This window comes from Winogradskyella pacifica (genome assembly GCF_003386275.1).
In the GTDB taxonomy this organism is placed as follows: domain Bacteria; phylum Bacteroidota; class Bacteroidia; order Flavobacteriales; family Flavobacteriaceae; genus Winogradskyella; species Winogradskyella pacifica.
Genome location: NZ_QREI01000005.1, coordinates 1 through 57671 on the forward strand (window position 1 = coordinate 1; position 57671 = coordinate 57671).

The following is a 57671-nucleotide window of genomic DNA, read 5'->3' on the forward strand; positions in this document are numbered from 1 at the left end:
TCCATTTTCTGCATTGATTTCTGTTTCGTGGTAGGTCACCTCTAAACCTGAGGCTCCTCCAGTAATTTCATTATCAGTATCCGTAAGTGTAAACATCCCAAAACCATCATTGTCTGGATCACAGTATCTCAGTGGCTGTGGTGTAAAAGCTATTGGCGCTTGCTCTACTACTAATTCTAAATTAGTGGTATCGAAACAGCCTGTATTGATGTTTTCTACACGTACAAAAATGATTTGTCCATTACTTGTATTAGTATATAAAGTTGGCAATGGATTTGTTTCTGTTTCTGCTTCTGCCAAAGTCTCATAGTAACTTACAGAATACGCAGGATTGTTTCCTGTGATTTCTGTGTTCTTTAGACTTAAGTCCATTTCTGTGAGACCGTCTGGTGTACCATCGTCACAAACTTCTAAAGCACTTGGTGCTACTAATTGTGGTAGAGGGTTAACTATTAAATCGAAAGTTGTGGTACTATAACAACTCGGAAATAATGGATCTTCTACCCTTACATATACCGTTTCTAGATTTACTGTGTTGTTAGTGTAACTCTCTGGTAACGCATCAGCATTATTATTTGCATCATCTTGGCTCGTATGAAATGAGACGTCGTAGACCATTGGATCTTGCCCTCCAAGAATAACACCTTTTTGACTGTTTAAATCAAAAGTAGCAAGTCCATCATTGCTAACGTCGTCACACACTTCCAAATCATTGGGAGGTGTGGCTAAAGCTCTATTATTAACCACTAAATTAAACATGGCAGACGTTGAAGCACTATAACAGTTTGTATCCCCTAAACTCGTCACTCTAACAAATATAGGTTGTGAATCTACAGTATTCGTATAGTCTAAAGGTAAAGTATTATCTCCTGAATCGGCATCTGCAAAATTTAAATGATAAGTCACCGTAAAATCTGCTAGAGATTGCGCTCCTAATATATCTAATGTTTGTGCGCTCAAATCAAAATTAGCGAAACCGTCATTAGTTATATCATCACAGATTTCTAAATCTGCAACAGGATTAATTGTAGGAGCTAATACTGTAGTTAACGAAAATGACGTTATAGAAAAACAAGTTTGTGAAACCTCGGCTATACGTGCCCAAATGATTTGAGGACTAGCGGTATTAGTATAGAGACTTGGTAAAGCCCCTAAATTATCTATGGCATCTTGTTCTGATAAGTGATAACTTATAGGAAAACTTGTTGGATCTTGACTTCCTAATATATTAGTATCGTTTACCGCTAAATTGAACTCCTCTGTCCCTGAATCACTACACTGCACTAAATCTATTGCCGTATCAGCGATTGGACTATCTCTAAATTCTACTATTATTGAATCCGCAGAACCAGAACAAACACTCTCTAATTCAAAATCAGCAAAATAGATTCCTGGCTCAGTGACACTGATAGTTGAAGACGTTTCACCAGGAATAACAACTCCATCTTTATACCAAACATGGCTTGCGTTATCTAGCCTTGTATTTAAAACAACCTCTGTACCATCACATGGAGCATTCCCACGTTCAATAGTCATGTCATCACCTAAATTTCCACCTAAATCGAAACTACCCGCTTTGATAAAAACACCTGAATCATATTGATTATCCCTATCATCTGCAATAACCAATTTTATTGTATAAGTTTCACCAGAAACAACTGAAGCGCTCGCCGTAAAAACACGTGTTCTGCCATCAAATGCTATTGGGGGCTGACCATTAGGAGTATAACCGCCAAAATACCGCTCATTGATACCCCCGCACGGTGCACCATTATCAGGATGTATATTAGTTACTAAAATAGGTTCATTAGAATTTGGTAAAACTGCTAAATTAGAAACATTACCAGAGGAGTCTGTTAGTAAGAAAGCAAAGGCATCAGAATAATCACATTCAAAACTCCCCATATCATACTCCTCAGAAGCCATTAAAAAGTCAAAACTAATACTATCCGCTAAAGGAATAAAATCGAATTGAATAGAGCTAGCATTATGAGAATCAACACCAAGTGCTAAATCTAAGCTATCATCACCAGGCCAAACACCTGTTCCTTCACTTAAAGTTATATCATTAGGCCCACCTGCATCACTAGCTTCACCACTGGTTAGCAACAAACCATCTTCAAAAGGAAAATCAGTACCATTACTAAAAAAATAACCGATTCCATTTGGCTCATCAGCACTATGAGAAATTCCTGTTGAGGCAATAATATTAGATACTGATGCACATGGACTATTTACTAAAACATCTTCAATTAATTGCTCTGGAGTAAACAAATCTTGATCTACCACAACATTCGATCCCAAAACAAAAACGGTGATTGTATCTGTATCTGTACATTCTTGTGGATTAGCATCCGTAACTATTAAAGTAACCGTATACGTACCCGGATTATCAAAAGTATTGGTAACATTAGTACCAGAAGCTTCATTGCCGTCTCCAAAATCCCAATCATAAGTAGCACCTGTATCATCCAAGGAAAAAGTTGCACTTCCAGAAAAATCAATAGATTCCCCAGGTAGAATACCTACAACTCCAGCATTATTAATAGCAGGGGTCGTATTATCTATAGAAGCGATAATATCCTGACAAGCTGTAGCACATAAAATATCAGCTTCCCAACCTGGACTAGTTCCATTGGCGTTGGATATAAATTCAATGGTTAAGCAACCAGAAGTGTTAGTCTCAGAAGCTCTAACATTGAAAGCGCCAACAGGCCCAAAATAAGTTCCTATTAATGGTGCTGAAGTATTGTTATCACCATCATAAATTCTCATCACATCTTGGTCATCCCCGGTTTGCGTAAAAAAAGACTGAAAATCAAGAATTGTAAATTCACCTGGGTTTTCTGGACAAATAGTAGTTACAAAATTTTCATCTGTATCATAATTACCATACTCCCCGCCAGAATCAAAAAACTTATCTGGTGCACAACGTGTAAACGTTCCGTTTTGCATTGATATATCTTGAGCAAAACTAATTGTAGAGATGATTAAGGCAAGAAAACATAAGGTTTTTTTCATAATTCAATACTTCAATTCAATTACGCTAAAACTTATGAGTTAAAACAAAAAACGCCGCGTAAATTTGGTTGAACACGAAATTTAGTCAAATTATATCAATTGACTTTATTTATAGTTATAAAACATCATCTAAAGGTTGAACTTTTAAGCTTGATATTTCATACTTTTGCAAATAAAAAAGATGTCACAAACTAAGATTTCCATAGTCTCTACTTCTAACGACGCCATTAAGAAATTTGAGGCTGATCGATTTTTAACCAATCATAATAGTTTCGAGTTCAACAACATAGACGACGCCAAACATTCTCCTTTGGCTCAGCAATTATTTTACCTTCCATTTGTTAAAAAAGTATATATCGCTTCAAATTTTATAGCCATAGAACGTTACAATATCGTTGAATGGAAAGATGTAGAAAATGAAGTTGCGCAACAAATTGAAGATTATTTATCTAAAAATGATATTGTAGTAAGTGAAGATGCTATAAAACCTAAGGCTGCGGTAACTGTATATGCAGAAAGCACACCTAATCCTGGTGTATTAAAATTTGTATGTAACAAAGTGTTAGTGCCAAATTTATATGAGTTTACCTCAATTGAAGACGCTAAGCCATCTCCTTTAGCGACAGCTTTATTCCAATTTCCATTTGTGAAGAATATTTACATGGAAAAGAATTTCATTTCTATTACTAAGTTTGATATTATAGAATGGGAAGAGATCACACTTCAATTGCGAGAGTTTTTAAAATCTTATGTTGAAGATGGAAAAACCATTTTAAATGATGATGCTCCGAAACAGTTGAAAAAAACAGAAGAAGCTATTGAGCAAAAATTCGAAGCTTTAGATGATATTTCAAAAAATATTATAAATATTTTAGAAGAATACATTAAGCCAGCTGTTGAAAGCGATGGAGGAAATATTGAATTTATATCTTACGATGAAGCCACCAAAAAAGTTGAAGTGTTATTACAAGGAGCTTGTAGTGGCTGCCCATCATCAACTTTCACTCTTAAAAATGGTATTGAGACTATGTTGAAAGATATGCTGAATGACAATTCTATTAGCGTAAACGCTATAAATGGTTAAAATTCGTTAACTTTAAAAGAGGACTAATCTTAAATTAGATATTATAATGACTCAATGTGCAAATCAGGGCTAGAGCATTAGATCTCAAATTGCATTTAAAAAAACTTGATTGCATTCTGGATAGCTCCATATTGCAGTGATAAAGTTTTCTTCGCAAAACCAAATTTTAGATTTAGCCAAGGTATAAACCACTATTAAAATTGAAGTAAAACCACTTTAACAAAAGTCGCCCCTTACATTACAGACAAGTTTCTATCTTTAAAATCAGAAAATTCTAAGGATATAATATTCAGTAATGGATATATTGCTGATGGCAATATTAAAGCCAATAAATGTATACAGATGCTCACTCAAATGTTTAGTTGTTATAAAAAAGTATTCGAGTTTTGCTCTATAAATAAAAGAACAATTTCTAAATTCCTTTCCAAAGAACGAGATAAAGCCAAAGTCATACATTAAAATTCAAGACTTAAAAAATGAAAATAGTCTCTTAATTATCTTCTATTTCTAAATAATAAAGGTTTTTTATAAAGTAATGTTTCATTAGACAAATTAGAATTAAGGTAAATGTTTTTTAAGCCTGTTTGCGACAGTAAATATTGCTAATGTTAAATCTAACCTTGAAATTTTATAACTGATGAAAATTTATTAGTTTCGCTAACTTGATATTAAAAAAACTAGATTTTCATTATCTATAAAGTCAATGACATTTTTCTAAACTCATAAAAGTTAGGGAACATTGCAATAAAGCATTTCATAAAGCGATAATAATATTTGACGGGTTTATGTTTTAAAAAACATTATAACCTTGAATAGGAATATTATTAAATTTAACATTAATTAAAAAATTAAACCTTTAAATAAATTATGACACGTATTAAACTTCTCATTCCTATAATTTTATTAAGCTTATGCGCTACAGAAATAAGCTACGCACAGAATACAATCGCTAGTGAGAGTATGCGTGCACGCGATTTAGACCGTATGCAATCTGCTGGACAACTTAATAATAACAAATTATCTAATGCTGTAGGTTCTCCTTTTATAAAAGAATCATTTGAACTAGTAAAACTCGATAAATTTGGGGACCGCCTTTATCAAGCAAGATATAATGCAAATTTAGGTGAAATGCAGATTAAACGCGAAAACGACACGATTGCATTGAATAATTCTGAAGACATGACAATAACATTTACTTCAGATAGCAAAACTTATAAAACCTATAATTACATAAATAAAGAAGGTATATCAAAGCAAGGTTTTCTTGTTGTATTAAAAGAGACTGAATCTTTAACTCTATTACAAGAAGAAATCGTAAAATTCTACGAAAAAAAGCCAGCAGTTAGTAGTTATGCTAAAGAAAAACCTGCGGAATATAAAAGAGCAAATGATGTTTACTATTATAAACAAGATAATAAAGTATCCTTATTACCTCAAAAACGTAAAGATTTTTTAAAATCATTTCCTGCACATTCAGATAAGCTCAAAACTTATATAAAAAAAAATAGAATTAACCTTAAAGATCATGAAGATTTAATTACTTTATTTGAGTACATTAATACTTTATAATATAAACTAAATGAACATGGACACACAAAAATGGATTGACGAAGGTTACAATTTTATTATTGAGTTTGGCCCAAAAGTTATTGGAGCTATACTTATATGGATTATTGGTGGCTGGGCAATTAAAATGCTATTAAAAGGTGCTAAAAAAGCATTGAATAAAGGTGATTATGACGAAAGCCTAAAAAAATTCTTATTAAATCTTATTAGTTGGGTTTTAAAAATTCTTCTCATTATTGTCGTATTAAGTACAGTGGGTGTTGAAACAACCTCATTTGCTGCTATTATTGCTGCTGCTGGTTTGGCTATTGGTTTAGCTTTACAAGGGTCTTTAGCTAATTTTGCAGGCGGTGTTTTACTTATGATATTTAAGCCAATTAAATTAGGCGATTATATCGAAGCACAAGGTGAAGCTGGAACCGTTAAAGAAATTGAAATCTTTACCACCAAGTTATTAACACCAGACAACAAAGAAATTATTATTCCTAATGGAAGTCTTTCTAATGGTAATATAATAAACTTTTCAACAGAAGATAAACGACGCGTAGATTGGACATTTGGCGTAGGCTACGATTCTGACATTAAAAAAACTAAAGAGGTGATTTTAGCCGTTATACAAAAACATCCTCTAATACTTCAGGATCCGGCACCAGCCATTAACGTATCTGAATTAGCGGATAGCTCAATTAACTTTTTCACTAGAGTTTGGGTTAACACACCTGATTATTGGGCTGTAAAATTTGATATCACAGAACAAACCAAAGAAGCATTAGATGCGGCTGGTATTGATATACCTTACCCACATCAAGTAGAAATACAAAAAGAAGGTTAAGCTTTCTTTTTTAAAGCTACAAAATCCTTTAAATAATAAGGTTCAAAATAAGCGACATCTTCGGTGTCGCTTTTTTTGTGCTTATTTTCTGCTAAAGAAGCCATCTGATTTGCAGAAGGTAATTTTCCATCTACAAATACAGCATTAGGATGCTGAATTAGGCTTTTAGTCTTTTCTACACCATTTCCTACAAAATAAACTTTATGATCCTTTAAAAGCGCGCTAAAACTCTCTTCTGTGATAATTTCAGCTTCTATTTCTCTATGCAATTCTAAATTTGAATTATAGATTGCTGAATACACTTCCATACGTCGGGCATCTAACATCGAAACAATAAACCCATCAGCAATGGTTACTTGATGCGCTAAACTTTCTAACGTTGAAATAGCTATTAATGGTTTATTTAATGCGAAACACAACCCTTTTGCTGAAGACACACCTATGCGTAAGCCTGTATAAGAACCAGGTCCTTTACTCACGGCTACAGCATCTATTTCAGAAGGTTTAATTTTTGAAATCTTAAAAACTTCATCTATAAAAAGATGTAAAGTCTCTGCATGAGAATAGCCTAAACTATTATCTTCTTTTAAAACTAAAGTCTCTCCATCCTTGGATAGAGAGACTGAACAATTTGTAGTTGCTGTTTCTATATTTAGCACTAATGCCATTAGCTAATTGGTGTTTTTTATTCCTCGCTTTTAACGTCAGAAGCTTCTAAGGAACTTTTATTTTTTACTTGAATTAAATCTCCTGGGCTAAGGTTTTTAGAAACCATAATGTATGGTCCTGTAATGATTTCATCATCTTTAGTTAATCCTGAAACGATTTCAATATTTGTATCATCTTGAATACCTGTCTTAATAACTCTCAGTTTGGCTTTGCCATTTTCGTTTACAAATACGCATTCAAATTTTTGCTCTTCAGTATCATAATCTCCTGTATCTACAGTTGTTGTTTTTTCGTATGTCTTTTTGGTTGAGCTCGTATCTGTTTTAATCACAATGGCACTGATGGGTACCGAAATAGCATCTTTTCTAGTTTTTGTAATGATGTCTACAGTAGCAGTCATTCCTGGCCTAAAAGGTGAATATGTTTCAGGTTTCCCTTCAGTTAAATCTTTATAAGACTCTTCTATTATTCTAACTTTAACTTTAAAATTAGTCACCTGATCTGCAGCTAAAGTACCAGCAGCTGAATTGGCAATAGCCGTAACAACTCCTTTAAATTGTTTCTTTAAGTAAGCATCAACTTCAACAATTGTAGAATCACCAATGTTTACTTTTACAATGTCATTTTCATTCACATCAACTTCAACTTCCATATTCTTTAGGTTAGCTACACTCAAAATTGGTGTACCTGCCATTTGTTGCGTGCCAACCACACGTTCACCTAACTCTACACTTAAGAGTGAAATTGTACCTGTCATTGGAGAATAAATCGTTGTTCTACTTAAATTGTCTTTAGCTTCATTTACTGTAGCTGCAGCACTTTGCACACTGTAATAAGCAGAACTTTTACCAGCAACAGCAGTTTCATAAGCTGCAATAGAACGGTCCCATTCTGATTTAGAAATAACGCCTTTGTTAAAAAGAGTTTGGTTTCTCTCGTAATCAGCTTTGGCTTGTTTTAAATTAGCCTCTGCTTGTTCTAAACCTGCTCTTACATTTTGATACGACGCCTGAGTTCTACTTACTGCAGACTGAATTAAATCTGGATTTACACGAACTAACAAATCACCTTTCTTAACTTCTTGACCTTCTTTGAATGGTAACTCTAAAATTTCACCTGATACTTCTGAAGATATTTTCACTTCTACTTCTGGCTGAATCTTTCCTGTAGCAGATACGGTTTCAACAATATCTTTTAAAGTCACTTCTTTAATAGTGACTTCTTTAAAATCTCCTTTTTCACCAAACCATCCCATTTTAGATCCTGCAACTACGACTAATAGTCCTACAATGAAAAGTCCGATAATAATTTTTACTGTTTTGCTCATAATTAAAACTTTAGTTCAGTTGCTGGAATTCCGAAATACAATTCGAGAACCTTTAACTTAAATATGTAATCGTATTTAGCACGATTTAATTCGATATTAGCGTTGTCATATCTAAGCTTAGACTGGCTAAAATCGAAAGCATTGGTTAGACCAACATCATAACGTTCTTTAGCGTAATCGTAAGCTAATTCTTGAGATTCTACAGCTAATTTTGCTGCTTCATAAGATTTTAAAGTTCCTTTAGCATCAACATAAGCTTGGTACACTGTAGATTCTAAATCTAATTCTGCTTGTTCTAATTGAAACTTAGAACGCTCTAAATTAATTTTACTTCTTTGAATATTTCCTTTAGTTGTAAATCCATTTAAAATAGGAATATTTAATTGCAAGCCATAAGAAATACCATCGTTTTGATACAGTTGGTCTATAAAAGGGTCTGCCCCAAGAACAACTGTACTTGTATTCGGAACCTGAGCAACTACAGATTGACCTGTCCCTTCAACCGTACCTATTTGTTGTGTGGTTATTGGATTATCACTGTCTATTTGTTGAATAAACGATGTTGCATCTGTATATCTTGTGTCATAACCAAAGAAAGCTGATAATGTTGGGTAATTAGCGCTTTTAGAAATCTGTAAATCTTTTTTTGCTAATTCTACATTTTGCTCTGCAATCTTAATTTCAGAACGTGTTTCTTTAGCTTTGGATACGATTTCTGATACATTTTTACTTGAAATACCATCGTCTACGATGTCGTAGCCTTCATCTTCAATATCAAAATTTTCATAATCTTTAATTAATAATAATTGTGCCAGACTAATTAGTGAAATCTGAATACTATTTTCTGCATTAATAATAGATTGCTGTTCACTAGCATCTGTTGCTTTAATCTCTAAAAGATCGCCTCTAGGTAAGGATCCGGCATCAACTAATTCTTGCGTTCTTTGAATCTGTGCTTTGGTGACTTCATTTTGAGACTTAAAAACCTCGAGATTTGCCTTATTTAATATCACTTGTAAATAGTTATTAGCTACAAAAAGTGAAATATCGTCTTTCATTTTATCCAAACGATATTGACTCGCTATTTTAGAGATGTCTGCGCGCTGCAATTGTCTAAAATTTCTAAGTCCATCAAACAATGTATAACCTACATTAATTCTACCTGTAACAGATAAAAAAGTGGTGGTTTGCGCATTATTTGTTACAGGGTTAAAACTTAAACCTGTATTTTCTGAGACTCCACCACTAGCGCTAAGTGATGGTAAAAAATTACCTTTCGCTGTAAGTTTATCTACATCTGCAAGCTCTAAATCTAACGCACTTTGTTTAACAGAAATATTATTTTCTAAGGCATATTCTACACATTCTTTTAAGGTCCATTTTTTATTTTGTCCTTGTGCTAAAACCCCAAAAAGAAGCAATACTATTATGATTGATTTTTTCATGATGCTTATTGGTCTATGTAACCCCTTAAGTGTTACACTTAATTAAAAAAAATTCTTGTTTAGCGTCTATTAATACGCTTATTTTTTAGAAGTATGGTGAAATCCTAAATCTCATAGACTAATTGACTTTACCTTAACTCTATTCATAAGACTACAAATTGCCAGAAATGTTACAAACTTTGATTTGCATTTTCTGTTTTATCTGGTTTACTGAATTTTCTGTAAATAATAAAACCAAGAGCACCAACCAAAATATAAGGCACAGCCATTAAGAAAACGATACCATCATTAATACCTTCGGCCATATTTTGATCTTCCCCACTTTCTAAAACAGCTCTACACATAGCGCATTGTGCATTTGTTTTTAGAAAGAAAAGTAAAGCGATAATAGACAATAAAATCTTACGTCCCATAATTAGATATAATAAGGTGAAATCATAAGGTAAACTACAACACCAGTTACGGCGACATACAACCACATTGGAAATGTAATTCTAGCTATTTTTCTATGACGTTCTATGTCATTAGTGATTCCTCTTACGTAAGTAATCAATACAAAAGGAATAATAACAATAGATAATACAATGTGGGTAATAAGAATAAAGTAATAGATGTATTTAATTGCACCTTCACCTCCAAATTGTGTAGAATCAGACGTCATATGATAAGCAACATACATGATAAGAAAAATGACAGACGTCCACACGGATGTTGTCATTAAGTTTTCATGAAGTACAATGTTTTTTTTCTTAATTGCCATAAAGGCTAATATCAAGAGTAACGCGGTAAATCCATTTATAGTAGCATAAATGGGTGGCAAAAAAGTTAGAGGTTGAACATCGTAACCCAAATCTTGTAATTTAACCCGTGATAAAATAGCAACTACAACTGGAATAATTATTGATAAAACAATAATCCATTTATTATACTTCTTAGCTTTTACATGATCCACTTTATCCATAACTATTCCTTTAACAACTTAGCAATATCTTCTTTTAAAATCGTTATTTCTTGAGGGATTCCATCTTCATCAACACCTATTTCTTCTGAAATTAATCCATTATAGAAAATCTTAGGGTTTCCAAAATCATCTGTTCTAGATCTTATATAACCTTCTTTATCTATTAAAGCAAAGTTTCCTGAGTGTTCAAAACCCCCTTCTACACTATCGTCCTTAGCCGTATAAAGATTAAAGCCTTCATTTGCCAATTTATAAATAGCACTTTCATCACCCGTTAGAAAATGCCAATTAGGATTCGTTACGTTATACTTCTCTGCGTAAGCTTTTAAAACCTCGGGAGTATCTATTTCAGGTGAAATTGTAAATGAAGCGATTCCGAAATCTTCCAATCCATCAAACTGATTTTGAACTCCGACTAAATTCCTATTCATTATAGGGCAAATTGTTGGACACGTGGTAAAGAAAAACTCTACAACATAAACCTTACCTAAATAATCGTTATTTGTAATTGTAATCCCATCCTGATTTGTAAAACTAAATTCAGGTACTTTTTTAGCTTCACCATTTATTTCTAAATAGACTAAATCACTTTTATTCTGTTTCGTATCTTTTACTTTAGAATTAGAAGTTGAAACACCTTTACTACGGCTTTCATCTCTTATGACATCTCCTTCGCTAACACGATCTATGATTTTAGGAATAAATATGATGCCAAATACTAGAATTACAAATGCAATTCCAACGTACGAATAATTTGATTTTTTACTCATTATCTTCTTTTAATTCTCTGTTTCTTCTTGAATCAGAATTCTCAAATTTACCTTCTCTTTTTTGACGGTATTCAGTAAATAGAATACGAACATCATCACTCATCATATTTTTTATTTCTGCTACTTCTATACTGTTATAAGAATACACACTAAAGGCTGGCTTTTTATCTTCAACTTCCTTTTCGTCTCGTCCATCTAATCGGCCACGTTGACTTAAGTCTTTATCTATAATAAAAACATCACTTACAGATAAATCTTCACCTAGATTGTCTTTAGACTTTAAAGTATTATAAAGCATTTTTATTTCTCCTTCCGTAGCAAAAGCGTAATGCCAGTATTTTAAATCTTCGTAAGTGTTAATTTCTTTCTTTAGTGCTTTTATATCGTTTTCAGTCCCTTTAGGTACTACGATTACAATTTGAAAATTCTTGAAGCCTTTAAATTTATCATAAACCAACTCCTTAAGGTTAGAAGCTGCAATCATTTTATCTAAAGGTCTTTTTCCTAAAAAACCTAAAACTGTAATATGCCCTTTTAAGGCAACACTATCAGTTCTATCAGAAATAAAACCCTCTATATCAGAAACATTATTATTTACAATATTTAAGGGATCGTAATTATGCTTTGCAGGATAAAGCATTAGTAAAAATGCAACAGGTAAAAAGAATAATATACCAAGAACTATATAGCGTTTTGCTTTGTCTGTTTTCATTTTTAGAGGCCTAAAATCCTTATTTTAATGGGATTGATTACCAATAATCTATCTTAGATTACTGATATACAAAAATAGAAAAGGTGGTTTAGAAAAACCACCTTTTAATTGTATTTAACACTTTGCTTTCGCGCAGTTAAAATCTATGTATTTTATTTAAAAATTATGCTTAATCAAGGCATCATCACCGTTGTAAACATTGAAGACATAACCACCTTCTTGAAGTAAAATAAACATTAAGTAGCATATTAGAAAAACACCCGTCCAAACGATCATTTTTCTCATACTACCAGTCTCATCTCTTAAGTGCATAAAATCCCATGCGATGTAATAAGCTTTGATGATTGTTAATACAATAAAGATTAAGTTTAAAGGCTTCATGTAAACAATAGGAGATAAAATAATATTACCTATAGTTGCAAAGAAACCACCTTCTATAGGGTCCATCCAAGTATGCATAAACATATCTGGTTTATAGATCCCCAACACAACCTCTACTACGGTTATAAAAGTTAGAAAAGCTAAAACTCCCCATATCTTTTGCGTGTTAGATTTAAATTTCCAACGTCCTCTAAATATTTCTAATTTATGTTCGTGTGCCATAATTTAATCTTAATGTCATGTGATTCTATTTACTATATAATAAAAGACACATGCTGTTGTTAGCTATTAACCATTTTATTGAGCGATATAACATTTTATATGCTCGTTTCTTTTTATACTAAATAGAAGAATGTGAATACAAATACCCATACTAAATCGACAAAGTGCCAATATAGACCTACTTTTTCTACCATTTCATAACTTCCGCGTCGCTCGTAAGTTCCTAGAATTACATTAAAGAATATAATAATATTTATTATTACCCCAGATAATACGTGGAAACCGTGAAAACCTGTAATAAAGAAAAAGAAGTCGGCAAATAATGTTGTACCGTATTCATTAACCTGAAGGTTAGCACCTTTAACTACTAGCTTACCATTTTCTTTTATTTGCTTAAGCGATTCTGCTCTAGATAACACTGTTTTATGACCATCCTCATCTATAAACTGGTTTCTTACTAAAACATTTTCATTAGCAACTAAACCTGCATATATTTCATTAACAGTATAAGGAGGCAACGTCCCTTCATCTACAAACCAAAGTCCATTTTTACGCTCATGATCAACACGATCACTTGCTTGCGCTATAGCTAAATCTTCAATTGATACACGTTTGAATTTCTCTTCACCATCAACGGTTACATACTCACCAAACTGCAAAATGTTACCACCTTTAGTTTGAACAGCACCATAATCGCCTTGAATAAATGTTGCCCATTCCCAAGCCTGAGAACCAACGAATATCGCTCCACCAATAATGGTTAAGAACATATATATCGTCACTTTGGCTTTATTCATATGATGACCAGCATCCACTGCTAATACCATTGTTACCGACGACATAATAAGTATAAACGTCATAAATGCCACATATATCATTGGCAATTCTTGACCATGTAAAAACGGTACGTGTGTAAACACTTCATCCGCAATTGGCCATTCGTTTATAAACTTAAATCTCGAAAAACCGTAAGCGGCCAAGAAACCTGAAAATGTTAATGCATCAGATACAATGAAAAACCACATCATCATTTTTCCGTAACTTGCTTTGAGCGGCTTATTGCCACCACCCCAAGTTTTTTCTTCTGTACCAGTACTAGCTACTGTAGAATCCATAGAATTTATTTAAATTTTTAAGATTGGACAAAAATAATCAAATTATATATCTAAAAAAATATAAAAACAAAAAGAGCACAAGCCAAAGCATATCTACGAAATGCCAAAAATTGGCAGCTAGTTCAAAACCCAACATATTGTTGGAGTTATACTTTTGTTTAAAATGATTATAAATTACAACAATCAGACATATTAGACCAGCAATGACGTGCGCTATATGCAATATTGCTATGACATAAATGTATGACATTGTGATATTACTCGTTGGTCCTGTAAAATAATAACCCGACATTATAATTTCACCAAAACCAGCAAACTGACTGTAAACGAATGCAATACCCAATCCTAGGGTAACAAATAACCAGACCGTTACCATTTGCATTTTATTTTGTTCTAATGCGCGTTTCCCTAAAATAAAAGTTAAGCTACTTAATAGAATAAGTACTAAACTCACAAAAAAGGCATTCGGCAATTGAAATTCAATTAACCAATCTTCATTAAGTCGTTGTTTACTACTCACAATAAAAGCACTAATTAAGCCAGCAAATGACATAATTAAAGAACCAATACCAAACCATAGCATCATCTTTTTAGATCGTGCCTTCTTAACCTGCTGTGTGCCTTGTGTTAAATCCATTTATCTTAAAAATTTATCTGCAACATATATAATTTGCAATAACGTAATATAAAACACACTAGATAGCATGAGTTGTTTTGCTGCTTTTATGGAACGTTCTTTAAATAATCTAATCGCATAAACCAACATTACTAAACCAAGTATAAAGACTAGAATAGCTCCTACAATTGATAATTTTAAATCGCCTGTAAATCCTAATACTGGAATTATAGATACAATAACCGTCCAAACACTATACATTATGATTTGTACAGCAGTTCCTTTATCTGGGCTTCCGGTAGGTAACATGTGGAAACCTCCTTTTTTATAATCTTCGTGTAAAAACCAACCTATAGACCAAAAATGTGGAAATTGCCAAAAAAACTGAATAGCAAATAGAGTTCCTGCTTCAATACCAAAGGCATTACGAGCAGCAACCCAGCCTAACATAAATGGGATGGCTCCTGGCAACGCACCAACAAACACAGCTAAAGACGTTTTTGTTTTTAACGGTGTGTATACACTTGTATATAAAAAGATGGAAATAGCACCATACATGGCTGTTTTAGGGTTAATAATATATAATGTAATTAAACCTAAAATAGTAAACGTTGTTGCAATTATAAAAGCCGTATTTACCGACATTCTACCTGCAGGAATTGGTCTGTTTTTGGTTCTATCCATTAGCGCATCTAATTCGCGCTCAATGATTTGGTTATAAGCATTAGATGCTCCAACCATAAAGTAGCCACCAAAAGCAAGCAATGCAATTGTAGTAAAACTTATTGTTTCTGCGCCAAGAAAATAGCCAGCAATAGAGGAAAAAACAACACTCAGGGACAATCCCATCTTGGTAATTTCCTTGAAATCTGTTATCACAGAAGCTGTTGATATCGAAGATTTTGTATAACTCAAACTATGCTATTTTGTTTCTTTTAAAAGCGACAGCAAAGATAGTTTGAAAATTGATTCTGACCAACGTTAAACTTTAGTTTTATTAATATACAAACGTAGCATGTTTAGCGCCTAGCAAAAACAGCATTACTAATATGAAATTAAAATAAATTATATAAGCTTAGAACTATAAAGAAAACTCTTTTTATATATCATTATACCAGTTGAATAAGTCCGTGCGTAGCCCAACACTAAACCAAAGGGTATTAGAATCTTTCGTTGATGCTGTTATTGCATCTGGATTAAAATCTCTGTATATAATATTAGTAAACAATTTTAAGTTGGTTGCAGGGTTTAATAAATAGCCCGCCTGTATCTCAGTCATAAAACTATTGGTTTTATTTCCTTGTCCAATTTTTATTCCCGTATCAGCGTTACGATCATTATAATCTCTATAAATATCACCTCCGTAAGAAAAACTATCTTCATCGGTGTTAAAATCGAAACCACGTTGCCCAATGATAAACTTTGCATCACCAAACCAACGCTTATAATTATAACGACCAATTAAGACTAATTCTCTAAAATTAGCTCCCCAAAGGTGTGCCATTGGCTGATTAAAATTCGCATAATTAAGAACCTGAGTATTATGCGAATAAGTATATGGTCTCACACGGTTGTATTCTGCTTGAAGCAATAAGTTATCAACCTTAAAGGCATTAAAATACTTCGCCCCCAACTGAAATCCGAATTTGTTTTTCCAACTCTTTTCACCTGCTTTAACCTCACTTAATGAAAATTCATCTAAAATAAACTGCCCATAAAGATTCACTTTATTATTCCATTTATATTTAGAAGACAGACCAAGAATCGCATTTCCGGCTCCTTGACCTGTTTGAAATTCAATAGCTCTAAAGAATATAATTGGATTTAAATAATTAACATCAAAACCTCTTCCGTTGGTATCTGACCAAACTACGGATTCAAATAATCCAATGTTTAAGCGCTTAGAAACATTCCAACTTAAGTAATGATTCGCCATGTATTTAGTCAAAAATGCTTTATCTACAATAACGTCATCCCTAACATCTTTTAACCACATCCAAGTACTGGTATATTTTATTTTCCAGAACGTAGCATTCAATTTTAAGAACGGATAAGGACTTGAAACATCACTTTGCAACAAAGAACGATACCCATCTCCTATAAAGTTTTTTCCGTGACCAAATTGAACATTTAAAAAATCGGCAGGAGTATAAGACATATAGGCTTCAGCTACTGGATAATCATAAGAATCCTCTTTAAAACGTTTTCCAATGCCTCGACCCGGAATTATTGCCGGATCTGGACCAAAAGCTTTTAAGCTTTCTGCATATTGATTAAAATAATCTGCAAAACGACCTTGACTCTCATATACAGAAGCTGTTAAATTAAAACGTTTACCTAAGCCGGCTTGTATATTAACACCACGTGTATTATTCCAAGTGGAATTAAAGTCGGCTTCGGTATCTTTACCAACTTGTAGATCTAATATAGGATCTACTGTAAACCAATAATTTTCACTTTGTATTTCTACTAAATGTTCATTGAACACTTTTCTACCGATCCATGTATCAGTATCTTTTGCTAAGCTTTCCTTTTCTGCTTTAATATCGTAATATCTTGCCACATCACTATACACAAAAGGTTTAGCAGCAGTATGACTATTAGTCCCAATAGCATTCATTTCGTCATCGAAACGTGCGTAATACGAATGTGTAAAAGGCACATTTAACTCACTACTGTATTCTAATTTTTCGTAATCCGTTATCGCTTTATCAACGTTATCAAATTCATTAGATAAGATAGCATTAAGACTGTCTTTTTCTGTAAGTTTAATTTCGTCAGTAGGCTTTAAAATTTCCTCAACAGGCTGGGTTAATGGAATGGCAATACTAATGCTATATTGAACAAATGTTGGATTACCGTTATAGGTTGCAGGTTGTATTTTTGGAAGTAAATCGAAAACACGCTTGCTTTCTGTTTTTAATTCTTCATAAATAGCATCTGTATAGATCGCTTTAAACTCTCCTTCTTTATTAACTTCAAATAATATCTTAACGTCACCTACATAAGACTCGTCTGATACGATTTGAGGTATTTCAAAATTTTCGTAAATAAAGGTATTTAATGTAAAGTTGAAACACGATTTCAACTGATCTACAGCAACAGAATCACATTGCTGAAAAACAGGAGACTTTTCGTAAGTTAATAAGGTTTGAGTATAACCAAAAGTGGTCGTTAACAGAATAGCAAATAGCACAATGCGCTTCATAAAGGACTTAATTTTAATGGGCGAAAGATACTTAAATTTTTTAGTAACCTGTAAACCTATTGTTGTATAAAAAAACCGCTATTCTGAAAATAGCGGTTTGGGATTTTACAAACTTCTTGTTCTAATAGTTTCTAGAATCAAAAATGATAGGTAATGTGTAAATTACACCAACAGGAACTTGACGTTGTAAGCCTGGTTCCATTTTAGGAATCTTATTAATAACTCTGTTTGCTTCTTTTTCTAAAGCAGGATGTGGTCCTCTAATTTTAATATCAGTAACATTCCCAAATTTATCAATTGTAAACTGCGTAGCTATTTTTTGTCTTCCTGAAATACCATATTGCGAACCGACATCTACATTAAATTTTTTTCCTATTAATTTGGTGATTTTGTCCGACATGCATTTTTTTCGGTCGTTATTATTAGTGTATTTCTCACAACCTGGATATACAGGCACCTTTTCAATTAAGGTAAACGGCACAAAGATATCGTCATCTTCAGGATCCTCAGTATCTGGAAGACTACTAGGTACAAATGGTTTCGTTTTAGGTTTTATTTTTTCTGGAGTTATAATTTTACTCTCAGCGACATCTTTATCATTATCAACTTCTTCGTATTCATCAATTAGATTTGTACTCCTGTCAACTACTGGTTCTGTTTTTTCAGGTTGAATTACCTCAGGCATTACCGAAGGCATAACATCAATAACCGCTAATTCATTGTCGTTTAAAGTGTCAATACTAATTACTTTGTCTTGAAACTGCATTTCAAAAAGAGCATAAGTACCCAATAGACAAAGAATCAGCCCAATTTGAAAATAAAGGCTTGAGTTTTTTTGTAAATTTGCATCATGCTTTTGTGGTTTCTTTGCTTCAGTGGCGCTCTGACCAGCAACACCGAAGTCATTTTTAGAATTTTTCATAATATTTAAGGTTTAAATGTTAATATTATGTCAAAGTCACAATAAGCATACCAAAACGAAAATCCCGCTCAATTAAGTTTGAACGGGATTTTTATATTAAGAAATATTACTATTTCGTCTTAGTCTTGTACTTGGAAAACAATAGGAATTGAGAATGGCATTACCACCGCTTTACCTCTTTGTTTACCTGGTTGCATTTTAGGTAATTGACCTATAACACGTTTTGCTTCTTTCTCTAGACCTGGATGTGGACCACGAGCTACAATACTTGTTATATTACCAGATTTATCAACTTTAAACTGAACAAAGATTCTTTTCTTACCAGGTGGTAATCCTAAATCTCCAGCTAAATCCGTATTAAACTTTTTACCAATAAACCTATTGACTTTATCGTTCATACACGCTTTTTTAGCCGCATTTCCTTTTTCTTTTTCACAACCTGGAAAAACAGCAACATTTTCAATAACTGAGAATGGTACTTCTAAATCTTCTTCCACTTCTGCTACTTCAACTTCCTCAACTTCCACAATTTCTGTTTCCATTTCAGTTTCAGTTGACTCTATCACCGTTTCCTCTATCTCTACTTCATCTTCAACAACTTCAATAATTTCTGGTGCTGCTGGTGGCGGTGGTGGTGGTGGTGGTGGAGTTACAATTTGTTCTGTAATTGGCACTTCTTCGTCTAATTCGTCATCTAAATTTAACGAGTCAGCAATAACGTCAACTTTATCGTAAGTTTTATAATTAATAGCCATGTAAGTTATACCCATCATTAAGGCAAGACCAACAGCAAAAAACAGTGAACTGTTTCTACTTACATCCGATTTGTGGTTCTTTTTAGGTTTCATAATATAATTTTTTAATACAACATCGCTAATTTAACTAAATAATAGTAAAATAAACAAGGCTTTAGGTTAATTTAATTTATATCTAATTATTTTACTTACAATTAACGTACCAAATATAGCACCAATACTATTTGCTATTAAATCATAAGTATCGTAAGTTCTATTAGGATTAACGAAGTACTGCAACAATTCTAGCATAAAGCCAAGAAAAATAGCAGCGAAACAAACGATATAAAGTAATTGGGATTTTTTAAAATGTTTAACATAAAGTCCCCATAATAATGTTAAACCTAAGTAAGCAACAATATGATAAATCTTATCATCGAATGAAGAGCCTAAACTAGGCACACCATTTAACGTAATTAAACTCGCAATAACTAATGTCAATGAATAAGCTATTGACACGAGTAAAAGCATTTTTTTAACCACTGATAAGTGCTTTATAATCATCCGCAGATAACAAATCATCGATTTGAGATGCATCTGAAATTTTTAATTTAATCATCCAACCGTCACCATAAGGGTCCGAGTTCACTTTTTCAGGTTCATCTTCTAAACCTTCATTAAATTCAATAATCTCTCCTGATAGTGGCAAGAATAAATCTGAAACTGTTTTAACAGCTTCCACGGTACCAAATACCTCTTCAACTTCTAATGTTTCGTCTAAAGTATCAACTTCTACATAAACAATATCACCTAATTCGCTTTGAGCGAAATCGGTAATACCAATTGTAGCGATATCTCCTTCAATTTTGATCCATTCGTGGTCTTTAGTGTACTTTAATTCTGATGGTGTATTCATCTTTAATTTGATATATTATTTATAAAGCAAATGTAATTTTTTAATAGCTTCAATTCAAACTTAATTACCAAAATTATAACGTAACGTAATCCCTGATCTTATAGATGTTTGTGGGAATGATGTTGAAATGGCAAATTCAGAGAACGTATAATCAAAATAGAAAATAGCCGTTAAGTTTTTACTAAACGCATAATCAGCATTGTATTTAAGTCCCCAAATGGTTTGACCAGCCGTAATTTGATTATTTTCTAAATCTAGATATCTAATGATGGTTTTGTTATCTCTTACGGTAACATCTAAACTCATATTTAAATCTGCTACAATAATTTGCTTTGGTCCTGCTAACTGCGATCTAATTCTTAAATCTTTAAAACGGTACCCTAAACCAAGTGTATATTCTTTACCTTGAATTTCGGTCATTAAATTGTTATCAAAACTTAGAGATAATGTCCTATCTGTTTTAACCTCTGCTAAAACCTTAACTGAATTTTTCATTTCAAAATCTAAACGCACTAAGGGACTAAACTGTTCTTCTAAGTTAATGTTACTATATAATGTTTCATTTTTAAAATTCCCCGCTTGGTCTAATGCATCAGCATTTGCAGGTGCTATAAAGCCTAAATCTTTATCGTACTCCACATAATCTAAATTAGTCCTAAACTGATTTATAGTATAGCGTGATCTATAACCATGCTGAACTGAAAAACGCTTAAACGTTCTTTTAAACCAAGGCAATTTCATTAAACCAGTATATTTTAATGTCCAGTTTGGAATTGGAATATCTCTAAATGCACTGGTACTTACTTTATCTGGATCAGATCCTTGATAAGCGGATAAGAATGCTGGTAATAATACGCGTTGGCTATTTTTACCAAACCCTTCTGGATAACCTTCCGCGTCCGTTCCAAATGGTGTTGCACCATAAAAATCTCTAGCTAAACGATTGGCAATAACTAAACGATTCGCTCTAAAATCATTAAAAGCAGCCGATTCGTTTTCGTCACTTTTACTAAACGCCGTTTTAATTAATGCGGTAGAAATCATAAAATTCCCAAAGGAGTTAGTGATTAAATCTTGGTAGGTATCACTAAAACCATCCAAATCATTATCTATTGTTATAAAGCTTTCTGAGATATTATTAGCATAGGTTCTGTTACCGGTTAAATCTATTTTTAAATCTCGCATTGGTTCTACATTAATAGAGTAATCGAGCGTCTTATTTTCTACCTCTGTATATTGTTCGTTAAAATCCCCAAAAGTAGTTAACCATCCATTTCTTGCTGACAACTCTCTAATGTCCCTCTGACTTCCAAAAGTGTAGCCTAGAGTCGGTTTTAAAGTTCCTATAAAACCTGGGGTTGGCAAATAACCTGGTAAATACGTACCATTGTTTTCAGAATAGTTAAACTGAACACGTTTAACCATAGTAACAACATCTACTAACGTATTGTACGCTTTTTTACCTGTACTTAATTTGTTAGGGTCATCAGCTTCCGCACCTTTCTTATCATCATCTGGTGTTGCAGAACGTCTCGTTGTTACAGAACTTCTGGTTCTTCCTCTACCTTTTTGATTTCCTGTTTTAACCAAGCCTAACGTCTTATACAAGGTTTCCATATTAAGGCTCGTATTAATATTATGCGTGTTTGAATTCTGAATTGAATTTCCTAAATTATAAGTCTCATAAAATCCAGGGTTATCAGGATCTTCAACTTCCAGTCCGCTATTTAAATCCGATCCTTTTTGCCATTGAAATGCACCATTATAAGCATAAGTCGTTCTTAAGAAACTTAAAACTGGTATTTTGTATAATGGCAATTCATAATTTACTTGAAGTTGTTGCGTCTGATAATTAGGATCTCCAAAATCAAAGAAACCATCCCAAACATCGAGCTCTGGATCTTGCAATCCGTTAATGCGATCATCAATAAAATAATTACGAACAATGTTAGTATTGGCTGCCGTAAAGTTTAAACTTAAAGCATCCGTAAGATTATAATTTATGGTGTATTGAAAATCGAATGTGTAATTTCTTCGATACAACTCTTCGATACCAATATTACTTCCACCCAAATCAATTTCTCTAAATTTCTGCCTATTAAACTGTCTGTTAACATCAGAAGCAACAGAGAAACTAGATGGTAATAAATTGACATTAAAATCCTTTAAGATTTTCCAATTCTTATTTGTGAATAGGGAATCGTTCTTTTTAAAAGGTTCGTATTTTATAGGCTCGAAAGCAAAGTTATAATTAGCACCTGCTCTTACGGTTTGGTCTAAAGCATTTTCGATTTCAAAATCGCGATGCTCTACCTTATTATATGAGTAATTTAATGTTAGGTTTTCTACATCATAAAAACGATTTTTAGAATCACCCGTTTTTTGCTTTCTAACTCCAATAAAATTAATACTTTTTCGTTTGGTATAATCTTCAGATTGCGATCTAATGATATCTTCTTCTTCGCTAGAATTTGCCGCTTCTAATCTTGAATCTAAGGTAAGGTCATTATATAATTGATCGAATTTAGGCGTTATCATCTCCTCACTTTGAGCGTAATTAAATGGTACCTGAACTCCCCATTTCTTTGGTAATAATTGTCCTAACTGCACATTGGTAACAACATCGTATTGTGCAACATCTTCTAAACTTCGCTCGTTTGGACCTTGCTCAACGCCACCAAAACCAATAGTACTTCGTCTTCCTGTAGCACTGATACTCGCAAAATCTGCGATTTTTGTATCCATACTTAAAACGGCTGCCCAACCTCCTTCATTTTCCATATCGGACATACGTAATTCATTAAACCAAAATTCACCACATGAATTCATGCTTGTTGAACCCGAATTCTTTACACCAACCATTAACACTCTAATATCTCCAAAATTTGGATTTCCTTTAATAGCAATACGTTGCTGCTTTTGTGTGCCAACAATATCATTATATGGAGGGTTTAAAGTTGCCAAAGGGGTTTCATTAAGCACACCATCTACCACATTATAAAATGTAGGATCATCATTACTTAAAGTCCCAGCAGAAATTCCGAGTGCTTTAATTTTTTGTAAAAATTCTAAAGGAATATTTATTTCGTTTTGCTCTGGCCAAATACGTTCTCTAACACTTCCTTCCGCATCAGACGAAGGTAATAATGGCACTTCTATTTGATAATAATTCTGAGTAAAATCATTACCCATTCTTATAAACGCAATCATTTCGCCCGCCTCTAGCATAGACCCTTCTTGAGCTTCTGCATGTGTAAACATTCGTAGTTTCTTATACTGACGCATATCTACATTAATGTTTTTATACACCCCGCGAGAATCAGTAGGCCTTAAATCACAAGCCTGAAGTACTAACGATTGCTCATTCTGTCTTACAATTGTATTGTTATTATTCAGTTCTTCTTGCTCAACTCCTGGTGGTCTTTCATAGCCTGCATTATCTTGGACACCAACAACACCTACATTAAATTCTGCATTTGGACTATCGTTAGTATCATCGTTATCTAAATCTAATGTATAACGTCTCCAATCACTACGCACTAAATCTAAGGTTGCAAAACGCAAGACTGTATTTTGGGTAAAATCGGATACAAATAAACGTGCGAATCTTATAGAACGAATATCCGAAATTCCACCAACAGCTTCACGGATGTCACTTTCTGCAATAGGAATTCTAAATTGATACCATTTTACATCATTCCTAACGTCACCATTAGGTAAAGTGACCTGAACATTTTCCTTAACATCATTGATATAAGGATTGTCCATATTTAAACTTGAAGGAGTAATATTTACCTCATACTGATAATAACTATCAATAGTATTCATGGTATTATCTCTATTGATATCCTCTACATCTGGTTGTGTTGTAGATCCTCTATTGGTATCCGTAAAGGTTTCTGGTGAGTTACCTTCTGTTCCATTATATTTTTTATAACGATTAAAAATATCGCCATCTCTATTTAAATAATACTGGTAATTATCATTTGATGGATCTTCTCCAAACTGTCCCCCAAATTCAGATAGCTCTTCCGCATCACTAAAACCATCAAAACCTACATCTTGATTTGTACGTTCTGCACCTGTAGTCCCAAACGTATAAATAAGCGATTGGTTTTGTGGTACGACACTTCCAAAATCAGTTCGTGTTAAAGTTGATACATCACCATTTTCTGGTAAGCCGTTTTCAAATTGCTTTTTACCATCTTTTAAAATATCTTCTGAAATATTACCAAGATTTACAAATAGTTTACCTCCTGTATTTGATGGGTTATCTAAAAATGGATCTTGAACCCAAAACTCTATATATTCAACATTGGCTTGTTCAAAATCGGTAGAGGTAATTTGTCTTGTAATACCTGCCCAACTTCTTGAAGGGTCTAACGCATTATCGTTAGCAGCAGATGGATCAAAATTATATGGGCCACGCTCTGTAGGATAGTATGCTAAATCTAATGTGTTTATGACTGACGTTTGCCCTTGAACAATATCTTGATTAAAAATTTCTTCAATAAAAATACGACGTGTATACAAATCTGAGACATCATTATCCGTGATGCCATCAGGACGTTGATTACTATAAAAAATAGGATCGATAGTGTACCAATTTAAAAGTGCTCTACCGTACCCATTTTCAATACCATTGGCATCACTACCAGGAATCGTATTTGGTAAATCTTTTGGTCTACTAGATAATGTCCAAGACAAAGGACTCAACAAATTAATAGAGCCTTGTGTGCCTTCAAAATCATCAATATAGGCTGTAGCTTCACCATTAAAATCGGCTCCACTTGATGCGCCTGGCAATAAGTAAGCAAACTCTCCTCTTACAGAAAGATTTGAAGGCACATCGGTATCAATGTTTGGTAATTTATTAACCAACCTTGTTAAGAATGGCACTTCAGTTGAGTAATTCCCATTAAAACCAAAAATAGTATTATTAATAGGCTCAGAGTTATAGTTGGCTTTTTGCGTAATTGGGCGTTCATTAAGATTTAATAATGTAGTCCCTAAAACAAAATTATCATTGAATTGGTGTTCTACATTAATCCCTGTAAATCGTTTTGTTTGCTGACCGAAAACGGCGTTATTTTCTACAGAAACATTAATTGGGGTGTTAGACGCTTTTAAAGCTTCATCTAAAATTTCTACTCGTCCTAAGGCATAATTTACCGTATAATCTACTCCTTCTACAAGTGTACGCCCACCTGCTGTTACCGTTACAGAACCTCTAGGTACATTAAATGCATTTAACGGAATACCACTATCTCCACCACTACTTTTATAACGTCCTTTTATTTGGAATTTATTCTTCTCCGCCTCATCTAAAGCTGCTGTTTTAGTAGATTTATAAAGAATATCGTAAACGTATTTCTTTTGGTTCTCATTATAACCACTTTGAGTATCTCCAATATCTTCATAATCCAAATCGTTATTATTTGGATTACCATCATCATCTAAAACATCAAATAAATAACGACCAAAAGGCTGTGCTTTGGTAAAGATAATTTTACCGTTTTGCGACAATACCGTAACTCCTTCTACATAATCAAAGAAACCATCCCCTCGTTCTTGCGGATCGCCATTGTAATTCAATTTATCTAAATGGAAAAGTCGGATTAATGGTGTTTCACTTATTTCAGTATCATCACTGGTGTTCACAGTATTATTATCAAAGGTTGGAAAAGGAACCTCCACCCCACCAACAACAACTGGTGATATATAGTTTAATGCCGAAGATTCTGTATAAAAGATATTTAATGTAAAATCTTCTCTATCTAATTGATAAGCCCCCGTATCATAAATATTCTTCATCATTAAATCCCAAATCGGTTGGTCTACTGAAGTGACCGCACTTTTTAGCATTTTTAGAACTAAACTTTGATTATTTACAACCTGCGTACCAGAGGTATCATCTACTGTAGTTGCATCGACACCATCATTAGCAAATTCACCTACTTGAAATACTTCACCCCCAATAGTATATTGAAACGCTACGGCTAAAACTTCATCATTAAGCAGACGTTGATTTAAAGAAATATATCCTAATTTTTCATTTAAAACATATTCTTGTCCTTGAGTTAATTTCCTTGCCGATTCTAATTTACCATAATCAAAACCTTCATTAATACTTACATTAACTCCACCTTGTATGTTGGTTATATTTCTAACTGCCTCAGTTAATAATGATCCTGCTCCACCTATATTCGTTGGATCAAAATCATTGTTTTTGTTATTAGGTTTTGCTCCGGGATTATTAACAAAACCGGGAGGCAATGGGTTAAGTCCAATATTATCTATCGTTGATTCCCCTAAATCTTGAAATGCTACAATATTTCTTACATTCTCGGTTTGGTTATTTCTATTTGTTACCCAAACTTCAACTCTTGTAATTTGAAGTCCTTGGTTATCTATAAAAGGATAGTTTAATAACGCTTTATCATATGTTTCACTAAAGTGTTGCGCTAAAAAGAAGTGTCTATTTTCATCGTAATCTTGTGCAAAAAATTCGAATTCTTCAACCGTTCCTCCACCTTCTGCTATAACTGATGTAGATTGCGACTGTTGCTCAGAAAATACCGCTGTAACTCTAGTTTTTCCAAATTGTAATTCTGTTTTAACACCAAAAAGACTCTGAGCACCTGTAATTAAAGAGCTATTAAGAGGCATACTGACGTTACCAACTTCAATTTTACGAATAATATCATCTTCGGTTGGTGTATATTCTAATTTAACAACTTGTTGAAAATCGAAAGTTGCTTCGGTATCATAATTTGCTGTAACCTGAAGTCGTGTTCCCACTTTACCTAATAAACTTAAACTGATTCTCTGATCAAAATCGAAGGTAAAATTGGTTCTGTTTCTTGGGGAAAAGGAAGGGTTATCTTGTTTTGAGAATAATATTCCCAAATCAACCTCCACCGAACCTTGTGGAATTACATTTATAGTATTACCGCCAAAAATGGTTTCAAACAAACCGGAATTCACATAAAATTCGGGTAATAAGTTTTTCTGATCTTCTTCTGAACCTTCTTTTTGTCCAGCTTTAGCATCAGCCATTTTCTTGTAATATGCTTTTAATTTTTCTTCTAATACTAGTTTTTGGAATTCGTCTGGTGTAAGTATTAAGGGATAATTAATATTGAAATTTCCAATTTTTTCAGAATAAACATAACGATCTAAAATAGGATCATAGGTATACTTTGAAACAATACTATTTGGATTTGGCATATTTAATTTTCCAAACGCAAATGTCGTCTTTGTAGAGTCTTGTTCTGTTTCAGTTTCTTGAGCAACAACGGAATTACCAATTAGCATTGTAAAAGCTAATATGCATAAATATCTATAGGAGAAGCGCTGCTTATGTAGAGTTCTATTCAATTGCATTATAAGTTTTTTAGAGCTTCTTTTATAATTTGCTCCACTTGGGCGTCTGGTTGGGCTTGTAAAATTTTATCGACAACTTTTTCGGATTGTTTTTTATTAAATCCTAAAACATCTAATGCTGATAACGCTTCATCTTTGTGTGTATTGTTTGGCATAGCAGAAAGTTCGTCTATACCATAGACTTTTAACACTTTATCCTTTAAATCAAGAATAACACGTTGTGCTGTTTTTACCCCAATGCCTTTTACGCTCTGAATTAAAGCGACATCTCCACCTGCAATACCTTCTTTTACTTGATCTGGTGATAACGACGACAGCATAGTGCGCGCTGTATTTGTACCAATACCACTGACAGAAATCAATAGTTTGAAAATTTCGCGTTCAACATTAGACGAAAACCCATATAAGCTATGAGAATCCTCACGAACTTGAAGATACGTGTAAAGTCTTATGTGTTCTTTGTCTGGAATTTGAGAATACGTATGCAATGATATGTTAATAAAATAGCCGACACCATTGCAATCTATAACAATGTCTGTCGGATTTTTCTCTACAAGTTTACCCTCTATGTGTGTAATCATTTATAACGAAATGTTGAAAAACCAAATGTAATAAAATTATTTTCATTAGAACGCTTAGATTCCTAGTATGAAAGATAGATGTAATTACATCTTGTTTTCAAGAGTTTAGTCACATTTGAATAAATTTAAAAAAACAAAGCTTATGCTAATTTAGACGCTCTCTTTTCTCGTTCTTGTGCATCAATAACCGCAATTGCCGTCATGTTTACAATTTCATCTACACTGGCTCCTAATTGTAAAATATGAACAGGTTTGCGCATTCCCATCATTATTGGCCCAATAGATTCTGCGTTATTCAGTTCCTTTAATAATTTATAAGTAATATTTGCCGAGTCTAAATTTGGAAAAATTAGGGTATTTACTTTTCGACCTGCTAATTTTGAAAACGGGAAAATATCTTGAAGCATTTTCTGATTAAGTGCAAAATCGGTTTGCAATTCACCATCAACCACCATTTCTGGATGCGCTTTGTGTAAATAAGATACAGCCTCTCTTACTTTTTCTGCTCTTGGATTGTCTGAAGATCCAAAGTTAGAATACGAAATCATAGCAGTTACAGATTCTATTCCAAACATTTTTGAAACTCGCGATGTCATACGCGCAATTTTAGCTAAATCTTTAGCTGAAGGATCAATATTTATAGAAGTATCGCTTAAAAACATTGGACCGCGTTGCGTCATCATTACGTTAGTGGTTGCGACTCTTGTTACACCGTCTGCCATACCAATTAATTCTAACATTGGTCTCACAACTGATGGATAATTACGAGAATACCCAGTAATTAATGCATCGGCATCACCAACATTAACCATCATCGCAGCAAAATAATTACGCTCTCGCATCACTTTTTCCGCAGAATAAATGGTAACACCTTGACGTTTTCGCTTTTCCCAATAGGCTTTTGCATATCGATTTTTACGAGCAGTCTCTTTATCTGATTTTGGATCTATAATTGCAACATCATCGGCAATAAATTCAATCTCCTCCATCAATTCTAAAATGACTTTCTTTCTACCTAAAAGGATTGGATGTGCAATACCTTCTTCGTAAGCAATTTGAGCTGCTTTTAAAACATCTAACTGATCTGCTTCTGCGAAAACCACGCGTTTTGGGTTTGTTTTTGCTCTACCCATTAACATACGAACTAACTTATTATCAGAACCTAAACGCTCTAATAATGAGTTTTTATAACGATCCCAATCTTCAATAGGCTCTTTAGCAACACCACTTTCCATTGCAGCTTTTGCTACCGCCGGTGGCACTACTGCGATTAATCTTGGGTCAAATGGTTTTGGAATGATATAATCTTTACCAAATGTTAGTTTTGTTTCCGCATAAGCGATATTTACTTGTTCAGGAACAGATTCTTTTGCCAAATCTGACAACGCTTTAACGGCTGCCATTTTCATAGCTTCATTAATCTTGGTTGCTCTAACATCTAAAGCTCCTCTAAAAATAAAAGGAAATCCTAGAACATTATTTACTTGGTTAGGATGATCACTACGACCAGTTGCCATAATAATATCGTCTCTGGTATCTATTGCTAATTGGTACTGTATTTCTGGATTTGGATTTGCCATGGCAAACACAATCGGATTTGCAGCCATTGATAACAGCATATTTGGTGTTACAATATCTGGTTGAGATAATCCAACAAATACATCGGCATTTAGCATCGCCTCATCTAAAGTATCTATTTTACGATGGGTTGCAAATTCTGCTTTTTCAGAAGTTAAATTGGTTCTCTCATCTCTAATAACACCTTTACTATCTAACATTACAATGTTTTCGCGCTTTGCACCAAAGGCTTGGTATAAACGTGTACATGAAATTGCAGCTGCTCCTGCTCCACTCACTACTATTTTGACTTCGTCTATTTTCTTTTCTGCAATTTCTAAGGCATTTAATAACGCTGCAGCCGAAATGATTGCTGTTCCATGCTGATCATCGTGCATGACAGGTATATCTAATTCTTCCTTTAAACGACGTTCAATTTCAAACGCTTCAGGCGCTTTGATGTCTTCTAAGTTAATACCTCCAAATGTCGGTGCAATATTTTTTACCGTTGCAATAAAAGCTTCTACATCTTCCGTATCAACTTCGATATCAAACACATCGATATCTGCAAATATCTTAAAAAGCAAGCCTTTACCTTCCATCACTGGTTTAGAGGCTTCTGGACCAATATTTCCTAAACCTAAAACCGCAGTTCCGTTAGAGATTACGGCAACGAGGTTTCCTTTAGCCGTGTATTTATAGACATTTTCTACATCTTTCGCTATTTCTAAACATGGCTCAGCCACACCTGGAGAATATGCTAAAGACAAATCGCGTTGTGACGCATATTTTTTAGTAGGTACAACTTTAATTTTACCAGGAGTCGGTTTGGCGTGATATACTAAGGCTTCTAAACGTTTGCTTTGTTTGCTCATAATTTGAATCGATTGCTATTAAAAAAATAACCTATTTCATATAGGCTACAAATATAACAAATGAATGCTAGTCTTAGATTTCTATATTTTAAAAACACGGGCTACAGCATAATAATTTAATGGATATTTTACTACATTGTTGAACCTAACAGTTGTAAAAATAAAAAAGCATTTGTATTTATATTCGTTTTTATTCCCTTTTAATATCTATAGATAAACCTTGGTGGATTCGCTTCCTGAGGTTAATTAGTTTTTTTTAAAAGACTTCTAATTAATACGGAAACCAATGCTCAACATAAATATCTATAACCAAGATTTACTGACGTTAGGGCTAGGTATTTTTTATCATTATGGGTATCATAATCTCGAAACCTCTAGTGATAATTTTGCTTTTAAATACGCTTTGGGATTTACGTTTAAGTAAACCTATTAATCCCTCAAAAACCTGATATTCCGTTCTAAACCAGAAAATTTAGTCCGCTTTACAGCCGATTTCTGAAACACTTTTTTAAAGGTATCTTCTGTAATTTCTTCCCAATCCTTTTTGGTCATATCCAATAATTCAGGATGGGGATTAAATAAAGGTTCGTTATGTGGCTTACTAAATTTATTCCAAGGACAAACATCTTGGCAGACATCGCAACCAAACATCCAATCGTCAAATTTGTCTTTAAATTCTGAGGGTAGATTTTCTTTAAGTTCTATAGTGAAATACGAGATACACTTACTACCATCAACGACATAAGGTTCTGTAATGGCTTCTGTTGGGCAAGCATCTATGCATTTTGTGCAAGTACCACAATGATCGGTTGTTGCGTGGTCGTATTCTAACTCTAGATCTATGATTAATTCAGCTATAAAATAGAAGGAGCCTACTTGTTGGGTTAATAAATTAGAGTGTTTCCCTATCCAACCCAAACCTGATTTTGCAGCCCAAGCTTTATCTAAAACTGGAGCTGAATCTACAAAAGCACGTCCGCCAACCTCTCCTATTTCATCTTGAATAAAATACAACAGTGATTTAAGCTTGTATTTAATGACATGATGATAGTCGTTACCATAGGCGTATTTGGATAGCTTATAAGAATCTTCCGTTTGAGTTTCTGATGGGTAATAATTCAATAATAATGAAATTACACTTTTTGAACCTTCAACAAGCAACGTTGGATCTAAACGCTTATCGAAATGGTTTTCCATATAACCCATTTCGCCATTCATATTCTTATTTAACCAAGCTTCTAGCCGAGGAGCTTCGGTTTCTAAGAATTCTGCTTTACTTATACCGCATGACAAAAATCCGAGGCGTTTGGCCTCTGCTTTAATAATCTCACTGTATTTCGCTTTATGGTTTAACACTACTATCGTTTTTCAAACTTTAAAAAAGCATTTTTAGGCTTTAGCGTAATTAATGGCGTGATATCAATGGTATCAAAATCTGGTGTTATTTTAAAACTAGAAACCAATTCTGAAACCGCAATAATCATTTCGAACATGGCAAAGTTATTTCCTATACATTTTCTCGGACCTGCTCCAAAAGGAAAATAGTGTGATGAAAATTTACGCCCACCTTCATTAAAGCGTTCGGGTAAAAACGTATCTGGTTGTTCCCATAATTTAGGATGACGATGCATTTCATAAACTGAAAATAGAAGATTACATCCCGCTTCAAAATCCATGTCATTAAAAGTATCTGCGTCTTTGTTTACACGGTCTATAAAGTACACTGGCGGATACAGTCGCATCCCTTCCTCTATCACTTGCTGACAAATTTTAGATTGGGTTACCAAGTCCATTAAATCATCGCTATCTGCAAGAATTGTATTTCGCTCGTTTAAGATTTTTTCTTGCCATTCAGGATGTAATGCTAAAAGTTGTGTTATAAAAGTGAGTGCATTAGACGTGGTTTCATGACCTGCAGTAAACAAAATTAAGATCTCATCAATCAGTTGTTCTTCTTCCATTGGGTTGCCATCCTCATATCTGGCATCTAACAACATATCTAACAAATCATTCTCCGTTACTCCTGATGTTCGTCGTTCATTGACTATACGTTTTAATATTTGTCTAGCTTCACCTGTTAAATCAACATGCTTTTTAATTTCGCCACTAACATTAAACCACCAGCCCAAATACGGTTGGCGTAACTCTTTTACCAACATTTTTTGTGCTGCTTCTGTAATATATTGAAGCCTATTAATATCTTCTTGATTGGCTGCACTACTAAACAAAGATTTTACTACGGCTTGAAATGCCAAATCATTTAAAATGGGAAATATATCAATCACCTCATTCGGTGTAATCTTGCTATACTCCAAAAGAATAGCGTTTTTGATACTGCCTAAAAGATTTGCTAATTGTTTTTTATGAAAAGCAGGCTGAATAAGTTTACGCTGTTTTTTCCAATGCTCTCCTTCTGCCGTTAATAATCCGGTACCTACATATTTTACTAAATCTTCGGTCTGGATTTTAGACTTGGTGTAGTTTTTCTGATTCTTTTGAAGTACATATTCTGCAAATGCAGCATCGCGAACAAAAACAACACTATTTTTAAATCCGATCTTTAATCTGAAAACATCGCCTTGCTCTTCAAAATTTTGATGATGAAATGGTAGCGGGTTTTTTAAAATCTCTAAAGAATGTTTAAAGAATCGACTTAAAGGAACTGTTGGTATGTTGCGCTCTGATTTCAATATATAACTAATGGTATTTAAATTAAGTTTAAAACAAGTAGCTTATAAAAATCTATACGTTGTTAAAATAAACCTCCTTGTGTTGGTCCTTTTACCTTGCCCAAATGTTTATAAGCTTGTTCTGTAACCTCACGTCCACGAGGCGTTCGCATTATAAAACCTTGCTGAATTAAAAAAGGTTCATAGACTTCTTCTATGGTTTCCGTACTTTCACTCACCGCGGTTGCAATGGTACTAATACCAACTGGTCCACCTTTAAATTTTTCGATGATAGTGGTTAATATCTTGTTATCCATTTCATCCAATCCATAAGCATCTACATTTAATGCTTTTAAAGCGAATTTGGCGATTACGATATCAATTTTACCATTTCCTTTTATTTGTGCAAAATCTCTAACACGTCGTAACAACGCATTGGCAATACGAGGTGTTCCCCTACTTCTACCAGCGATTTCTATCGCGGCTTCCATAGAGATAGGCATATTTAATATTGAAGCGCTACGCTGTACAATTGTGGTTAGCAATTCTGTATTATAATATTGTAAACGACTTTGAATTCCGAATCTCGCGCGCATTGGAGCTGTCAATAATCCTGAACGCGTCGTCGCACCAATTAAAGTAAATGGGTTTAAACTTAATTGAACCGTTCTAGCATTTGGGCCAGATTCAATCATGATATCAATTTTATAATCTTCCATTGCAGAATATAAATACTCTTCTACAATTGGACTTAATCGATGGATTTCATCAATAAAAAGCACATCACGTTCATCGAGGTTCGTTAACAACCCTGCTAAGTCGCCTGGCTTGTCTAAAACAGGGCCTGAGGTGACTTTAATACCCACATCTAACTCATTGGCCAAAATGTGTGCTAAGGTTGTTTTTCCAAGACCTGGTGGTCCATGAAACAAGGTGTGATCTAAAGCTTCTTCCCTAAGGTTTGCTGCTTGAACAAAAACTAGCAAATTTTCGAGCACCTGATCCTGACCTGTAAAGTCTTCGAACGTTAAGGGTCTTAATTTCTTTTCGACATCTAGTTCTTCTGGACTGAAATTATCGCTGTTTGGATTTAGGTTTTCGTTCATAGTACTTCCCGAGAAAACGGGAATCTTATTAAGTTACACTGAGCTTAGAAATATAGGTTCTTCGCTTCACTCTGAATGACAACAAAGTCAAAACAAATATAAAGAAAAAGACCTTTGGATAGCTATCCAGAGGTCTTTTCTAATCTATTATAAGTTTCCTGCCTTCGCAGAAATTTGTTTAGTGTTGTAATTCTTCTTCACCTTCCATTAAAGGAACATTCTGAGGTACAAAATCTACATCATGTCCTGGCTTACTATAATCATAAGACCAACGGTATACGTGAGGTATAGCACCTGGCCAGTTACCATGTATGTGTTCAACTGGTGTTGTCCACTCTAAAGTTGTAGATCTCCATGGGTTCTGAACCGCTTTCTTACCATAGAACATACTCACAAAGAAGTTATATAAATAAATAATTTGTGCTAAACCACCGATGATAGCAAATATCGTAATGATAACATTAGTGTTTGCTAAATCATCAAATAATGGGAAGTTTGAATTGGTATAATAACGTCTAGGTAAACCAGCCATTCCAATAAAGTGCATTGGGAAGAATACTCCGTAAGCACAAACTGCTGTTATCCAGAAATGTAAATATCCTAAGTTTTTGTTTAGCATACGACCAAACATTTTTGGATACCAATGGTATATACCTGCAAACATTCCGTAAAGCGCAGAAATACCCATTACTAAGTGGAAGTGAGCAATTACAAAATATGTATCGTGAACGTTAATATCTAATGCACTATCCCCTAAAATAATTCCTGTTAAACCACCTGTAATAAATGTAGAAACGAAACCGATTGAAAACAGCATGGCCGGATTCATTTGTAGATTTCCTTTCCAGAGTGTTGTTATCCAGTTAAAGGCTTTTACAGCTGAAGGAATCGCAATTAATAATGTTGTAAATGTAAATACAGATCCTAAGAAAGGATTCATACCTGAAATAAACATATGGTGACCCCAAACAATTGTTGATAAGAATGCAATTGCTAATATCGAAGCAATCATCGCACGGTAACCAAAAATTGGCTTACGCGAACTTGATGCCATAATCTCTGATACTAATCCCATTGCAGGTAAAATAACAATATAAACCTCTGGGTGACCTAAGAACCAAAATAAGTGTTCGAATAATACCGGAGATCCACCTTGGTAATGTAATACTTCACCTTGAATAAATATATCTGATAAGAAGAATGATGTTCCGAAACTTCTATCCATTATTAATAATAATGCAGCAGATAATAATACTGGGAATGATACTACACCAATTACAGCTGTTACAAAGAATGCCCAAATTGTAAGTGGTAGTCTTGTCATAGACATCCCCTTAGTTCTTAAGTTGATTACGGTAACAATATAGTTTAATGAACCTAATAACGATGATGCAATGAAAATAGCCATTGATACTAACCATAAGGTCATACCCATACCAGAACCACCTGAAGCCATTGGCAATGCAGATAGTGGAGGATAGATTGTCCAACCTGCAGCAGCAGGACCAGCTTCAACAAATAGTGAGCATATCATTATAACACATGATATGAAGAATAACCAATACGATACCATATTCAGAAATCCTGAGGCCATATCTCGTGCTCCAATTTGCAATGGAATTAAGAGGTTACTAAACGTACCACTCAATCCTGCAGTAAGAACGAAGAATACCATGATAGTACCATGGATAGTTACCAATGCTAAGTAAACATCAGCATCCATAACCCCATCAGGAGCCCATTTACCTAATAAAGCTTCAAACAATACATTTGGCTCTTCTGGCCATGCAATTTGCATACGAAACATTATAGACATTAAAACACCAATAACACCCATAAGCGTACCAGTAACTAGGTACTGCTTAGCAATCATTTTATGATCTTGACTAAAGATGTACTTGGTTACAAACGTTTCTTTGTGGTGATGTACGTCGTGATCGTCGTGACCGTGTGTATCTAATATTGCTGACATAATCTGTTTATCTTTTTCTTAAAACCTTAGTTAATTTAACGAATTTGGGAATGTAGTTTGTTCTTTCATCCATGCATCAAATTCTTCTTGAGTTTCTACAATAATCTTCATTTGCATATTGTAGTGCGACTTTCCACAAATTTTATTACATAATAAAAGGTAATCAAATTCGTATAATAATTCTTGACCCGATTCTTCAATCTCAGCTTTTCTCTCTTTCCTAAGGTCATTAATGTTTTTAACTTTCTCTACAATGTCTGGATTTTGACGCATATCAGCGGTAGTCACTGTTGGGGTAAAAGCAAATTGTGTTACCATACCAGGAACACAGTTCATTTGCGCTCTAAAATGAGGCATATAAGCTGAGTGTAATACATCTTGAGAACGCATTTTAAATACCACCTGTTGTCCAACTGGTAAATGAAGTTCTGAGACAATAACATCATCCTGAGCATTAGGATCCTCTTCATCTACACCTAAGACATTAGCACGATCTATATCGATTAATCTTACGTTAGCTTTACCTAAAACATTATCACCTCCACTATATCTAGCTTTCCAGCTAAACTGTTGTGCATATAATTCAATAACCATTGGATCTTCATCTTCATCGATATTCATAATATCGTTCCAAGTGAATAAACCGTAGATGATTAATCCGGCCAATACAATAACAGGAATAATTGTCCATATAAATTCTAAGGTATTGTTATCAGCGTAGAAAAATGCTTTCTTACCTTTTTCACCTTTATATTTAAAAGCAAAATAGTGTAATAAAAACTGTGTAATGGTTTGTACTACAAATATAACAACCATAGAGATAATCATAAGATTATCTACTTCAGAACCATGTTCTGATGCTGCATTAGACATTAAAGGTAAATCACCAATGTACCAAAAACAAAGTATAGTAATCACATAGATGAATACTAAAAACCCCATCATTAGGTAACCGTTGATCTTGTTATCTTGATCGTCTGCAACTTGTGTATTTGTTGTACCTACTTGAGCTAGATCAAAAATCTTTACCATTTGCCAAATGGCAACCGCTACAAAAATTACAATTATTATCGTTAATAAAGCCGTCATTATCGTTTCTTTTCTTATTTAATATTAATAATGGAAATGTTCACTTTCCTTCATAAAAGGATTCCCTTTTGCTAATAATGGATATTTACCAAGTGATGTAAATACGATAAGCATAAATAACCCACCGAAAAACAATATTGACCCTATCTCAGGAATACCAATAAACCATCTATCTCCAACAGTCGCTGGCATAATCATATTGAAAATATCTAGATAATGTCCAAATAGTATAACAACACCTGTCATCACTACAAACCAAGGAATACGTTTGTAATCGCTATTCATTAACAGTAATAATGGGAATAAAAAGTTTAATGCTACCATACCAAAGAACGGTAAATTATAATCCTCAATACGTGTTACAAAATAAGTAACTTCTTCTGGGATATTAGCATACCAGATAAGCATAAATTGAGAGAACCATAAGTACGTCCAGAAAATACTGATCCCAAACATAAATTTAGCTAAATCATGAATATGACTATCATTCACAAATGGTAATAATCCTTTAGATTTTAAGAAAATAGTAATCAAAGCAATAACTGTAATACCACTTACAAACATACTTGCGAATACATACCATCCAAACAGGGTACTAAACCAGTGTGGATCTACACTCATAATCCAATCCCAAGACATAATTGATTCTGTATAGATGTAGAATACTAAGAATGCTGCAGATATTCTGAAATTCTTTTTAAAGTTACTATTATCGTTAACATCAGCAAGGTCTTGTGCTACAGAAAACTTTCTTGAGAAATGACGGTACGCTGACCAACCACCTAAGAAGATTAATCCTCTAATCATAAACCAAGTTTTATCTAACCAACCTGATTTGTTTTGGATTATGGCATCATGTGCTACCACATTCTCATCCATCCAAATAAATATATGACTATCTGCAAAAAATGCAATTAGTAATACAAGTGCACCCCCAGGTAAAACATAAGATGTAATACCTTCCATGACCCTAAATAGTACTGGTGACCATCCTGCTTGCGCAGCATATTGAATTGCATAGAATGCTAAAACACCCAATGATATCATAAAGAAAAAGAATGCCGCAACATATAGTGCTGCATAAGGTCTGTTATGTAATTGGTGTAAAACATGTTCTTCATGAGTCATTTTATGACCTTCAGCTTCTACTTCCGCCCCATGTGCTTCGTCAGCATGACCTTCTTCAGCATGTGCCGCTGACACACTGTGCTCTTCACCATGTGATTCGGTAGCATGTTCATCACCGTGATGATCCTCGTTTGCTAGATACTCTGTTATATTGTCTTCATTAACACTGTACGCATCCATAAAGCCATAACCAACACCTAATACTCCTAAGACCATTAAAATGATAGCTCCTGTTCTTAATCGATTTGAAATTTTATATTCCATTTATATAATCTTTATCTAAATCTTACTTTTCTAAATCTGCCTTAAGCTTCTGAACATAAGCAACAACTTGCCAACGCTCTTCTTCGTTCAATTGGTTAGCATAAGAACCCATTGTATTTTTACCATAATAAAGCGTATGATAAATACTACCCTCAGTAATTGCTCTTCCTATATCTGCATAACTAGGTACACCTAAGATCTTTTCACGCTGTACCAATTTACCTTTTCCATCACCTTTATTACCATGGCAAATTCCACAGTAAATACCATATAATGGACCTGCTCTATCATAATCAATTTGAGTAGAATCTAATGGACTAGTTAAGTTTGCTTTTGCAAAAGCATAACCTTCATTTGTGTTTTCAATCTCAAAAGGCATAAAATCACCTCTTGGTATAGAACCTTCAGCCGGTAATTGTGCTTCAACACCGTTTGCGAATGCATCAGATTCTTGATAGGTTTCATAACCAATTGACTCGTACATGTTAGGCATATACTGGTAGTTTGGTCTTGAGTTCTCTTGGCAAGACATAAAGCTAACCAACACTGCTAATACAACGCTATATTTTGTGGCTTTCTTCATATTAATGTGCATCTTCATCTTTATTAACAATGTTTATCTCAACTGCACCTGTATCTTTCAACAGATTAGTTAATGATTCTTCGTTATTATGAACTGCAATTTCCATTAAGAAATGGTCATCTGTAGTTCTTGGATCTGGATTTTCAGCTTTCTTAAATGGCCATATTTTACTTCTCATATAAAAAGTAATCACCATTAAATGCGCCGAAAAGAACACCGTAAGTTCAAACATAATAGGTACAAAGGCAGGCATGTTTTCTAAAAAACTAAAACTTGGTTTACCACCAATATCTTGCGGCCAATCTTGAATCATTATATAGTTCATCATTACAGTGGCAACTGCTAAACCAACAGCACCATATAAAAATGCTGTAATAGCTAAACGCGTTGGTGCTAATCCCATTGCCTTATCTAGTCCATGAACTGGAAAAGGTGTGAATACATCTTCAATGTGATATTTTTCTGCCTTTACCGTTTTAACGGCTGACATTAAAACATCATCATCGGTATAAATAGCATGAATTACTTTCGAAGCTTCCATAGACTATATTAGTTGTTTATTAAGTTTTTAGCTTGTCCTGACCAATCATCACGTTCAGCTCTTCCTGGGAAAGAACCTGTAATTTCGTCTAACAAGTCATATTCTCTTTTTGTCATTTTACTTACTTGCGCATAAGTAAAGATACCAATGTTATTAAGTACATCTTCCATTTTTGGACCAATTCCATTAATAACTTTTAAATCATCAGCCGTTTGAATTGAAGCATCGAATCTACCAACACCTTCCAACAAATTACCTAGTTTCTCAGTAGTATCTTGAAGTGGTTTTGAAGCCGTCGTTTCTTCTGGAATCTTAAAATTAGACGTTCTAGAATCAGCACCAGTACCCGCAAGTGTTTCTCCATTCTCTCTTATACGTTTATAACGCTCACCTGAAGACTTTAATATGGTTTTAATCTCAGCCTGTGCAATTACAGGGAATGTACGTGCATATAATAAAAACAGTACAAAGAAGAAACCAATAGTTCCGATGAAAATTCCTATATCAACAAACGTCGGTGAAAACATTGTCCAAGATGATGGTAAGTAATCTCTATGTAATGATGTTACTATAATTACAAAACGTTCAAACCACATACCTATGTTTACTACAATAGAGATAAAGAATGAGAACATAATACTTGTTCTAAGTTTCTTGAACCACATAAATTGTGGTGAGAAAACGTTAAAACTCATCATACACCAGTATGCCCACCAGTAAGGACCAGTTGCTCTGTTTAAGAATGCAAACTGTTCATACTCTACACCAGAGTACCAAGCAATAAATAATTCTGTAATATATGCCACACCAACGATAGAACCTGTAAGCATAATTACAATGTTCATTAACTCGATGTGTTGTACTGTAATATAATCTTCAAGGTTACACACTTTTCTCATAATAATAAGAAGCGTGTTTACCATTGCAAATCCTGAAAAAATTGCACCTGCTACGAAATACGGAGGGAAAATGGTAGTATGCCATCCTGGAACAATCGATGTAGCGAAATCAAAAGATACAATAGTGTGTACAGAAAGTACTAAAGGTGTAGCTAAACCAGCAAGTACTAAAGATACTTCTTCAAAACGTTGCCAATCTTTTGCACGACCCGACCAACCAAAACTTACTAAAGCGTAGATTTTCTTTTGGAAAGGACGAACAGCTCTATCTCTTAACATTGCGAAATCTGGTAATAAACCTGTCCACCAGAATACTAATGATACCGATAAATACGTAGAGATTGCAAATACATCCCAAAGTAAAGGTGAGTTAAAATTTACCCATAGCGATCCGAATTGGTTTGGAATTGGTAATACCCAATACGCTAACCATGGACGACCCATGTGAATAATTGGAAACAAACCTGCTTGAAAAACCGCGAAGATTGTCATAGCTTCCGCAGAACGGTTAATTGCCATTCTCCATTTTTGACGGAATAATAATAGTACCGCAGAAATCAATGTTCCTGCGTGACCAATACCAACCCACCAAACGAAGTTAGTAATATCCCAAGCCCAGTTTACAGTCTTGTTAAGACCCCAAACTCCAATACCCGTAGATACTGTATAAATAATACAACCTATTCCCCAAAGGAATGCGACCAAAGCTATACTGAAAACAATCCACCATGCACGGTTGGCTTTGCCTTCAACAGGTCTTGCGACATCAACTGTAACATCGTGATACGATTTTTCTCCAGTTACTAAAGGTCTTCTAATAGGTGCTTCGTAATGAGACGCCATAATTATATACTTGTTTCTTAATTTAATTTACGCTTTTGATGTATTTCTCACTTTTGTCTGATAGATGACGTTAGGTTTTGTACCTACGTACTCTAATAAATGATACATACGATCTCCATCTTTCAATGCAGTAATCTCACTCTCTTTGTCATTGATATCACCGAATACCATAGCTCCATTTCCACAGGCTGCAGAACAAGCTGTTTGGAATTCGCCATCTTTAACAAGACGTCCATCACGCTTAGCATCTAGAATTGTTTTTTGTGTTTTTTGAATACACATAGAACATTTTTCCATTACACCACGAGATCTTACTACAACATCTGGATTTAATACCATACGACCTAAATCGTCATTCATGTAGTAATCAAACTCATCATTCTTGTTATATAAGAACCAGTTGAAACGACGAACTTTATAAGGACAGTTGTTTGCACAATATCTTGTTCCTACACAACGGTTATAAGCCATGTGATTTTGACCTTGACGACCATGTGCTGTTGCAGCAACAGGACAAACAGTTTCACAAGGAGCATGATTACAATGTTGACACATTACCGGTTGGAATACCACTTGAGGGCTTTCTGCTGGATTTTCTAATTCAGCAAACTCACTTAATGAACTACCTAATCCTGAAATGTTATTTTTCTTATCTAAGTCATCTTTGAAAGAATCTTCAGAAGAGTAATAACGGTCAATACGCAACCAGTGCATATCTCTACTACGTCTCATTTCAGATTTACCAACTACTGGTACGTTGTTTTCAGCGTGACATGCTATTACACATGCGCCACAACCTGTACAAGCGTTTAAGTCAATTGATAAATTAAAGTGATGTCCAATAGAACGATCAAACTCATCCCATAAATCTACATCTGGAGATGTTACAGGAGTTTCTATATGATTAAGAGACACTTGAGGAACAGCATTCCAATGTTTCTTATCTTTTGTATTAAATATCTCTAATGTAGTTTCCTTGATGATATCACCACGTCCCATTAAAGTATTATGCAACTGTACACAAGCAAATTCATGCTCACCAGCTACTTTACTAATTGTTACTTCTTGAACTGAATTAAAGCCTTGGTATAATGGGTAAGCATTAACACCAGTCTTCATTTCATCTTTAAGTGCTTTGGAAGTTCTTCCAAAACCAAATGCCATACCAACCGATCCTTTAGCTTGACCTGGTTGAATTAATACTGGCACCTTAGATACGGTAACACCGTTTACGGTAACATCTACATAGCTTCCGTTAAGACCACCATTAGCGACATTCTCGTTAATTAAACCATAAGCTTTAGCATCAGCTTGTGATACTGTAAGATAATTATCCCAAGATGTTCTTGTAATTGGATCAGGAAATTCTTGTAACCATGGATTGTTAGCTTGTTGTCCGTCTCCCATACCTACTTTGGTATAAAGTGACAATTCTAAGTTACCATCTTTTGCAGAAGCTGCTAGAGCTCTTGCTGCAGTACCACCTGTTAAAACAGATGCCGTATCAACGTTATTACCGTTATTTACAGTGGTAGTAGACGTTGTTGTCTTATATCCGTCTTTGTCTTCTTCCTTTATTCCAACACCAACAGCAACATCATGAATAACCCCGCCTAAGAATGTTCTATCTTTTTTATCTTCTAATTCTGTTGTTGTAGAAGTCGTTGTAGTTGATCCATTAGAACCACTTACCGAAGTACCTGTTACAAAAACACCATCTTGAACAGCTTTATTAAATGAAGAACCATTTAATACACTTTCTGTCCAAACAGATTTTAAATAATCTCTATAAGACCCAGACGTTGCTGTCCAGCTCATTAATACTTCTTGAAATTGCTTCGTATCAAATAAAGGACGAATTGTAGGCTGCATCATTGAATAATGACCAGATTTAAATTCGAAATCACCCCAAGATTCTAAATTGTGAGGAGTTGCAGCAATATATTGACAGTTCGTTGATGTTTCGTCTTGCTTCATTGAAAACGCAACCGATAAATCTGTCTTTGCTAATCCTTCTTTAAAATCTGAAGCATTTGGTAATGTATACATTGGGTTTACACCATTCATGATGATTGCACCAACTTTACCTGCCTTCATATCAGCTACTAATTGTGTAACTGCTTTATTACTTCCAAGTCTCGTTTTAATAGTTGTTTTAGGATCAAAAGCTTTACTTCTTAAATGCTCATTAATTTCTAAAACCGTTGTTTGTGCATTCACATCTTGAATTCCAGAAACAACAACTGCATTACTACCAGCTTGACTTAATTCTTTTGCTGCATCTTTTACCGCTTTATCTAAAGCCTCTGGTAAAGATCCAGGCAATGCAACACCTGTTACATAACTATATAATTTAGCAAGCGCTAATTTTTGTTGACTTGGTGTTAATGGTACACGCTTATCGGCATTGGCACCTGACAAAGACATGTTCGATTCAAACTGAATATGTCTAGACATTTTACCATTAGCAGGAATACGCTTTTTAGCATAAGCAGACTCAAAACCACCACCTTGCCAATCCCCTAAGAAATCAGCACCAATAGCTACAATGGTCATGGCTTTTGAGAAATCGTAATTAGCCATTCCTCTTGTACCGTACTTAGCTTGATATGCGTCTAAAGTTGCAGACTCTGAAACCGCATCATAAGCAACGTGATTCACGTTACCATACTTAGATTTAAAAGTTGCAATTAATTTATTTGTTGAAGGACTTGGCATCGATTGCGTTAATAACACAATTTGTTTACCATTAAGTCCATTTAATTTCGAAGTCGTTTCAGACATAAAAGTATCCCACGAAATTGTAGACTCACCTTTCATTGGTGACTTAACCCTAAGGTTGTCATACAATCCTAATACTGAAGCGTTAACTCTAGCATTTGCAATACCATTAGATGAGGCATCCGTATTATTTTCAATTTTAATAGGACGACCTTCTCTTGTCTTAACTAAAACACTGGCAAAATCAAAACCATCTGCAATTGTAGTTGCATAATAGTTAGCAACACCAGGAATAATTTCCGTTGGTTGCACTATATAAGGAATTGACTTAATCACTGGACCTTCACACGCGGCTAAAGAAGCTGCTGCAGTACTAAAACCAACGTATTTTAAGAAATCACGACGCGATGTAGATGAAGACTCTAAGGAATCTTTATCACCCAAAAATTCATCTGTAGGAATCTCTTCTACAAATTCATTTTGTTGAAGCGCCTCAACAATAGAGCTATTCTCGTTTAGCTCTTCAACACTTTTCCAGTATTTCTTGTTTGATGACATAGTGTTTATTTATAATTTTCGATTTGCGAATTTAAGATTTAAGCTTTTAAAAACTTCAATCAATTCCATCTAAATATTTAACTCTTTAAATTTTATTTTTTTCTCTTTAATACAATCCCTAATCTCTTAAGAATTACAAAAAACGAGTTTTAGTAATGACATTTACCACATTCTAAACCACCCATTTGTGCTACAGTTAACTGATCAACACCATATTTTTTAGATAGTTCTTCGTGAATTTTAGTATAATAGTCGTTATCCTTAACTTTTACGTTAGTTTCTCTGTGACAGTTAATACACCATCCCATAGTTAATGGAGAATGCTGATACATGATTTCCATTTCTTCAACAGGACCATGACATGTCTGACATTCTATACCTCCAACTTCTACGTGTTGTGAGTGATTAAAATACGCAAAATCAGGTAAGTTGTGGATTCGTATCCATTTCACTGGTTTAGATTCACCAGTATAACCAGTACCATCCCATCCGACAGCATCATATAACTTTTGGATTTCACCATTATAATCAACACTGTATTCATCCATACCCTCAGCTAACGTTTCTGGCGCTACTTCTGAGATTGACTTATGACAATTCATACAAACATTCAATGAAGGAATACCAGAAGTTTTACTCACTCTAGCAGACGAGTGACAGTACTTACAATCGATACCATTATCACCAGCATGAATTCTATGTGAATAATGAATAGGCTGAACAGGCTCGTAACCTTGATCTACACCTACCTGCATAAAGTAACCATATACAAAATAACCACTAGCTAGTAAAAAGATAATAGCCGTAACCAATACTAAAAATTGATTTTGAGCAAAAGCTTTCCATAACGGTGTTCTTTTTTCTTGCTCAGTAACAACTTTAATATCTTTAGCTTCTGCAAAACGATTTAATGTACGATTCACTAAAACCAATGCCATTGCTAATAATGCAAATAACAATGCCAATGCTCCAAGAATTAAATCATTTGACACACCACCTTCTTGCACAGAACCACCAACTGGCACAGGAGCCACAACAGGCTCAGGAGCCGGTGCAGCAGTATAAGCTAACATATCAGAAATATCCTGATCGCTTAACTGAGGAAAAGCAGTCATTGCTGTTTGGTTGTATTCGTTGTAAATCTTTACAGCGTATGCATCACCACTTTTAATTAATGATGAACTATTTCTAATCCATGCGTTAAGCCATGCTCTATCTAAACCTTGCTCATCAGCCAATCTAGCCTCAACATTACGTAAAGCGGGACCTGTCATAGGCTTATCTAATTTATGACATGCTGCACAATTAGAATTAAAGAGCGATTTTCCGTTCACCGGATCACCTTCTTGAGCTATAAGGGAGGTTGAAAAAGAAAGCAATAGAACAAGACAAAGACTAAAAATCTTCGAGGTTAAACTACAGTAAATCACCTGTTTCATATTATAAGTTGGATTATCTTCTAAACTTTGGTACGGTTTTTTCATTAAAAAAGTGAAAAAAGATGTTTGTAAAAAACTCAGGCAAAAGTAACATTTAAAGTCGATTTTGAAAATCTTAGAGAAGTGTTAATAGATAATTTATACTAATTCTAAATAAACCATTTTGAAATTTTATGTGTGAATATTCGTTCCTTAAATATCGACAGCTTGAATCGCAATTGATTACCATTGAAATGACAATAAAAAAAATAGCAAAGGTTACATTGAAAATTTTACCTTTGCCTAATAAATTTAACTTATGAAATTAAAAAATAAAACTTTTGCGCTTATAATTTTAGGTTTAAGCCTAACCTTTGCGTTGCCTGCACAAGAAGGAGTAGTCAATGTAAGCCAAGATAGTGATATTGATAAATTACTAGAATACAAGAAGGATATTAAAACCACTAAGGTATTTAGAATCCAAGTATATCAAAATGTCGATATTGATATGGCGCAACGCGAAAAACAAAACTTCCTAAACTTATTTGATGAATGGCCAGCGGAAATTGTTTGGAACACTCCAAATTATAAAGTTTGGGTAGGTAACTTTGTTAATCGTTTAGAAGCCGATCGTGCATGGGCAAAAATTAAAAAGGAATATATGAACGCTATTATTTTTCAGCCTAAAACGGACTAATAAGATTTCATTTAACTGCATAAAAAAACCGACAATCACTTGTCGGTTTTTTTGTTTTTATAACTTATGAAGTTGTTATTTCAACTTTTTCTTAACTTCTACTTCTTGGAATGCTTCAATAACATCACCTTCTGAGATGTCGTTATAGCCTTTAATTTGCATACCACAGTCGTAACCTTTAGATACTTCTCGAACATCATCTTTAAAACGTCTTAAAGCCTCTAGTGTACCTGTATGAACAACAACACCATCTCTAATAATTCTGATTCCAGAGTTTCTATAGATTTTACCATTCATAACCATACAACCTGCAATGTTTCCAATTTTAGATACTTTAAATATTTCTCTAATTTCAGCAGTACCTGTCACCTCTTCTTTAACTTCAGGAGATAACATACCTTCCATAGCATCTTTAAGATCATTAATGGCTGCATAGATAATTGAGTATGTTCTGATATCAATTTCTTCCTTATCAGCAATCATTCTTGCATTTCCAACAGGTCTTACATTAAATCCGACGATAATAGCGTCAGACGCTGTTGCTAATAACACATCACTTTCTGTAATGGCACCAACACCTTTATGTATAATATTGACTTGAATTTCTTCAGTAGATAATTTCTGGAATGAATCTGTTAATGCTTCCACAGAACCATCAACATCACCTTTAAGGATAATATTCAATTCTTGGAAATCACCAAGAGCGATACGTCTTCCAATTTCATCAAGTGTAATATGACGTTGCGTTCTAACGGATTGCTCACGTTGTAACTGTGCACGTTTAGTAGCAATTTGTTTCGCTTCACGTTCATCAGAGAAGACATTAAACTTGTCACCTGCTTGTGGCGCGCCATCTAAACCTAAAATAGATACAGGGGTTGCAGGACCAGCTTCTTTAACATCATGTCCTCGCTCATCTTGCATGGCTTTTACTTTACCACTATTCTTACCAGCTAAAACGTAGTCACCAACTTTTAATGTACCTGCTTGTACTAAAATTGTTGATACATAACCTCTACCTTTATCTAAATATGCTTCTACAACTGTTCCGCTTGCTGCTTTATTAGGGTTCGCTTTCAACTCTAAAAGTTCTGCCTCTAATAATACTTTTTCTAATAATTCTTTTACACCAGTTCCTACTTTAGCAGAGATGTCATGAGATTGAATTTTACCACCCCAATCTTCTACTAAAAGATTCATTTGTGCTAAACCTTCTTTTACTTTTTCAGGATTTGCATCTGGTTTATCAATTTTGTTAATCGCAAATACGATTGGAACTCCCGCAGCTTGTGCATGAGAAATCGCTTCTTTTGTTTGAGGCATTATAGCATCATCCGCAGCAACAACAATAATAGCAATATCTGTAACTTGAGCACCACGCGCACGCATCGCTGTAAAGGCTTCGTGACCTGGTGTATCTAAAAATGCTATTTTTTGACCGTTTTCTAACTGTACCCCATAAGCACCAATGTGCTGTGTAATACCACCAGATTCACCAGCAATTACATTCTCTTTACGTATGTAATCTAATAATGAAGTTTTACCATGATCAACGTGACCCATTACGGTAACAATTGGTGCTCTTTCAACTAAATCCTTAGGATCGTCTTCAACAACTACAATGGATTCTTCAATATCTGCTTTGATAAATTCTACATCAAAACCAAACTCTTCTGCAACAATAGTTAATGTCTCTGCATCTAATCTTTGGTTCATGGTAACCATCATACCTAAAGACATACATGCTGAGATAACTTGTGTTACTCCAACTTCCATCATCGTAGCCATTTCGCTTACAGTAACAAACTCAGTAACCTTAATAGTTTTACTTTCTGCTGCTGCAATCTCTTGGTCGATTTCAGATTGTTGACGGTGTTGATCTCTCTTATCTCTACGATATTTAGCTCCTTTACCTTTATTAGATTTTCCTTGAAGCTTTTCTAAAGTTTCACGGATTTGTTTTTGAACATCTTCTTCAGTTGGCTCTTCCTTAACCACTTTTGGTCTTGCAGCATTATTACCACCGCGACCTCTTGGTGCACCTCTTTTATTATCAAAGTTTGGTTTGCCAGGTGTATCAGTACCAGTTTTGCTAATTCTACGTCTCTTACGTTTGTTAGCATCACCAGGTTTAGCCGTTTCTACTTTTTTCTTCTTAGGCTTATTAAATTGAGATAAATCAATCTTTTTACCTGTAGTAACTGGACCTGTAAGTTTTTTATATTGTGTTTTTAGTGTCTCTTCTACAGGAGCACTTGGAGTCGTTTGAGCTTCCTCTTTTTTAGAATCTACTTTAGGTTTTGGTTTATTAGCTTCAACCTCTTTTTCAATTTTGCTAACCTCCGCAACTTTTTTAACCTTTTCAACTTTCTCTACCTTTTCAACTTTTTCAGTCTCCTTCGGTTTCTCAGCTTCTTTCGGTTTCTCAGCAACTTTTGGTTCTTCCTTAGGTGTTTCAGACTTTACCTCAGGTTTTTCTGCTTTAGGTTCTTCCTTAACTTCTGGAGCTTTAGGTTCTACCTTCTTTTCGGTTTTAGGCTTTGTATCTAAGTCAATTTTACCGACTTGTTTTGGGCCACTTAACTCAGCTTTAGCCTTAACTACAGATTCTCGTTCTGCTTTTTGCTTTTGCTTCTCTTCAATTTCGCGTTCTCTTTGTTCGCGAAGCTCCTCTTTTTCTTTGAGTTTTGCTTCACTTACCTCTTGAGCTTTTTCACGCTTAGATGCATCTGTCTGAAATCCATCTGAAAGCGTTTTGTAAACCTCTGCCGAAATTTTAGTATTAGGGCTTTTCTCAATTTCCACACCTTTGGATTCTAAAAAATCCACAGCACGATCTATTGAGATATTCAATTCCCTTAATACTTTATTTAATCTTGTTGTTTGAGCCATAAATTGCCTGTAAAATACTTAAATATATGTTATACCAATTCAACTTCAAAATGAATTACAAAATTCATTCCAAAGTAAATGGATATTATTCTTCAAATTCCTCTCTTAGAATTCTAATGACATCTAAGATTGTTTCTTCTTCTAAATCTGTACGCTTCACTAAATCAACAATATCCTGTTCTAAAATACTTTTTGCAGTATCTAAGCCAGCTTTGCTAAATTCTGAAATTACCCAACCTTCAATTTCGTCGGAGAATTCTTTTAATTCCACATCTTCTTCTGCACCTTCTCTAAATACGTCAATTTCGTAACCTGTTAGTTGACCAGCCAAACGAATGTTGTGACCACCTCTACCAATAGCTTTTGAAACTTCTTCTGGTTTCAATAACACTTCTGCACGCATGTTTTCTTCATCTAATTTTAAAGATGTTACTCTTGCTGGGCTTAATGCTCTTGTTACAAAAAGTTGAATATTGTTAGTATAGTTAATAACGTCAATGTTTTCATTCCCTAACTCACGTACAATACCGTGAATTCTTGAACCTTTCATACCAACACAAGCACCAACTGGGTCAATTCTATCATCATAAGAATCTACTGCAACTTTCGCTTTTTCTCCAGGAATACGCACCACCTTTTTAACTGTAATTAAACCATCAAAAACTTCTGGTATTTCTTGTTCAAATAATTTCTCAAGAAATACTGGAGATGTTCTAGACATTACAATTGCCGGTTTACTACCCTTTAATTCAACGCTTTCAATAATCCCTCTTACATTTTCTCCTTTTCTGAAGAAATCTGAAGGAATTTGTTTGTCCTTTGGAAGTATAATTTCATTACCGTCGTCATCTAACAAAATAATTGCTCTGTGACGGATGTGATGTACTTCTGCTGTATAAATTTCACCTTCTAGCTCTTTAAAGTGCTTATAGATGTTTGTATTATCGTGTTCGTGAATCTTAGAAATTAAATTTTGTCTTAAAGCTAAAATCGAACGTCTTCCAAGGTCAATTAATTTTACTTCTTCTGCAACATCTTCACCAACTTCGAAATCAGGCTCTATTTTCTGAGCTTCTGATAATTCGATTTCTTGATTTGGTTCTTCTACCTCACCATCTGCAACGACAATACGGTTTCTCCAAATTTCTAAATCACCTTTATCTGGGTTTATAATGATATCAAAGTTATCGTCATCACCATATTTCTTCTTCAATGCATTACGTAATACATCTTCAAGAATTGCCATTAGCGTAACTCTATCTATTAATTTGTCGTCTTTAAATTCTGAAAATGACTCAATTAATGCTATATTTTCCATATATTGATATGAATTAAAATTTTATTTTAACTTTCGCTTCTTTAATATTATCAAAAGCAATAGCTGCTGTTTTAGCGACTGTTACTTTTCCTTTCCCTACTGGCTTAGGCTCTCTCGCTTTCCAGCTTAAAACCACCCCATCTTCGTTCACTTCTGTAAGTTCACCTTCTAAATCTTGATGATCTAAAGTTTTTACTTCTAAATTTCGGCCAATGTGCTTATTGTACTGTCTTGGCAAAATTAATGGAGTTGCTGCACCAGATGATAAAACTTCTAAAGAAAAATCGTGTTCTTCTCTGTCTATGTCGTGTTCAATTGCCCGACTTATAAACATACAGTCTTCTACTAACACGCCATTATCACCATCTATTATGATTTTGACTGCATTATCCCCAGACAAAGAAAAATCTATTAAGAACAGATCTTGCCTTTCTTCTAATGCGTTTTGTAATAAGTCTTCTACTATTTTCTTAAACATTTGTTGATATAAAAAGAGAGGACTTTTCGTCCTCTCGCTTATTCATTTTTAGTAAATAACGGTGCAAATATACGTAATTTATATTAAATCACCCAAGCTATGTAATATGGATTTATTTCCTTAAATTTAGAAAGACTAACATAAACCAACAAATATGAATAGAATACTCGTTCCAACAGATTTCTCTGAGCAAGCAGAAAACGCTTTAAAAGTAGCGGCTATGCTTGCAAAAGCTCATAATGCAGAGATCTATTTATTGCACATGATGGAGATTCCGATGCAACAAACTGATCCCGGTCATGCACAAAGTGATATTCCAGAAACTTTATTTTTTATGAAGTTAGCGAGAAAAAGATTTGAAAATTTGATGGCACAAGACTATTTAGAAAATATTCCTGTTCATGAAACCGTAAAAGCAGATATCACTTTTAATGAAATTAAAAACTCTTGTAAAGAATACGATATTGATCTAATTGTTATGGGATCTCATGGAGCTACAGGAATCAAAGAAATGTTTGTAGGTTCTAATGCTGAAAAAGTGGTTCGTTTTTCTGATGTACCTGTATTGGTCATAAAAAATGAACACAAAAGTTTCAATGTATCTAATTTTGTTTTTGCATCAGATTTTAAAAATGACAATAAAGAAACTTACAAGCAAGCCGTTAAATTTGCGCAAGCTTTCGGATCAAAAATTCATTTATTATTGGTTATTACCTCTAGTAACTTTATGACATCTTACGAAGCCAACACAAGAATCAACGATTTTATAGCAGGACAAACATTTGATAATTACACCATTACTATACATAATGATAACACCGTTGAGCAAGGCATATTAAATGTTTCTAAAGATTTAGATGCCGATCTTATTGGAATAAGCACACATGGCAGACAAGGTATTGCTCATTTTTTTAATGGCAGTATAAGTGAAGATTTAGTCAATCATGCAAAGCGACCCGTGATTACTTTTAAGATATAAACAACAGCAAATCGCTGCGATCTAAAACATTAAGCCTTATCGAATATTATAAAAACGAAAAAATCCTAATCAATACGATTAGGATTTTTTTCTTTTGGTTGGCCTACTAGGTTTCGAACCTAGACTCTTCTGTACCAAAAACAGATGTGTTAGCCAGTTACACCATAGGCCAATCTCTTATTTTGAGGGTGCAAATTTAATACAAAGTTTTACTTTTGCAAAATAAAACAAGAAAATTTTTAAAAATACTTAACGTTACCTTAAAAATGAGCACGTTTAGGTAATAATTAGTAAATTCGCCAGCATTAATAAGCAACGTTTTCATGAAAGATTTTAACTTTAAAAAGTGGAATAACATCTTAGGATGGTCTGTTTTTACCATAGCAGTTGTAGTTTACGGACTTACTATAGAACCAACCGTTAGTTTTTGGGATGCAGGGGAGTATATTTTAACCTCATCTAAATTACAGGTAGGACATCCACCAGGAGCACCATTATTTCAAATGTTTGGTGCCTTTTTCTCCATGTTTGCTTTAGAACCTTCGCAGATTGGAGCCATAATGAATATGATGAGTGGCGTTGCAAGTGCATTTACCATTCTTTTTATGTTTTGGACAATTACTCTATTGCTTGTAAAACTTACCAAATACAACGAAGACAAAAACACGAGCAAAGCTTATGCTATTTTAGGAAGTGCTTTAGTAGGCAGTTTAGCTTTTACATTTACCGATTCTTTTTGGTTTAATGCTGTAGAAACAGAAGTGTACGCCATGGCTACACTAATAATGGCTGTTTTATTTTATTTAGGACTACGTTGGGAACAAGACATGAACGAACCTCGAGGTAACCGTTGGTTAATACTCATCGCTTTTGTTATTGGTTTATCCTTTGGAGTTCACTTTATGGGATTATTAACGATTCCTGCAATTGGATTACTCTATTATTTTAAAAATTATAAAACCATTACGGTAAAGAATTTCATTATTGCAAATATTGCTTCGGCCGCAATTTTACTTTTTATATTTAAATTACTATTGCCTTCAACCTTAAAGCTTTTTGGTTATTTAGAGGTGTTTTTTGTAAATTCTATTGGCTTACCGTTTAATTCAGGAACTATTATTACAGGCCTAATGGTTATCGCCTTATTTTATTTTGGTCTGAATTATACGCGAAAAAATGGCATGAAGCACACCAACACTTTAGTGTTATGTCTAATGTTTATTTTTATAGGTTTCTCTTCTTGGATGATGCTTCCTATTCGTGCGAATGCCCAAGTTGTTATTAATGAAAATAACCCATCGGATGCGAGAGAACTTTTAGCCTATTACAACTTAGAACAATATCCTGAAACACATTTATTCTATGGGCCATTTTTTACGGAAATATATTCTGGAGCAGATAAAGACGAACCATTTATTGACGATAAAAAGAATTATGAACGCGATGATGAGGCTGGGAAATATGTTATTATAAACGACTGGGAAAAGAGCAAGCAGAATTACAACCATGAGCATGCGTCTATACTTCCAAGAATGTGGAGCTCAGAACATGCTGAAAACTACATGATGTTTACAGGCTTAATTGATTTTAAAGTTGACCCTAGTTTACAAACACGCGCGTACAATGAAGCACTTAATGCTGGTTTAACAGAAGAGCAATCTGCACAATATGCCCTTGGAGAAAAACAACAATTTGACCAACTAGTCAATGAATTTAGAAGAAGTGTTGCCAATGGAGAAGTGGACTACGATGGTTATAATCAATTTCTAAAACGTTATGGGCAACAGTATCTGATTATAGAGAAACCTACCTTCATGGATAATATTATGTACATGTTTCAATACCAATTTGGCTACATGTATTGGCGTTATTTTATGTGGAATTTCACAGGACGACAAGATGATATTCAAGGAAGATACACACACAAAAACGGAAATTGGATTTCAGGAATTAACTTTATAGATTCATGGCATATAGGCATGTCTCAAGATAATTTACCAACAGATGTGCTAGACAACAAGGCGAGAAACACCTATTATTTCTTACCCTTATTATTAGGATTAGCAGGTTTCTTTTTCTTAATGTATTCTGATTTAAAACGTTTCTGGGTACTATTAGTATTCTTTTTATTGACCGGTTTAGCTATTCAGTTTTACACCAACGTTAGGCCATTTGAACCTAGAGAACGTGATTACTCCGTTGTCGGCTCATTTTATGTGTTTGCTATCTGGATTGGTTTTGGAGTGTACGCTATTTATGACCTTTTACAATCGCGCTTCAAAACAAAACTTTTAGCTCCTGTAGTCACATTAGCTTGTCTTGTTATTGTTCCTGGAGTTTTAGCAGCAAATAATTGGGACGATCATGATCGTTCTGGTAAGTACACTACAAATTCTATGGCTCGTAAGTATTTAGAATCTTGCGCACCAAACGCTATTCTATTTACCATTGGAGATAACGATACATTCCCTTTGTGGTATTTGCAAGAGATAGAAGGTGTTCGTACAGACGTACGTGTTGTTAATACGAGTCTATTTCAAACAGATTGGTACATTGACCAAATGAAACGTAAAGCTTATGAAAGTGATCCGATTCCTTCACAGCTTACGCACAATCAATATAGAGGTGGCACAAGAGATGTTATTATTAGAAGAGAAATCACCAAGGATACGTTACCTATTAAAGACTTTATGGATTTTGTTTCTAGTGAAAAACCTAGTACTAAATTTAAGTTTGTAGCCGAAAAACAAGGTGAAGATTCTAGTCAGTATCCAAAGCATTTATTGAATTCTAATTATTTTCCTACGCGCAGTATCAGTATTCCTGTAAATAAGGAAATGGTTCTAAAAAATGGTGTCGTTAAACCAAAGGATGCCGATAAAATAGAAGATAACTTGTACACTCAAATTGAAGGTAGTTACATCTATAAAAACCGTCTTTTAATGTTAGATATTATCGCTAATAATAATTGGGAGCGTCCTATTTATTTTACAGGAGGTGCATTTGGATCGGAAGACTACATTTGGCTAAAAGATTATTTACAGCTCGATGGTATGTGCTACAAATTAGTACCAATTAAAACTCCTGTAAACAAAGCAAACCCATATGATATGGGTCGTGTAGATCCAGACCTTATGTACGATATGGTTAAGAACTGGGAATGGGGAGGCAGTGGAGAAGAGATGTACTATGATATTGAAACGAGAAGAAATGGTATCACCTACAGAGGAAATTTAGCACGTTTAATTGAAAGTCTTATTAATGAAGATCAACTAGATAAAGCCGAAGAAATAGCAGATATCGCTATGGAAAAAATGCCAGTAGACAAATTTGGTTTTTACTCGTTACTAGAACCGTATGTTAGTGCATACTATGAAGTAGGAAATGTTGAAAAAGGTCGTGCACTCTACAAAGATGTTGCGAAGAAATATCAAGAGAATTTAGTGTATTACAGCAGTCTTTCAATTGAGGATCAGGATCGTATTGTTGGAGAAGATATTTATATAGACATACAGCGCTACAGAGCCTTAATCGATATTTTAGTCATCTACAACGATAAAGAATTTGCCTTACAAGAAACAAAAACATTTAATAGTTATTTGAGCTTGTTTGATGAACTTATGAATCGTTATAGCCAAGATGAGCTTCCAGAAATACCAAGTGATTTAGATTTTAATGAAACTATTAAGGACACTGTAGATTTAATAGCTCCAGAGAATTAATAAGGTATGCAGATTATTCCAGCTAAAACGCCAGACTTTGTAAAAGTAGTGTTCCCAAATTTTATCTGGAATATCAATACCAAAAATAAAGAACTCTATTTAACGTTTGATGATGGCCCAACTCCTGAAATTACAGATTGGGTACTTTCAACATTAAAAGTTTACAACGCAAAAGCCACCTTTTTTTGTATTGGTAATAATATTGAAAAACACCCAGAGATGTTTCAAACTATTATTAATGAAGGGCATACCATTGGCAACCACACTTACAACCATTTAAAAGGTTGGAAACATAAAGCCAAGGACTATATTAACGATGTTGCATTAACGCAATCCTTAATAGATTCTACAATTGTAAATTTAGAAGTCGCTAATCAGAAGTCGTCAATCTCACCTCTTTTTAGACCTCCATACGGTAAATTTAAATCTAAGCAAAGCAAACAACTTCAAGAATTAGGCTATAAGATTGTTTTATGGGATGTTTTGTCTTATGACTGGGACAGTTCAGTAACGGAGGAAACTTGCCTTAAAAATGTAACCTCTGCTGCTGAGGAAGGTAGTATAATTGTATTTCATGACAGCGTAAAGGCCTCTCGAAATTTAAAATATGTGCTCCCTAAGGTTTTAGAATATTACAGTGAGCGTGGTTTTGAATTTAAAAGTATAAATTAAAATCTGTCTTGTTGTATCTTCAAAAAACTAAGATCCGACTAAATATACTCTTGTATTATATTAATTAAGGTATTAGCATCTTGTTCACCACTATGTCTCCATTTCATTTCACCATTTTTGTAGATGATTAAAGTTGGTAAACCTTTAACTCGCAATGCTTCTGCAAGCTCTCTATTTTTCTCTACATCAATCTTAATCACTTTAGCTTTATCACCTAATGCA

Annotated in this window: 42 protein-coding genes and 1 tRNA gene (1 of these 43 running past the window's edge); 7 read left to right on the forward strand and 36 right to left on the reverse strand. The window is 34.1% G+C overall.

Annotated elements, in window-relative coordinates:
• A partial coding sequence (locus DFQ09_RS11240; RefSeq protein WP_245940354.1) for a choice-of-anchor L domain-containing protein occupies positions 1–3021 on the reverse strand: 3021 nt, incomplete at its 3' end.
• 181 nt (positions 3022–3202) lie between these two features.
• Here DFQ09_RS11240 and DFQ09_RS11245 point away from each other — a divergent pair.
• The 3 genes from DFQ09_RS11245 to DFQ09_RS11255 all read left to right on the forward strand — a co-directional run bounded on the left by DFQ09_RS11245 (position 3203) and on the right by DFQ09_RS11255 (position 6503).
• Positions 3203–4105, forward strand: coding sequence for a NifU family protein (locus DFQ09_RS11245; protein WP_115810378.1), 903 nt, complete (start codon positions 3203–3205; stop codon positions 4103–4105).
• A gap of 867 nt (positions 4106–4972) precedes the next feature.
• Complete coding sequence (locus tag DFQ09_RS11250; RefSeq protein WP_115810380.1) at positions 4973–5674, forward strand: hypothetical protein; 702 nt, start codon at positions 4973–4975, stop codon at positions 5672–5674.
• A 16-nt stretch (positions 5675–5690) separates the two neighbouring features.
• Complete coding sequence (locus DFQ09_RS11255; protein ID WP_115810893.1) at positions 5691–6503, forward strand: mechanosensitive ion channel family protein; 813 nt, start codon at positions 5691–5693, stop codon at positions 6501–6503.
• On the opposite strand, the gene tsaB is transcribed toward DFQ09_RS11255, so the two are convergent.
• From tsaB to DFQ09_RS11405, 30 genes are all read right to left on the reverse strand, one after another.
• Positions 6500–7171, reverse strand: coding sequence for a tRNA (adenosine(37)-N6)-threonylcarbamoyltransferase complex dimerization subunit type 1 TsaB (gene tsaB, locus DFQ09_RS11260; RefSeq protein ID WP_115810382.1), 672 nt, complete (start codon positions 7169–7171; stop codon positions 6500–6502). The genes DFQ09_RS11255 and tsaB overlap by 4 nt on opposite strands.
• A 17-nt stretch (positions 7172–7188) precedes the next feature.
• On the reverse strand, positions 7189–8499 hold the full coding sequence (locus DFQ09_RS11265; RefSeq protein WP_115810384.1) for an efflux RND transporter periplasmic adaptor subunit: 1311 nt from the start codon (positions 8497–8499) through the stop codon (positions 7189–7191).
• A gap of 2 nt (positions 8500–8501) precedes the next feature.
• Complete coding sequence (locus DFQ09_RS11270; RefSeq protein WP_115810386.1) at positions 8502–9944, reverse strand: TolC family protein; 1443 nt, start codon at positions 9942–9944, stop codon at positions 8502–8504.
• Between the two features lie 170 nt (positions 9945–10114).
• The gene (locus tag DFQ09_RS11275) at positions 10115–10357 is read right to left on the reverse strand and encodes a hypothetical protein (RefSeq protein ID WP_115810388.1); all 243 of its coding nucleotides are present in this window, start codon (positions 10355–10357) and stop codon (positions 10115–10117) included.
• A gap of 2 nt (positions 10358–10359) precedes the next feature.
• The gene (locus tag DFQ09_RS11280; protein ID WP_181897173.1) at positions 10360–10905 is read right to left on the reverse strand and encodes a DUF420 domain-containing protein; all 546 of its coding nucleotides are present in this window, start codon (positions 10903–10905) and stop codon (positions 10360–10362) included.
• 2 nt (positions 10906–10907) lie between these two features.
• Positions 10908–11675 carry an SCO family protein gene (locus tag DFQ09_RS11285; protein ID WP_115810390.1) on the reverse strand — a complete coding sequence of 256 codons (768 nt, stop codon included), beginning with the start codon at positions 11673–11675 and terminating at the stop codon, positions 10908–10910.
• Entirely contained in the window at positions 11668–12387 is a 720-nt protein-coding gene (locus DFQ09_RS11290) for a hypothetical protein (RefSeq protein ID WP_115810392.1), read from the reverse strand. Before DFQ09_RS11290 ends, DFQ09_RS11285 begins: the two co-directional genes overlap by 8 nt.
• A gap of 156 nt (positions 12388–12543) precedes the next feature.
• Positions 12544–12990: a cytochrome C oxidase subunit IV family protein gene (locus DFQ09_RS11295; protein ID WP_115810394.1), complete on the reverse strand. Its 447-nt coding sequence runs from the start codon at positions 12988–12990 to the stop codon at positions 12544–12546.
• Between the two features lie 113 nt (positions 12991–13103).
• On the reverse strand, positions 13104–14105 hold the full coding sequence (locus DFQ09_RS11300; protein ID WP_115810396.1) for a cytochrome c oxidase subunit 3: 1002 nt from the start codon (positions 14103–14105) through the stop codon (positions 13104–13106).
• A gap of 37 nt (positions 14106–14142) precedes the next feature.
• Positions 14143–14742 carry a cytochrome c oxidase subunit 3 gene (locus DFQ09_RS11305; RefSeq protein WP_115810398.1) on the reverse strand — a complete coding sequence of 200 codons (600 nt, stop codon included), beginning with the start codon at positions 14740–14742 and terminating at the stop codon, positions 14143–14145.
• Positions 14743–15636: a heme o synthase gene (gene cyoE / locus DFQ09_RS11310; protein ID WP_115810400.1), complete on the reverse strand. Its 894-nt coding sequence runs from the start codon at positions 15634–15636 to the stop codon at positions 14743–14745. It abuts the gene before it with no gap.
• Positions 15637–15820: 184 nt separating this feature from the next.
• Positions 15821–17929 (reverse strand): gliding motility protein RemB, encoded by a 2109-nt coding sequence (locus DFQ09_RS11315; protein WP_115810402.1) that lies wholly within the window; start codon positions 17927–17929, stop codon positions 15821–15823.
• Positions 17930–18050: 121 nt separating this feature from the next.
• Entirely contained in the window at positions 18051–18851 is an 801-nt protein-coding gene (locus DFQ09_RS11320) for an energy transducer TonB (protein ID WP_115810404.1), read from the reverse strand.
• A gap of 119 nt (positions 18852–18970) precedes the next feature.
• Positions 18971–19699: an energy transducer TonB gene (locus DFQ09_RS11325; protein WP_115810407.1), complete on the reverse strand. Its 729-nt coding sequence runs from the start codon at positions 19697–19699 to the stop codon at positions 18971–18973.
• A 66-nt stretch (positions 19700–19765) separates the two neighbouring features.
• On the reverse strand, positions 19766–20116 hold the full coding sequence (locus DFQ09_RS11330) for a VanZ family protein (protein WP_179349151.1): 351 nt from the start codon (positions 20114–20116) through the stop codon (positions 19766–19768).
• A 4-nt stretch (positions 20117–20120) separates the two neighbouring features.
• Positions 20121–20501 (reverse strand): glycine cleavage system protein GcvH, encoded by a 381-nt coding sequence (gene gcvH / locus DFQ09_RS11335; RefSeq protein ID WP_115810411.1) that lies wholly within the window; start codon positions 20499–20501, stop codon positions 20121–20123.
• Positions 20502–20561: 60 nt separating this feature from the next.
• Complete coding sequence (gene sov / locus DFQ09_RS11340) at positions 20562–27881, reverse strand: T9SS outer membrane translocon Sov/SprA (protein ID WP_449489482.1); 7320 nt, start codon at positions 27879–27881, stop codon at positions 20562–20564.
• 5 nt (positions 27882–27886) lie between these two features.
• On the reverse strand, positions 27887–28468 hold the full coding sequence (ruvA, locus tag DFQ09_RS11345; RefSeq protein ID WP_115810415.1) for a Holliday junction branch migration protein RuvA: 582 nt from the start codon (positions 28466–28468) through the stop codon (positions 27887–27889).
• 140 nt (positions 28469–28608) lie between these two features.
• On the reverse strand, positions 28609–30900 hold the full coding sequence (locus tag DFQ09_RS11350) for an NADP-dependent malic enzyme (RefSeq protein ID WP_115810417.1): 2292 nt from the start codon (positions 30898–30900) through the stop codon (positions 28609–28611).
• A 429-nt stretch (positions 30901–31329) separates the two neighbouring features.
• The gene (gene queG / locus DFQ09_RS11355) at positions 31330–32256 is read right to left on the reverse strand and encodes a tRNA epoxyqueuosine(34) reductase QueG (protein WP_115810419.1); all 927 of its coding nucleotides are present in this window, start codon (positions 32254–32256) and stop codon (positions 31330–31332) included.
• A 2-nt stretch (positions 32257–32258) separates the two neighbouring features.
• Entirely contained in the window at positions 32259–33590 is a 1332-nt protein-coding gene (locus DFQ09_RS11360) for a cytochrome P450 (RefSeq protein WP_115810421.1), read from the reverse strand.
• Between the two features lie 62 nt (positions 33591–33652).
• Entirely contained in the window at positions 33653–34675 is a 1023-nt protein-coding gene (gene ruvB, locus DFQ09_RS11365) for a Holliday junction branch migration DNA helicase RuvB (protein WP_115810423.1), read from the reverse strand.
• Positions 34676–34853: 178 nt separating this feature from the next.
• Complete coding sequence (locus DFQ09_RS11370) at positions 34854–36647, reverse strand: cytochrome c oxidase subunit I (protein ID WP_115810425.1); 1794 nt, start codon at positions 36645–36647, stop codon at positions 34854–34856.
• Between the two features lie 30 nt (positions 36648–36677).
• Positions 36678–37736 carry a cytochrome c oxidase subunit II gene (locus DFQ09_RS11375; RefSeq protein WP_115810427.1) on the reverse strand — a complete coding sequence of 353 codons (1059 nt, stop codon included), beginning with the start codon at positions 37734–37736 and terminating at the stop codon, positions 36678–36680.
• A 24-nt stretch (positions 37737–37760) separates the two neighbouring features.
• Positions 37761–39128 (reverse strand): quinol:cytochrome C oxidoreductase, encoded by a 1368-nt coding sequence (locus DFQ09_RS11380; protein ID WP_115810429.1) that lies wholly within the window; start codon positions 39126–39128, stop codon positions 37761–37763.
• Positions 39129–39150: 22 nt separating this feature from the next.
• Positions 39151–39723 carry a c-type cytochrome gene (locus DFQ09_RS11385; protein ID WP_115810431.1) on the reverse strand — a complete coding sequence of 191 codons (573 nt, stop codon included), beginning with the start codon at positions 39721–39723 and terminating at the stop codon, positions 39151–39153.
• The gene (locus DFQ09_RS11390) at positions 39713–40252 is read right to left on the reverse strand and encodes a DUF3341 domain-containing protein (protein WP_115810433.1); all 540 of its coding nucleotides are present in this window, start codon (positions 40250–40252) and stop codon (positions 39713–39715) included. The genes DFQ09_RS11385 and DFQ09_RS11390 overlap by 11 nt, the downstream gene beginning before the upstream one ends.
• An 8-nt stretch (positions 40253–40260) precedes the next feature.
• Entirely contained in the window at positions 40261–41994 is a 1734-nt protein-coding gene (gene nrfD / locus DFQ09_RS11395) for an NrfD/PsrC family molybdoenzyme membrane anchor subunit (RefSeq protein ID WP_115810435.1), read from the reverse strand.
• Positions 41995–42021: 27 nt separating this feature from the next.
• Positions 42022–45273 carry a TAT-variant-translocated molybdopterin oxidoreductase gene (locus DFQ09_RS11400; RefSeq protein ID WP_115810437.1) on the reverse strand — a complete coding sequence of 1084 codons (3252 nt, stop codon included), beginning with the start codon at positions 45271–45273 and terminating at the stop codon, positions 42022–42024.
• Between the two features lie 149 nt (positions 45274–45422).
• Complete coding sequence (locus DFQ09_RS11405; RefSeq protein WP_181897178.1) at positions 45423–46712, reverse strand: c-type cytochrome; 1290 nt, start codon at positions 46710–46712, stop codon at positions 45423–45425.
• Between the two features lie 298 nt (positions 46713–47010).
• On the opposite strand from DFQ09_RS11405, the gene DFQ09_RS11410 reads away from it, so the two are divergent.
• On the forward strand, positions 47011–47388 hold the full coding sequence (locus DFQ09_RS11410) for an SPOR domain-containing protein (protein ID WP_115810441.1): 378 nt from the start codon (positions 47011–47013) through the stop codon (positions 47386–47388).
• Positions 47389–47463: 75 nt separating this feature from the next.
• On the opposite strand, the gene infB is transcribed toward DFQ09_RS11410, so the two are convergent.
• From infB to rimP, 3 genes are all read right to left on the reverse strand, one after another.
• Positions 47464–50280, reverse strand: a complete 2817-nt coding sequence (infB, locus tag DFQ09_RS11415) for a translation initiation factor IF-2 (protein ID WP_115810443.1) — start codon at positions 50278–50280, stop codon at positions 47464–47466.
• Between the two features lie 85 nt (positions 50281–50365).
• A complete protein-coding gene (gene nusA / locus DFQ09_RS11420) occupies positions 50366–51598 on the reverse strand; it encodes a transcription termination factor NusA (protein WP_115810445.1) in 1233 nt (410 codons plus the stop codon).
• Between the two features lie 13 nt (positions 51599–51611).
• The gene (rimP, locus tag DFQ09_RS11425; RefSeq protein ID WP_115810447.1) at positions 51612–52076 is read right to left on the reverse strand and encodes a ribosome assembly cofactor RimP; all 465 of its coding nucleotides are present in this window, start codon (positions 52074–52076) and stop codon (positions 51612–51614) included.
• Positions 52077–52230: 154 nt separating this feature from the next.
• Here rimP and DFQ09_RS11430 point away from each other — a divergent pair, with 154 nt between their 5' ends.
• A complete protein-coding gene (locus tag DFQ09_RS11430) occupies positions 52231–53055 on the forward strand; it encodes a universal stress protein (protein WP_115810449.1) in 825 nt (274 codons plus the stop codon).
• 95 nt (positions 53056–53150) lie between these two features.
• Here DFQ09_RS11430 and DFQ09_RS11435 read toward each other — a convergent pair.
• A tRNA-Gln gene (locus DFQ09_RS11435) sits at positions 53151–53227 on the reverse strand.
• A gap of 151 nt (positions 53228–53378) precedes the next feature.
• On the opposite strand from DFQ09_RS11435, the gene DFQ09_RS11440 reads away from it, so the two are divergent.
• Together DFQ09_RS11440 and DFQ09_RS11445 are read left to right on the forward strand one after the other, a co-directional pair.
• Positions 53379–56777, forward strand: coding sequence for a glycosyltransferase family 117 protein (locus tag DFQ09_RS11440; protein WP_115810451.1), 3399 nt, complete (start codon positions 53379–53381; stop codon positions 56775–56777).
• A 6-nt stretch (positions 56778–56783) separates the two neighbouring features.
• The gene (locus DFQ09_RS11445) at positions 56784–57449 is read left to right on the forward strand and encodes a polysaccharide deacetylase family protein (protein WP_115810453.1); all 666 of its coding nucleotides are present in this window, start codon (positions 56784–56786) and stop codon (positions 57447–57449) included.
• A gap of 38 nt (positions 57450–57487) precedes the next feature.
• Here DFQ09_RS11445 and DFQ09_RS11450 read toward each other — a convergent pair whose 3' ends face one another.
• Positions 57488–57671, reverse strand: the 3' portion of a protein-coding gene (locus tag DFQ09_RS11450) for a thioredoxin family protein (RefSeq protein ID WP_115810455.1). 113 nt of this gene lie beyond the right edge of the window; the window shows 184 of its 297 coding nt (coding positions 114–297); the start codon falls outside the window, past its right edge — the gene reads right to left on this strand; it ends in the stop codon at positions 57488–57490.

Bases quoted from the DNA above. Each gene is read 5' to 3' on its own strand.
- DFQ09_RS11245 (WP_115810378.1), top strand. From the start codon at position 3,203: ATGTCACAAACTAAGATTTCCATAGTCTCTACTTCTAACGACGCCATT.
- DFQ09_RS11250 (WP_115810380.1), top strand. From the start codon at position 4,973: ATGACACGTATTAAACTTCTCATTCCTATAATTTTATTAAGCTTATGC.
- DFQ09_RS11255 (WP_115810893.1), top strand. From the start codon at position 5,691: ATGGACACACAAAAATGGATTGACGAAGGTTACAATTTTATTATTGAG.
- tsaB (WP_115810382.1), bottom strand. From the start codon at position 7,171: ATGGCATTAGTGCTAAATATAGAAACAGCAACTACAAATTGTTCAGTC.
- DFQ09_RS11265 (WP_115810384.1), bottom strand. From the start codon at position 8,499: ATGAGCAAAACAGTAAAAATTATTATCGGACTTTTCATTGTAGGACTA.
- DFQ09_RS11270 (WP_115810386.1), bottom strand. From the start codon at position 9,944: ATGAAAAAATCAATCATAATAGTATTGCTTCTTTTTGGGGTTTTAGCA.
- DFQ09_RS11275 (WP_115810388.1), bottom strand. From the start codon at position 10,357: ATGGGACGTAAGATTTTATTGTCTATTATCGCTTTACTTTTCTTTCTA.
- DFQ09_RS11280 (WP_181897173.1), bottom strand. From the start codon at position 10,905: ATGGATAAAGTGGATCATGTAAAAGCTAAGAAGTATAATAAATGGATT.
- DFQ09_RS11285 (WP_115810390.1), bottom strand. From the start codon at position 11,675: ATGAGTAAAAAATCAAATTATTCGTACGTTGGAATTGCATTTGTAATT.
- DFQ09_RS11290 (WP_115810392.1), bottom strand. From the start codon at position 12,387: ATGAAAACAGACAAAGCAAAACGCTATATAGTTCTTGGTATATTATTC.
- DFQ09_RS11295 (WP_115810394.1), bottom strand. From the start codon at position 12,990: ATGGCACACGAACATAAATTAGAAATATTTAGAGGACGTTGGAAATTT.
- DFQ09_RS11300 (WP_115810396.1), bottom strand. From the start codon at position 14,105: ATGGATTCTACAGTAGCTAGTACTGGTACAGAAGAAAAAACTTGGGGT.
- DFQ09_RS11305 (WP_115810398.1), bottom strand. From the start codon at position 14,742: ATGGATTTAACACAAGGCACACAGCAGGTTAAGAAGGCACGATCTAAA.
- DFQ09_RS11315 (WP_115810402.1), bottom strand. From the start codon at position 17,929: ATGAAGCGCATTGTGCTATTTGCTATTCTGTTAACGACCACTTTTGGT.
- DFQ09_RS11320 (WP_115810404.1), bottom strand. From the start codon at position 18,851: ATGAAAAATTCTAAAAATGACTTCGGTGTTGCTGGTCAGAGCGCCACT.
- DFQ09_RS11325 (WP_115810407.1), bottom strand. From the start codon at position 19,699: ATGAAACCTAAAAAGAACCACAAATCGGATGTAAGTAGAAACAGTTCA.
- DFQ09_RS11330 (WP_179349151.1), bottom strand. From the start codon at position 20,116: ATGCTTTTACTCGTGTCAATAGCTTATTCATTGACATTAGTTATTGCG.
- gcvH (WP_115810411.1), bottom strand. From the start codon at position 20,501: ATGAATACACCATCAGAATTAAAGTACACTAAAGACCACGAATGGATC.
- ruvA (WP_115810415.1), bottom strand. From the start codon at position 28,468: ATGATTACACACATAGAGGGTAAACTTGTAGAGAAAAATCCGACAGAC.
- DFQ09_RS11350 (WP_115810417.1), bottom strand. From the start codon at position 30,900: ATGAGCAAACAAAGCAAACGTTTAGAAGCCTTAGTATATCACGCCAAA.
- ruvB (WP_115810423.1), bottom strand. From the start codon at position 34,675: ATGAACGAAAACCTAAATCCAAACAGCGATAATTTCAGTCCAGAAGAA.
- DFQ09_RS11370 (WP_115810425.1), bottom strand. From the start codon at position 36,647: ATGTCAGCAATATTAGATACACACGGTCACGACGATCACGACGTACAT.
- DFQ09_RS11375 (WP_115810427.1), bottom strand. From the start codon at position 37,736: ATGACGGCTTTATTAACGATAATAATTGTAATTTTTGTAGCGGTTGCC.
- DFQ09_RS11380 (WP_115810429.1), bottom strand. From the start codon at position 39,128: ATGGAATATAAAATTTCAAATCGATTAAGAACAGGAGCTATCATTTTA.
- DFQ09_RS11385 (WP_115810431.1), bottom strand. From the start codon at position 39,723: ATGCACATTAATATGAAGAAAGCCACAAAATATAGCGTTGTATTAGCA.
- DFQ09_RS11390 (WP_115810433.1), bottom strand. From the start codon at position 40,252: ATGGAAGCTTCGAAAGTAATTCATGCTATTTATACCGATGATGATGTT.
- nrfD (WP_115810435.1), bottom strand. From the start codon at position 41,994: ATGGCGTCTCATTACGAAGCACCTATTAGAAGACCTTTAGTAACTGGA.
- DFQ09_RS11400 (WP_115810437.1), bottom strand. From the start codon at position 45,273: ATGTCATCAAACAAGAAATACTGGAAAAGTGTTGAAGAGCTAAACGAG.
- DFQ09_RS11405 (WP_181897178.1), bottom strand. From the start codon at position 46,712: ATGAAACAGGTGATTTACTGTAGTTTAACCTCGAAGATTTTTAGTCTT.
- DFQ09_RS11410 (WP_115810441.1), top strand. From the start codon at position 47,011: ATGAAATTAAAAAATAAAACTTTTGCGCTTATAATTTTAGGTTTAAGC.
- infB (WP_115810443.1), bottom strand. From the start codon at position 50,280: ATGGCTCAAACAACAAGATTAAATAAAGTATTAAGGGAATTGAATATC.
- nusA (WP_115810445.1), bottom strand. From the start codon at position 51,598: ATGGAAAATATAGCATTAATTGAGTCATTTTCAGAATTTAAAGACGAC.
- rimP (WP_115810447.1), bottom strand. From the start codon at position 52,076: ATGTTTAAGAAAATAGTAGAAGACTTATTACAAAACGCATTAGAAGAA.
- DFQ09_RS11430 (WP_115810449.1), top strand. From the start codon at position 52,231: ATGAATAGAATACTCGTTCCAACAGATTTCTCTGAGCAAGCAGAAAAC.
- DFQ09_RS11440 (WP_115810451.1), top strand. From the start codon at position 53,379: ATGAAAGATTTTAACTTTAAAAAGTGGAATAACATCTTAGGATGGTCT.
- DFQ09_RS11445 (WP_115810453.1), top strand. From the start codon at position 56,784: ATGCAGATTATTCCAGCTAAAACGCCAGACTTTGTAAAAGTAGTGTTC.